The sequence below is a fragment of the Streptomyces sp. NPDC007901 genome (assembly GCF_042959465.1).
Classification (GTDB): Bacteria; Actinomycetota; Actinomycetes; order Streptomycetales; family Streptomycetaceae; genus Streptomyces.
In genome coordinates this window covers 1-47,140 of record NZ_JBIBKW010000037.1, presented here as the reverse complement: position 1 = coordinate 47,140, position 47,140 = coordinate 1, and the positions used below count along the sequence as shown (strand labels likewise).

The following is a 47,140-nucleotide window of genomic DNA, read 5'->3' as shown; positions in this document are numbered from 1 at the left end:
GAGGTATGGAGTCCCCCGCCGCAAAGCCCGCCTTGACCACTCTCACCTCAGCAGTCGCAGACCCACTCGCCTCCCGAAGCGCCACCAAACAACCTCACCGGGACAAAACGCTCTTTAAGAGGTCGTTTTCATCTATTTCATTGGGGTATGGCGATGTTTCTGCCGCACGGCTTCCCCCATTGGAACTCCGTCTACGGCTACTTCGCCAAGTGGCAGATGGGCGGCATCTTCGCCCAGCTCAACGGCCTGCTACGGGAGCTGGTCCGCGGGCAGGAGGGCCGTGACACCGAGCCCTCGGCCTGCGTGATCGACGCACAGAGCGTGAAGACCTCCACCAGCGTCCCCGCCGCGAGCCATGGCACGGACAACGCCAAGAAGACATCCGATGCGAAGAACGTGTCAAGCTGCGAGGGTGAGACGGGGTTCTGGCGAGGTCGGGAAGGCTACGTTCTCGTTGAACGGGACCCGATGAGTCAGACAGTGGTGCAGGCATCCGATCATTCGGTTGAAGAGGTTCCTCTGGGCTGCCGTGTGCCGATCTCCGGCTTCGCGTCGGCGGTCGTAGTGAGCCCGTGCTCCGTCTGAATGGGCCATCGCTGAGAAGGCCCACATGTAGCCGACTCCGGCCAGGCGCTGGTTCTTCACTCTGCGGGCCGCGACGGACACGCTCTTGCCGGAGGCCCGTGTGACCGGGGCGGAACCCGCGTACGCCTTCAGCCCTCTGGCGTCGGCGAACCGAGTCCGGTCGTCGCCGATTTCGGCCAGAACCCGAGCCCCGCTGAGCGGGCCCAGTCCTGGGAGGCTGGTGATGATCTCGGCGTCAGCATGTGCCTCGAACGCCTGCACCGTGGCCTTGGCAAGGTCATCGGCGCTCGTGCATGTGGCTTCCAACTGCCGGAGCAGCGCGAGTGTCTGGCGCCCCATGGCCTCTTCGACCAGGGGAAGATGGCGCATCTGCGACGCGCGAAGTTCGCTGTGTAGACGCTCGACCTCTCTGTCGATGGTGTTCTTGCGGCCGGCCTTCTTCAGCACGGCGCGCAGCTGCGTCCTGGTCAGTTTGGCCGCCTGGCGCGGAGTCGGTGCCGCGGCCAGGAGAGCCCGGGCTATGGGGTGATAGATGCCCTCGCGACGGTGCCCGACGGCGGCCAGGTAGCTGGGGAAGTACTCGCGCAGGTGGGAGGTCAGCTTGTTGCCGACCTGGATTCGGTCCCAGACGGCGTCCTGCTGGGCACGGGTAAGGACCGCGACGGCCTGGGCCACCTCCGAGTCGGCGGGAAGCATACGGTGCGCGGCGGCGTCGGCGCGGAGAATGTTCGCCAGCACCATGGCGTCCAGGTGGTCGGACTTCTTCCGCGAGACCGTGTGACGGTCCCGGTATCGGGCGGCGGCCATCGGGTTGATGGCGTAGACGGGGCGGCCGGTTGCCCGAAGGCAAGCGACCAGAAGACCGCGGGAGGTCTCAATGGCCACCGGGACGGGATCCTGCGGACTGTCGCCATGCTCGGCGAGCATCTGAAGCAGCTGCTCGAACCCTTCCGCGGAGTCATCGATGCGAGCCCGGGCCAGCAGCGAACCCGCTTCGTCGACGACGGTTATGTCGTGGTGGTCGCTGGCCCAGTCGATGCCGCAGAACGCTCTCACTCGCCTCACGCCTTCTCATCGAACCTGTGTTGCGGCTGGTCACAGCCATGCAGGGCATGCGTCTCTCTAATGGAAGGGCTCGAGGGCCCGACATCCGATTAGCCGTTCATGACCCCAGCGACCTGCGGGGCCCTCGGTCTTGATCGGAGCTGGTGGCTCCCGAGCACGTAAGAGGTAGTCCCCGCAGGGGGCTTGGACCACGATCATCATCGGTGACCAAGGGTTTGCTCTCGATACCGACGGCGAGCGCCAGCACACGTCAGCCTTCTTTGAGGGCTCACGGCCCCGATCGTCGGTGGACGTTGTACTGACGCCGGCGGTCGGCATCGAGAAAGTGCTCCATCGGGCTCAGCTACCGCCCATTAGATCGTCGGCCGCAAACGCATCATCGTGACCGACACGCTCGGCCTCCTACTCGCGGTCCTGGTCACCGCGGCCAGTGTCCAGGACTCCAACGCCGGCACCCGCCTGCTCGACCAGGTCGCCGCCGACCACCCCACGATCCGCAAGACCTGGGTGGACGGCGGCTACCGCAAGCACCTTGTCGAGCACGCCGCCACCCTCGGCATCGACATGGAGATCAGCGCCCGCACCCCCGGGACCAGGGGATTCACCCCGATACCCAAACGCTGGGCCGTGGAACGGACCTACGGCTGGCTCATGCTCCACCGCCGCCTGGCCCGCGACCACGAGACCCTTCCAGCCCGCTCCGAAGCCATGATCCACCTCGCCATGACCGACCTCATGGCCCGCCGCCTCACCGGAGAGAACACCATCTCCTGGCGCGACATGACATCACCGGATCAAATCCGCATACCGGGATGAAACAACGGGAGAAAACGACCTCTAGGGGCAATGCCGTGACTCTGCTGGTGATGTTGGGCAGGTCATGCGGTGGCTGAGCACAGAGTGCGGAAGTGCGTGGCCCGGCGCTGTGTTCTGGGTGCGGTGTCGATCCAGTCGGCGATGCGGGCGACGTTGCAGGCCATCGCGGTCAGGACGTGCTGGACGTGGGTGCGGGCCAGGCCGCGGTAGCGGGAACGTCGCAGCCCGTGGACCCGGACGTTCTGCGAGAGGGTGGCCTCGATGCCGGCGCGGATCGCGTAACGGCGCTGCCATTGTTCGGTCTGCTGATCGAGCCGGTTTTGCGTCTGGATCTCATGCAGCGGCCGGGGCAGCACCGCTATCGGGCGGGGCCGGGTCGCGGAGGACGTGCACTGTGTGCGGTCCGGGCAGGGCCGGCAGTCTGCCTCGGTGAACCGGGCCTGCAGATAGGTGTTCCCCTTCATCCGCAGCTCGGTCCAGGACACACTTGTGGCTCCGCGTGGGCAGATCGCCTGCTCGTGGTCCCAGTCGATGGTGAAGGCCGCCTTGCCGAAGCCTGAACCGGCTTTGGCCTGGCTGCTGTGGTCGGCGACGACCGGGCCGAGCAGAGCGATGTTGTGCACCCGCCGGGCCCGCTCGATGCGTGCCGGGGAGATATAGCCGGAATCGACGACATGTTCGCCGGGCAGCAACTGCCGCTCGGCGAGCTCGTCGTGGATGGTGTCGGTCAGCTCGATGTCCTGGACGGTGGAGATGGTGGTGGCGACATGGACCACCAGTTCGGGGCGTTCCTCGTCGCAGGTTTCCGTGAAATGCGTCCGATAGCCGCTCCAGGCGGTGTCCCGTTTGACGCAGTAGTGCGCGTCGGTGTCGTAGGGAGAGTCGAACCGCAGCGAGGCGGGCGGCAGTGCGTGGCCGTCCCGCCAGCGCAGACATCCGTTCGCATCCCAGTAGTAGTGGTGGACCCATACCTCTCGCAGAATCTCCACTTGCGGAAGAAGTCGCAGGTGGGGTGGGGTATCAGCGGCCCAGGCGGCGGTGAGGATCTTCTGTCCGTCCCTGCCGAATTCCTCGGCCCGGGCGGTCACGGCCGCCTTCCCGCCCGGCAGCTTGCCGATCTCAACCCGGCGCCCGTACCGCTTGGCCCACTCGGGCTCGATCAGCGGAGTCAGCCAGGCAGGGGCGGCCTCGGCCAGTTCCTCCAGCGCTGCCCGCAGCGTCTCCCCGACCAGTTCCAGGCGGCTGAGCGTGCGAACCGCGGCCAGCACATGAGTGGCGTCGGTACGCTGCCGGCCCCCGGCCTTGAGCAGGCCGGCCTCCACCAGGCGGTCCAGCATCAGCTGCAGCAACCGGTCGGCGGCACCGTCCTGTTCGGCCAGCCGGGCCCGGAACTCGCACAGCACCGAGTGGTCGAACCCCGGATCCTCCAGCTCAAGGCACGAGGGCATACTTCCAGTCGATCCGGGTGCGGACGGCGTCCGCCGCCGCACGGTCGGAGAGGTTCTCCGCAAACTGAAGCACCGACACCAGCGCCAGCTGTCCGGGTGACAGCCCCGGCTTGCCGTCGGAGGGATACAGCCCGACGAACTCCTCGTCCCCGAACAGGACATCGAGCCGGTCCCGGATGAGCATCGCCGGAGTGCTCTTCAGACACGCCGCCCGCGCTGTCCGCACCGTCCTCACCGGAATCCGCTGGAAACTCCTCGGCCGTAACGACACTGCCCCCACACCCCAAAATCCGAGGCCACCCCGCACTCCTCCAGCGAACCATCCAACGGCCCCACCGTCAGCGCCCCGGACAAGATCACCAGCAGAGTCCCGGCATTGCGGTTAGGCCGGTCTTGGTGGTGGTCGCCGCGATGCTATCGACGATGACTTCGTGGCTGGTCAGGGGCCTGCCGCGCCAGTTCATGGTGATGTGGGAGAACAGCCGGTGGTGAAGTAGGCCCAGAGCGCGGTCTCGTCTTTCGAGCGAGCCGTTTCTCTGGGCCTCTTCCCGCACCCGGCGTGCCACTCTCGCGGCACCGGGCGCTCCACAAGCCCCGTTCAGCCCTTGGGAATCTTCCTCATGTGGCGGTCGGCCAGGGCGAAGGAATGCCCGCTGTTCCCCGGTATCGGTAGCGCGTAGTGCGCACTTTGCCGGGGTCAAACAGGGATACTTCAGCCCCTGATGGCCACCATCCGCCGTTGCAGTAGCGACAGCGGAGGTCCTTCCGGTTGATCCGGTGGTGTTTGCGGCGCAACCACTTCATCACCTGATTCCACGCATAGTTCCTCAGGTATTGAAAGGTCGCGCTGGACACTCCGGGACGGAAGTACATGCACCAGCCGAAGAGCATCCGGTTGATCTGGATGAGCAGTTCGTCCAGTGGCAGGCCGGTGGCTGTTCTGCGCCGGATCTCCTTGACCTTGCCCATCGCGGCCTTGAGGGCCTTGCGCGAGGGATAGGTGTAGACGTAGCGGCGGTCGGCGCCCCGTTTGCGATGACGCTGGATGTGCCATCCGAGGAAGTCCAACCCCTCGTCGATATGGGTGATCAGGGTCTTCTCGGGCGACAGGCGCAGGCCCATCGTCGACAAGACCTCCGCGATCTCCTCGCGCAGAGCTTCGGCATCCTCCTTGGTTCCACTCACCATCAGGCACCAGTCATCCGCGTACCTAGAAATACGGCAGTTCGGAAGACCTTCACGGCGCCGTTTGGCTCGCTCCCAGGGCTTGGACTCCGGTCCTCCCGGCGCCTGGGCGATGTACTCGTCCAGGACCGAGAGGGCCACATTGCTCATCAACGGCGAGAGGATCGAACCCTGCGGAGTACCGGCAGTGGTGTCCCGAAGTACACGGTCCTCATCGAGGATCCCTGACTTCAAGAACGCCTTCACCAGGTCCAGGACGCGCTTGTCCCCGACGCGGGCCCGCACTCTGCCCATCAGGGCGGGGTGCGAGATTTCGTCGAAGCAGGCTTCGATGTTGCCTTCCACGATCCACTCATACGATTTGGACGTGAAGAAGCGCACCTCGGCCACCGCGTCGTGGGCCCGGCGCTTGGGACGGAACCCGTAAGAACACGGGAGGAAATCCGCCTCGAAGATTGGCTCCAGCACCAGCTTCAGGGACGCTTGCACCACCCGGTCTGTGATCGTCGCGATCCCTAGACGGCGCAACTTGCCGCCGGCCTTGGGGATCATCCGCTCACGGACAGGAAGGGGACGGAAGCTACGGTCCTTGATACTGGCCCGCAGCCCGTCGAGGAACTCCTCGACGCCCATGCCCCACGCGATGGACGCGGCCGTCCGGCCGTCCACCCCGGCGGTCTTCGCGCCCTTGTTACTCCGCACCCGATCCCACGCAACCAGCAGAAACGCAGGATCGGCAACGAGATTGAACAGATCATCGAACCTGCGACGGGGATCGTCACGGGCCCAACGGTGAAGCTTGGTCTGGATCTCCAGTACCCGTCGTTCTGCCACATACGTGGCGGACTCCAGCTCGTCGGTGTTCACCGGCGACAACCTCCTGGTATTCCCGCACGTCCGCTGCTGACTTGCTGGCCCCCTTCGCCATGTACGCACCTCTCGTGCGCTCGGACTACTACGGGGCCTCCGCCACGCGCTGGAGCCGTCAGCCGACGACGGGCCTGCCCACCGGCTGACTTGATGTCAGCCGGGACGGGCGGTTCCAGCGCGCTTCCCACGTTCACCACTTTCCGGTCGACGAGCGAGCCGCCCAGCTCTACCCCGACAGCATCGCCACGCCTACGCCGCAGTCATTCAGCGTGGCCTCCTCACCAGCATCGAAAGACCGGTTTCGAAGTCGCCGCCCGACAAGCGGACGGCGTGCGCTGCATCCGGCCCATATCCTCCAGGTTGGAGCCGGTGGAACCCTTACGGGACGTCAGACACTGGTTCCTCTCGTACGGCGTCTCGTCTTGCTTGCCGGACACGCACCGTCTGGAAGTACCGGCGCGCTCCGTCGTTGTCAGGGCTGCTCTCACCTCACCGTGCGACTCCACGGCTCAGCTGCCCTCAGCTTCACCGGACTGCTGCGACAGCCCGGCGGCAGGGGTCTTTCACCCCTGCCCGGTAAGAGTGGCGCCTCGTGGCGCACCTCGATCCGGTTCCACTTCGAAGTCCCGGGAGGCAGGTGGCAGACGGTGATCGTAAGGCCGGTCTCAGCGGCGAACCGGGCGAGTTCGGTCTTCCACGTGCGGGTGCGATACCCGTTGGAGCCGCCGGCATCGGCGGTGATCAGCAGTCGGCCGGCCGTCGGGTAGGTGGCCCGCCCGGCTCCGTTCCACCAGCGGCGGATCGACTCGACGGCGAACGCGGCGGTGTCGTGGTCGGTGCCGACGTTGACCCAGCCGGTGTTCGCGGCGACGTCGTAGATGCCGTAGGGCACCGCCCTGCCCAGCACGCGGTCGGGGAAGTCGTGGGTGTCGACCCGCACCGGCTCGCCTCTCGGCTCCCATTCACGGCCGTTGTTCTTGAACGGGCCGACCAGCTCCTTCTTCTTCGTGTCCACACTGATCACCGGAGCACCGTCATCCTGGTGGTCGCGGGCCTGCTCGTTGAGGTAGTGGAACTGCGCGTCCCGGTCGGGGTGCTGCTTGCCTTCCAGTGTCTTGGCATTGCTCTGCAGGCTGAAGCCCTCCTCGCGCAGCAGGTCGCCCACCGTGGCCGCGGAGATCTTGTGGCCCTGCTGGGTCAGCTGCTCGGCCAGCTTGCGGGTGGATTTGGTGGTCCAGCGCAGCGGCGACATGGGATCTCCGCGGACGTCGGGCTCGACCAGAGTGAGGAGTGCCTCCCGAACGGCTGGGTTGCGGTCGACGACGCGTTTGCGGCCGGCACCGGGCCGACGGACACGGCCGAGCCTGCCCGGAGCCGAGTTCCCGCACTCCGGCAGACACAGTGGCCTCACGGACACCGGCGGCACGAGCGACCGCTCTGATCCCGCCGTGGCCAAGGGACTGGGCCTCCGCCCCTATCAGCAGGCGACGCTGCCGCTCGTCGAGGTGAGGCAGAATCCCCTCGAACTTGGCTGCCAGCGCGGCCCGTTGCCCATCCAACCCACTCATGCCAGACCAACGAATCACCAAGCAGAAAGCCACGAGTTAAAGATCTGCACGCCCTAAGACCGGCGGTACCAGTCGCGCGGAGACTCTGAGCTGATGCCCAGTTCGCGGGCGACGGCGGCGACCGTGCCGACCGAGGAATCGACGAGCGCGATCGCGTGCCGCTTCAACTCCTCGGGCGTAACGCTTCGTTTACTCGCTTCCCACCTGATGCTACTTCCTCTGGAGCCCCAAGAGCCCAGGTGTCCACAATCGAGGGGAAGCCTCAAAACCGGCACACCCCATGTCCTCAGGGTCGGACCATGGTGGTCGCGTCGATGACGAACCGGTAGCGCACGTCGGACGCGAGCATGCGCTCGTACGCCTCGTTGATCCTTTCGGCGGCTATGATCTCGACCTCGGACACGATGCCCCGCTCCGCGCAGAAGTCCAGCATCTCCTGAGTCTGCTGCAACCCTCCGATGAGCGAGGCTCCGATCGACACGTCCCGCTTCAGCAGGGAGAAGGCGTACATCTGCAACGGCTGAGCCGGCGCGCCGAGATTGATCAAGCTGCCATGGGTCGCCACCAGGCCAAGGTAGGCGTCGAGGTCGAGTTGGGCGCTGGCCGTGATGATGAGCAGGGGGAAACTTCCGGCGAGTTGCTCGAACACCGCCGGATCGCTGGTGGCGTGGTAGTGGTCGGCCCCGAGAGCGAGAGCGTCTTCTCGCTTGGCGGGTGAGTGCGACAGAACAGTGACCTCCGCGCCCATCGCGTGGGCGAGTTTCACCGTGACGTGGCCGAGTCCACCGAGTCCGACCACGCCGATGCGGGAGTTCGGGCCGACGCCTTGCCGCCGCAACAGGGAGTAGGCGGTGACACCGGAGCACAGGAGCGGAGCGCTGGCGGCGAGATCCAGCCCGTCGGGCAGCCGGAGGACGAAATCCTCGGTGACCACGATATGGGTGGAATACCCGCCCTGAGTCACCTCGCCGTCGGCGTCGACGGATCCGAAGGTGAGGGTCCCCCCGTCCTTGACACAGTGGTTCTCCTCGCCGGCGCGGCAGTAGGCGCATTCCCGGCAGGAGTCAACCAGGCAGCCGACAGCAACTCGGTCTCCTACGGCGTGACGAGTGACCGCGGACCCGATCTCCGCGACGACTCCGGTGATTTCGTGACCGGGCACGGCAGGGTAGCTCGCCGGTCCCCACTCACTACGGGTGTAGTGGATGTCGGAGTGGCAGATGCCGGTGTAGCGGATCTCCACCAGTACGTCGTGGGGCCGCAGATCCCGGCGCTTGACGGTCATGGCGGTCAGGGGCTCGGTGCGGGAAACCGCTCCGTAAGCCTGTGCGTCCAGCATGGTGGTCCTTTCTCTGACCGGTCAGGTCAACTTGTTGCGGGGTCGGGAAGGAAGCCTGTTGCCTCGAAGAAGGCGAGATACCTCTTCAGGAGATCCGCGGTGATGACGGGGCAGTCGATCCCGCTCGCAGCGGTCGTGGACGTGGTGTCAAGGCGAGGAAACGCCCGGCCCCCGAGGGCAATTGCCTCGAAGTCGTCCAGTAGAGGGTTGAGCGCGTTGTCCCGGTCCGCCTGTACGCGCCTGATCCACTCGGCGGTGTCCAGCACGTCCAGCTCGCGGCCGGTCTCCCGCATGCTGTGCACGATCTCCGCGAACGACACGGAGGTTTGGTTGTGCAAGTGGAACGTACCGCCCACCGAGTTCAGGGACAGAGCGGTGACGACCTGGCTGACGTAGTCGGCGGGAACCATGTGGAAGGCGCCGCCGAGTTCCCGCGGGACCGCGCCCGCCTGCGCGATGCCTTTGATCGCCAACCATACGAAGTCCCGTGTCTGACACGCGCCTTCTACCCGGTCGCCGCAGACTGTGTCCACTCGGTAGACCGTGACCGGCAGTCCTCGGGAACGGGCGGTGTCAATCATGGCTTCGGCCACCCATTTGCTCTGGCGGTAGCCGCTGGACAGATTTTCCGGGGGGCCCGTGGGGTCTTCGGGCCGCAGGGCGGCGGGGGATGCCTTCTCGAACACGCCGACCGTGGAGATGTAGTGGACCGGCACACTGCGATGCCGTGCGGCCAGTCGGAGGATCTCCTCCGTCCCCGAGACGTTGGCCGGAGCCAGGTTTCGGTACGGCTGCAACCAGTTGACGGTACTGCCCGCGTGGTAGACGCAGTCCATGTCGGACGCGAGCAGGTCGAATGCCTCGGGGGTGAGACCCAGCCGGGGCTGGGAAAGATCTCCGCGGAGGACCTTGACCCGTTCCGGGTCCACGTCGATGCGGTAGCAGGCCAGGTTCTCCCAGAGGCGCGCTCGGCAGCTCTCGTCGTCGGGACCGCGCACCAGGCAGTGCACCACAGCATTCGTCTGCCTGACGAGATCGCGAAGGAGGAATGCACCCAGGAAGCCGGTCGCGCCGGTGAGGAGGACCTGCCGGGGGTCACCGGGAGGCCGGATCTCCTGCGCAGGCACGATGTCGTCGGCGAGTCGGGCTTCGGCCTCGAAGTCGATCGTGTCGGCGTCAGTACGGCTGAGAAGAGATTCCGCCAGCGACCGCACAGTGGGGTGATCGAACACCAGGCTCACCGGCACCTGCGTCCCGGTCGCGGTGACGATGCGGTTGCGCAGTTCCGCGGCGGCGAGGGACTGCAGACCCAGATCGCTGAAGGATCTGTCGACATCGATCGAGGCCGACGACTTGCCCAGAACGGCCGATACCTGCCGCCGTAGGAGGGCGACCATGTCCACTCGGGTAGCGGGCGGCTCGACTGTCGGCGCACTGGTCTCGCGAGGCGTGACAGGTACGGATCCGGGAAGCCCTCGCAGCCAGTGCGGGCGGCGTCGGAAGGGATACGGCGGCAGGCTGACGGTCTCTCCAGCGGACGGCGGCAGCAGAGAGTCCCAGTCGACGTCGGTACCGTGCACGTAGGCCCGGGCAAGCGACCGTTGGAATCTTCGCCCACCTCCGTCCCCACGTCGCAGGGTGCCCGTGACGACGGAACCTTCGGGCGCTGACTGTTCTATGGCCCCGGCGAGTACGGGATGCGTGCTGACCTCGATGAACCGCCGGCATCCCAGATCACCCAACGTCGAGATCGCCTGATGCAGGTTCACCTGACCGCGGATGTTGCGGCACCAGTGCTCGCCGGTGAGCGAGCGGGTGTCCATTTCGCCCCCGGTCACCGTGGAGACGAGCGGCATGGTGCCAGGTCCCGGTGCGAGGTCGGCCAGTCGGTCGCGCACCAGGGGGAGCAGCGGCTCCACCTGGGTGCTGTGACTGGCCCAGCCGATCGCGACTGAGTGGACGGTCACTCCGTTGGACCGAAGCTTCTCCACTGCTCGGCGCAGGTCCGTTGTGTCACCGCTGATGACGACGGAGCGAGGACCGTTGACAGCCGCGAGGGAGAGGCCGCTCCCCGTGGTCCGAAGAAATTCGTGCGTCTCTTCCGGCGACATCATGACTGCCGCCATTGCTCCCTTGCCGTCCAGTTCCCGGGCCACGTGGCCGCGGACCGCGATGATCTCTGCCGCGTCCTCCAGACTCAGCGCTCCGGCCACGTGGGCGGCGACGATCTCGCCCACGCTGTGGCCGGCGACGGCGTCCGGTCTGACACCCGACGAACGCCACTGCGCTGCGAGGGCGGTCATCGTCGCGAACAGCATGCTCTGAACGACATCGGCGCGATCGGCGGGCGGGGTGGTGAGCAGGCCGAGAGCCATCTCGCTGACCGACCAGCCGAGATGGGGCCGCAGAGCGAGGTCACACTCCTCGAAGGCTTCCGCGAACGGGGTGGAGTCGCGGAGAAGATCAGCGGCCATCCCTTGCCATTGCTGGCCGTGCCCGGCGAAAACGAAGGCCGTACGACCTTCGTGACGGCGGCCGGTGACGGCGTCGTCGTGGTACTCACCCGCGGCGAGGGCGGCGAGGGCCGGTGCGTGGTCGCCGTGTTCGTCGGGCAGAGCGACCGCACGGATTTCGAGTGAGGATCGGCCCCGCACGAGAGTGCGGGCGACGTCCGCGGAGTGCGACTGCTCGCCGTCGGCCTTCCCCACGGCGTGCATTCGGCCGGCCCAGGTTCGTAGGGCGTCCGGTGATGCCGCGGAGAGAATCCAGGGGGCCGGGCCCGGGGCCGGGATGGTCGCGGGTAGCCGCGGTGAACTCTTGGGCGGGGGCTCCTCGATGATCACGTGGACGTTCGTGCCGCTGATCCCGAAGGACGAGATACCGGCGCGCCGCGTTCCGGAGGGCCACGGAATGGCGCGATCGAGAACGCGAACGGACGCGTCCGACCAGTCGACCTGCTTGTTGGGTTGGTGGCTGTGCAAGGACTTGGGCAGCATGCGGTGTTGGATGGCGAGCACCATCTTGATGACACCCACCAGACCTGACGCGGCCTGGGTGTGGCCGAGGTTGGACTTCACGGAGCCGACCCAGACACCCGGAGTACGCCGTGCTCCGTAGACATCGAGCAGCGCCTGAGCTTCGACGAGGTCGCCGAGTGGCGTGCCGGTGCCGTGGGCCTCGACGGCCTGGACATCGTCGACAGTGAGACCCGCGTTGGCGAGGGCTTTCCTGATGACGGCACGCTGAGCGGTGCCGTTCGGGGCGCTCAGCCCGTTGCTGGTGCCGTCGGAATTGATCGCCGACCCACGAAGCACGGCGAGCACACGGTGCCCGTCACGGCGGGCAGCTGACAGCGGTTCCACCACGAGCGCAGCGACCCCTTCCGCCCAGCCGACCCCGTCGGCCTCGGATGCGAAGGCCTTGCAGCGGCCGTCCGAGGCGATGAGATCGTGCCGGCTGAAGTCGATGAAGGTCGCCGGGGTGGACATGACTGTCGCGCCGGCGACGATGGCACGGTCGCACTCCCCCGCACGGATCGCGTTCGCTGCCTGATGCAGGGCGACGAGAGAGGACGAGCACGCGGTGTCGAGGGTGATGGCCGGTCCGTGAAGTCCCAGGACATAGGCGACTCGTCCTGAAGCGACGCCGGCGGCGGTGCCGATCAGCAGACTGCCGTCGTAGCAGTCCGCGGCTTCGGTGACGCGCGGAGCGTAGTCGGAGTGGAACATGCCGACGAAAACGCCGGTGTCACTGCCTCGCAGCGATGCCGGGACGATTCCCGCGTCCTCCAGCGCATGCCAGGACGCTTCGAGTACGAGTCTCTGCTGGGGATCCATGGAGTCGGCCTCGGCCGGCCGGATACCGAAGAACTCCGCGTCGAACCCCGCGATGTCGTCGAGGTAGCCCCCCAGGAACGGGAGTGGGGTGGAGAGGCGTGGGGCCCAGCCGCGCTGTGCGGGGACGCGGCCGACGGCGTCACGCTCCTCCGACAGCAGCTTCCACAGGTCGTCAGGGCCGCTTATGCCGCCGGGCAGTCGGCAGCTCATGCCGACGATCACCAGGGGATCATCCGCATCGGAGTCGAACGGGCGCCGCGCGAACGGCCGTGCAGAGAGTTGACGAACTGTGGCCCGAGCGGCTGTCGTGGGTCGAAGCAGCTCGGCGAGGTGACCGGCGAGATCACCGGGGGTGGGGTAGTCGAAGAGCAGGTTGCTGGCCAGTGGCAGGCCGGTCGCGTCCCTCAGGGAATGTGCCAGCCGAACGGCGCCCAGAGAATTCAGGCCGTGGCTCCGGAATGTCTCCTGCGAGCCTATTCTTGCCGGTGTGGTGTCGCCGCTCAATTCACTGAGCACCGTACGGGTGTGTGCGACCACCATGTCCAGCAGCGCTTCGGGGGACGCATCCGGCTTCTGGTCGACGCCAAGCGTCCGCTCTTCGGGCCCGACGGACACGCCGATGCGGTCGGCCACCGCGTCCCGTAGCCGGTGCCGGGCGATCTTCCCGGACGCGGTATAGGGGATCTCGGGGACTTCGACCAGCTCGACCGGGGTCTTGTACGGCGCCAGGCCCTTTGCCCGCAAGTGGGCGCTCACCTCGTGGAGACTGACCGGTGAACCCTGGGTGACGGCGAGGCAGGGGTACTCGCCGAGCCGCGGGTCGGGCCTCCCGAGTACTGCGCACGGGCCGGCGCCGGGGAGGTCCGCGAGCAGCGACTCGACCTCCGAAGCGCTGAACTTCTGTCCTCCGACGTCGATCAGCTCCGCCGTGCGCCCGTGGAAGGCGACGAGTCCGTCGCGAGTCATGCTGGCAAGGTCGCCCGTGCGCAACCAGCGTCCGTCCGGGAGCGCCCGCGCGGTCAGGTCCGCGTCGTCGAGATAACCCCGGAAGGCATAAGGGCTGCTCACCCAGAGTTCCCCCACCTCCTCGGGTGGGCTCTCCGCCCCGTCACGCATGATCCGGACCCGGGCGCCCGGTATCGGGCGGCCGATACTGGCCGTAGCCACCTCAGCGGGGTCGTCGGCGCGGGTGAACACTCCGGCACCCAGCTCCGACATCCCCCACTGCACGACCACCGAGGCGCCGAGGTCGTCACGCAGACCCGCCACGAGCGAGGCGGGCACATGAGAACCGCCGGTGCGAACCTCGCGCAGCCGGACAGAGCGGTCGCGGGTGCGCAGACGGCCGAGGAGATCATGGAGCTGGGTGGGTACGGCGAAGAGGACGATCGGGCGGTCGACCGTACCCGCGGCGTCGATGAACCGGTCGGTGTCCCAGCCCGGGATCAGGAACTGCGTGGTCCTGGCGAACAGAGAGGTGTGCAGTGAGAGCAGTCCGAAAAGGTGAGTGAATGCGCTCGCGCTGACGAGGACGTCATCAGGTCGGAATCCTCCGCCGGTGACGACCGCAGCGGCGTTGGAGAGGAGCCCGTCGTGGCTGTGCATGGAGATCTTCGGGCGGGCGGAGGTCGTCGCAGAGGAGGGTATGAGCATGAACGGGTCGTTGGGGCGCACGAGTACCGGGTGTGGCCGGGCGCCGGTGAACTCCTGGACGATCTCGCGCAGGGTGGCATGTGGTGTGTGGCCGGCGCCTTCGTCGCCGGCGATCAGGAGATCAGCACCCAGCGCGGACAGACCGGGAGCGACACGCCGGGCCGGGAGGACCACCACGCGCGGTCTGGCCCGCACGGCGAGACCTGTCAGTTCCTGAGAGCTGTTGCCTGCGTGCACCGGCAGGAGCACGCCTCCGGCGAGGGCCACCGCGGCGTGCAGCACGAGGAACTCCCAGCTGTTGGGCACCTGCGCGACCACGACGTCGTGTGGCTCCAGTCCACGCTCCTGAAGACCTCGTGCCAGGGCCTCGGCGGACTCCCACCACTGCCGCCAGGTCCAGTCCTGCTGTCCATCGCTGAACGCCACGGCTTCCGGGTCCGCTTGCACTGCTGTCCGCATCAGATGCGGGAATGTCTGCCCCAGCAGCGCGGTGTCGGGCGGGACATGGTAGTCAGATGCTGTCAAGGGCACCGTATGTCTCCCAGATGTGACCGTGAGGAACCGTGTGACAGGAAGGCGGGGGCAGGAGCAGTGCGGAGCAAGGCCGTGAAACCGCTTCTCATGCCGACTCGGCCACGATCAGGTTCATGTCCACTCCCAGCGGCCGGAGCTCGGCCAGACGGAATCCGGCCGTTCGCAGCAGCCTTTCGTAGTGCGCCAGGTCCCGCTCCTGGCCGCCGGTGATCGCGAGCATCTGCAAGTCCCACAAAGCGGCCAGTTCTCCGCTGCCCGGAGTCGACCACTCGTCGGGCAGCAAACGTTCGAGGACAAGCAGCGTCGCGTCGGGCCCGCACGCCCGACGGCAGGAACTCAGGATTCGCACGCAGTCGTCGTCGTTCCAGTCGTGCAGCACTCGCGAGAGCACGTATACGTCGGCGCCTGAAGGCACCTCGGTGAAGAAGTCGCCGGGTACGTGCTGCAGCCGGTCGCCGAGCTCCGGATCGCTCGCTGTCTTCCCGACAACGTGTTCACGGTCGAACACCGTGCCGTGCACGGTCGCGTGGCTACGCAGGATGGTTCGCAGCAGCGTGCCGTTGCCCCCGCCTATGTCGACGATGCGGGACCCGGGAGTGAAGTCGTACGTCTTGGCCAGATCCACTGCTATCACGCTGCTGATCGACTCCATGGCCCGGTCGAACACCTGGGCGCTGTCTGAGTGAGCTGCGAAGTGGTCGAAGTGTTCTGCTCCGAACCGGTGACGGAAAGCGGTTCCGCCCGTACGCACGGCTGTGGGGAACTCGCCCCACGCGTCGTAGAACTCGCCGCCGTATATCTTGACCAGGTCGGCGAAAGGGTTGTCGGCGCACAGCAGGTCACCTGCAGGCGTGTTGAGGTAACGGGAGTCACCGACCTCGCACACGATGCCCGCCCGAGACAGATAGCGCAGCAGCCGGGCGACAGCCTTCTCGTCGCAGTTCAGGCGTTGTGCGAGCTGGCCCACGGTGCGGGGTCCGTTCCGCAGATGCTCGTTCAGGTTCAGCTCGGTCGCGACGTGCACGGCTCTGGCCGCCCAGTGCCCTGCGAGGAGTCCGAGCAACTGGCGATGCGGCTCCTGGGCCTCCACACCAGTCGCCTTGTGTGCCGCGAGAACGTCCGGCCAGTGACCGCCGGCCTTGAGTTCCAAGCGGCGTGGCTCGCTCGCGAGATGGGTCGGCAGGTGGAAGTAGAGCACCGTCCGGCCGCCGCTCGACTTCTCTTCGTGGGGATTGAACCCCCCGCCGTCGGGGATCATCCCGAGCCGGTCGAGGCAGACACGCCGCACTTCGGCGAGGCTGGCACCGTCGACCAGCCAAGCCTCGTGCCTCTCCGCCTCGGTTGCGCGCTCCCGGTCGGGCATGTCGCTGTGTGCCGCCACGGCACTTCCGCTCGGGAGGATGAAAACCTCGACACCGGCCTGGGCCGGCTCGGGCAGACGTCCATACAGGATGGTCACGTCGAGACTCTGTTCATGTACCCCGTACCGCTGGGCCAGCCTGGACCGCACGACCACGCTCTCGATCGGATCCGCCACCTCGACCTGGCGCTTCTGCAGAAAGACCGAGACGTCGTCAACGGCGTCGGGAAAGACAAGAAGGGCAACGTGGTCGAATACGAGATCCTTGCGCGTGAGCGTAGGGCTCGCCTCCACAACAGCCGTCACCAGTCCGTCGTCACGGGCGACATGGGCCGCCCGGCCAAGGGCTGTGAGCAGTCGCTGCTCATCGCGGCGATTCAACACCTTGTCAGCCTTTCGGGAGTGCCGGAAACCGTGAGAACGATGTACCTGCCAGGCGTCTGAGGCGATCGGGAACCTGCCAGTACTGCAGGCTTGAATCCAGGCGTGGAGTGAAATAACGACACACGAATCCCTTTCTCAACAAATTCACGCGTTGAAGTTTCGCGAAGTAGGCCGCCGAAGCAGCAATCAGCGCCCCACGCCAACCCCCTTCAGCCCGAACGGCCCACATGGCCACAAGGAGCCCCTTCGCCGCCGCCCTCTGGTCAATTCGAAGACCACAACGCACAACCATCCGCCCTGGTTCAAGCCCGCCGTTGCCCCAGGGCTGATTCAAAATCCTGGTGGTCATGTGGTGTTGCTGGTCAGGGCGGTCCGATCAAGTCCAGCGGACGGGTGAAGGGTGTGTAGGAGACCTCGCGCAGGCCGGCGGCGATGCTGTGGTGCCCGGCGGTGCGCAGGATGCCGATCGCGAAGCTGCGCGGTGTGGCCATGTTCTCCGGTCCGTGCCCGGTGCGGATCGTTGAGGCGTCCTCGCCGAACGTGGTGTCTCTGACGTGGTGCACGGCCTCGATGCCCCATTGCGCGCGGGTATGTTGGCCGATGGCCTGGGTGAGGCTGCACGCGTCGTCAGGTCGGTGATGGCGTAGACCGGTCTGGCGGGTGATCTTGCCGGTCTTGAGGTCGGTGCGGTGCCGGTGGATCTTCGCGGCCTGCGCCACGTGCGGGAAGTCCAGCCCGAGACCAGTGCCGGTGAGCGTGCGTACCGAGCGGGTCTCACGCCGCCCGTGCCCCGCCTCGCGGTCGTAGCGGCGGGCGGTCACCTCCTTCCACGGCAGCGACCGCAACGCGTTGTGCAGCGTCGGCTGGTGACGCTTGACCACCAGCAGGTAGTGCGCCTCCTTCGCTTCGACCAGCCACCGGGCGTGGTCACGGTGGGTAGCAGGGCGTCGGCGGTCATCACGACATGGGCCAGGCCGAACGGGGACAGCAGCTTCGTGAAGCCGGTGGCCTCGGTGGTCTTGTCCGGCCCCGTAGCTGGCGGACGGTGCGTCCGTCCTCCAGGACGGCGGAGAGCAGGTGGGCGGCTGGGCAGGTGTCCGTGCGAGAGCCGCGGGCAACCTTGCCGTCCACGGCCAGGTGCCGACTGCCTGCGGGGTCGCATCCGGGCAGGTCGGTAAGCCCGCCGGGACAACCGAACACCGGGCGACACCCCCAGCTCAGTCATGACCCTAAACTGTCCATCCTCACAGACAATCCAACTGGCGGGTCCTCGGCCTGTGGACATTTCTTCGGCCGTTCCCCATGGCCCTTCCGCAGCTCTTGGCCCCAGGTGGCGGACGCGCGGCGACCCGCGTCGCGCGCCCACCACCGGCCCGGCCGACGACCGGCCCGATCACGACGCGGCGAGCGCTCCCCTACCGTCGGAGTGGCCGGGACGATCGGAGGAGCCGGAGGGGTCGGAAAGACCGGAAGGAACAGAGAGGTCGGAGTCCGGGGTCAGGTAGTGGCCCGAGAGATGGTCCGCCTCTCCGGCCGCGAACCGCAGCAGGGTCCGTGCGGAGTGCTCGGGATCGGTGAAACGGCCCTCCCGGCGCTGGGCCATGAACCACTCGATACTGCGGTCGCGCCACACGTCGCCGGTGGGGTAGGTGTCCATGCCGTCCTTGGTGAGCCCGAGTTCCAGCAGGCCCGGGTGGTAGCTCAGCATCGTGACGCCATAGGGACGCAGTTCGCGGGCGAGGTTCTCGGTGAGCTTGTTCACTGCCGCCTTGGAGACCGAGTAGGCGGACAGGTGGGGCCACCGGTGCCGGCCGGCCTCGCTGGTGATATTGATGACGCGGCCCGCACAGCGTGCGGTCATCACGGGAAGGACGGCATGACAGGTCCGTACCGTTCCCATGAGGTTGACGTCGACGGTGTCCTGCCACTCGTCCCGGTCCAGCTCCCAGAAGGGTCCGATGGGGCCGGTCGCCCCGGCGTTGTTGACCAGGACGTCGATTGTCCCGAAGCTGTCCACGGCCTCTTCGACGACCTTGGGCATCGCGGCGGGATCGGTGACGTCGGCCGGTACGGCCAGGACCCGGGTGTTCCGGGCCTGGAGCAGTTCGGCCGTCTCCGCGAGCGCCCCGGGGTCACGGCCGGTCAGTACCAGCTGGGCACCGGCCTCGGCGAGCGTCGCGGCGAAAAGGCGGCCCAGGCCGCGTCCTCCGCCGGTGACGAGGGCGGTACGGCCTTCCAGGAGCCGCGGTGAGGTGGTCGGCCAGGGAGTGGGGGAAGCGGTGGCGGCGGTAGTGAGGGGGCTCATCGTCAACTCGTCCTTCTTCACGGGCTTCACGGGATCCTTCTTCATCCGGCTCACCTGGCCTTCGGGCCGAGGTGACGTGAAGGTCGGCACCGGTTCGCCGCGGCTCCCTCAGTACGAACGCCCCCGTGGCCGACCTCACTCGCCACCTCAACGGGGCGGACGGCCGAGTGGTTCACGATCCGTGGCGTGTCGTCTTAGCTTGACTCTGAAGCTGATCGGAAAATCGATGTGCGGGAGGGCAGGCGGCAGCATCCGGGCCGCTTGCGGACCGGATTACGGTGAGACGGGACGGTCAGGCTGATGCTGGTGTGAGGGCGGCTTGGTGGCCGAGGGCCTGGAGGTGGCGGACGAGGTCGCGGGTTTTGCGGGCGGGGTCGAGGTGACGGCGGTGCCAGTCGGCACCGAGCTCTTGGTAGGAGGCGTCCGGGTCGTTGATCAGGTGCCAGGCGATGACGAGTATCGAGCGGGCGACGGCGACCAGGGCTTTGGCGTGGCCGCGGCGTTTGACGATGCGCCGGTAGCGGGCGCCTAGGAAGGTGTCGGTGCGGGCGGCGGCCTTGGCGGCCTCACCGAGAGCGCCCTTGAGCCAGGGGTTTCCCTGCCCGGCCGGGCCCGACGTGTTCTTCGCCCCGGACTGGATCGTCCGCGGACATAACTTGGCCCAAGAGACGAGGTGTTCGGGGGTGGGGAAGCGGCTCATGTCGGCGCCGATCTCAGCGAGGATGATCTGCGCGGTGGTCGGCCCGATGCCGGGAACGGCGTCCAGCTTCTCGGCCAGAATCCGTGCACTGACCGCGGCCGCCTCGTCCCCGGTGCCCGGGCTGTCTGGCGGGGTGGTGATCTCCTCCAGAGTCCGGGCGATCAGCCGGTCGAATTCGTCGATCTGTGCGGTGAGGTGGTCGACGGTGGACAGCAGCACCCGCAGCAGCCGGGCGTGGTGGTCTTCGAACTGCCCGGTCAGGGCCTCGATGAGGGCCGGCTTCTTCTTGATCAGGTTGCCCTTGGCAAGGTCGGCCAGGACGCGCGGGTTGCGTTGTCCGGCGACCATCGCGTCGAGCATGGCCCGCCCTGACATGCCGAACAGGTCCGAGACGACGCCGGACAGTTTGATCTGCGCGTCCTGCAGGGCCATGGCGGCACATCGAAGCTCCGGACGGACAGGGCGACTTGGGAAGGTCACCCCGTCAACCGGAGCTTCGTTGTGTTCGTGACGGCACTCAGCCGGATCGTCACACCGCAGCGACCTGCACGTTTCCATGCCCCCCAGGACTTTGAATCAGCCCTGGCGGTATCGCCGACGAACTCGGCGGAATCGCCTTTCCCCACGCCCGCCGTGAACCGGTGGCATGGTTCTGCCGTTGTGGGGGTGAGGTCACACCGGGGGACGGCAGGAAGGCCGAAAGGGTGGTCGTGCCCGATACTTATGGCTCTGCCAGGGGGACGGACTGGGCGTTCCCTGGCAACCGGTATGAAAACGCCGATCGTCACCTTACCGACGAAGGCCGAAAACCAGCCCGAACGAAAACCTGGAGGAATCGTGCCGTCAAGGGATGCAGGGTGGGGATCGGTCGAGGCGGCACTGCACGAGTATTGCGGCGATCCCGGCAATCTGGGCACAGTCCCACCCGACCGTTTCACGACCACGGTGGACGGCATCGAGGTCAAACTCGGAAAGTTGCTCGGCAGCTGGAGAGAACGAGGTATTCCCCAAGACTGCCCGGGAAAACCCGGAAACTCATGGAAGACTACCAAGTGGTGGGTGAGGTCGGCAAAGCTTTAGCCGCGAACCAGTCCATAATAAGGTCTGAAAATCAGTGGAAGGCGTTCGAGGCGGCACTGAACGAGTATTACCGCGATCCCAGCAAGCTGGGCACACTCCCACCCGCACTCTCCACGACTACGGAGTATGGCGTCAAGGTAAACCTCAGATTTAGCCTCGACAACTACAGACGTCGAGGTATTCCCCAAGCCTGCCCGGAAGGCACCCGGCAACTGATAGAATTCTACACAGGGATCGGTTCCGGCGCTCTGCCGCACACCGGCGGGGCACGCGACCCGGGACTCGGTACGGGGTTGTCCGCCGATGGTTACGCCTCAACCGGGTCTTACCCGCCCGTTCCCAGCGCCGCGCAGTACACGCTGTACGCGGGAACCGACTGGGAAATCACTCAACCGGCCCAGTCCCACGGCAGCGTGATGGACAGTTACCCGTCGGCGACCGAACCCAATGCTCTCACACCTGACCAATCCGGCGGCCTCGTTTACCTCAGCCCCCACGAGTACCTTCCCGCCCGACGATGTTTACCAGCATCCCGGGAATTATGCCCAGAATCCCACTGCCGACCACAGCTGGAATCTGAGTGCGTTCCCTACCTCCTCCGGGCCCGGAACGGGCGACAGCACAACTGCCCCGATACGGCGAAGCGGTAGCCCGCAGCGCGAACAGAGAAGTTCCCGCAGATAGGCCGTTGTCCTGGCCCTGGAAGGAACGCTGCCCGGCCGTGGCGCGCCGGTCTTCGACCGTGCCTGCAGAGCTCCGTCAAGTTCCGTGGTTGCGTGGAAGGTTGGCGATCGCTTCGCCCCTCGCGCTGATCGGCGCTGTCAACAGGATGTCGATGCTGATGGTCACGTTGTAGGTGTACCGGTCGACGCGGAGGCTTTCATACGCGTAGCGGGAGAGTGGGCGCCTGACAGCGCGGGGGGCTGACGCGCAGGCGGCGGTCGGGCATGAGATTCTCCAGGACCGCCCGCCCGATGCGGCCGACGAGGTCGATGACGGTGTCGGCGGGCACGCCCGCGACCTGGACGGCCTGGTCGCGGGCGGTCTGGAGGGCGACGCTGAAGCCGGCCCCGGTCGCGACAGGAGAGCGTTCTTTTCCTTCGGACTGCTGGAAAGCATCGGTGACAAACTCCTGCCGCGTCAACGGTGACGCCGGGGGCCGGGGAATCATGCCCGCCAGTGCCCGGACCCGTGTTCGAAAGGGCACTTCCCGTTGCTTCGTCCGTCGACGGTGCGAACGTAGAGGTGGTGCAGGGAGGCACCGCGGAATCCTGAGGTCCGCTGCCCCGGTGGCGGTGGTTCCGGCGGTACGGGTTGCCGCCGGAACCGTCCTTCACATGCCTACATCAGCAGAGGGCGCAGGTCGTGCAGGTGCGGAAGCAGGAGTCCTCGCCGGAAATGGCGCCGACCGTGCTTTCGGATGCGACATCCTGGATGGAGGTCTCGGTGAGATCGATGTCGAAGAGATCCTGCGTTATGTTCTCGGGCATGGGAATTCCTTCCTGTGGAACCTGTCAGATCGTCGCCCTTTGGCGACAGGAGCCGAATCTAGGTACAAATAGCGTGGAAAGTCAAGGGGGTGCGGGGAAGGTCTGTGTGGGTTAGCGTGACCGAATTCCTGGGAAGAGGAATCGCTAATCATTGAATCCGTTTCATACTGCATCAAGTTAGGGGTCGTGGCAGATATGCGGCGTGGCCAAAACGCGGAACAGGTGTTCCGCTGCGCGGATGGAGTGCTTCTGAGGACACCGCTCCTGGCCCGGCCGAGGGTCCGCGCGACCTGGCGGGACGGTGTGGGGGCCCGGCCGGACGAGACCGGCGCGGAGCCCGGTGAACTCCGTGCCCACCTCGTGGAGCTGCTCGCCGACGCGCGATTCCGGGAGGCGCTGGAGGTCTCCAGCGCCTCACTCGCCCGCACCGTCGACGCCGTCCTCGCAGACGAGCCCGTGACCGCCTCCGATATGCGCAAGCTCCACCGGGCTGTGACCCGCTATCTACTCAGGGCCGCGTCGCGGCCCACCCCCTTCGGCCTGCTCGCGGGCGTCCTGTGGGGCTCCTTCGGCGCGGCCACCAAGGGGGAGCTCACCGGCGCGGGGCACAGAGCGGCACGGCCCGACGCCGGTTGGCTGGCACGGCTGATCGCCGAGTGGGAACGCGACCCTGAGGTGCACCTGGGGCTGAGCGTGGTGGTGAACGGGCTGTGCTTCGTGCGCGGCGACCGCTTGGTCCTGCCGTTCGCCCCGGCCGGAGCGGGCCTGGACCCCGCCGCCTCCGATCCCGACGCACCGCAGGGACGGGCGGGAGGGAGCCGCCCCACGTCCCGGACGCTCCGCTACACCCCGGTCGTGCGCGCCGTGACCGAGGCCGCCGCCCGCCCCGTCCGCTGCGGCGACCTGGTCCGGGAGGTCGAAACGCGTTTCCCCGGGGCGCCCGAAGGCGCCGTGGCCGGCCTCGTCGCCCAGCTGATCGGGGCGGAGATGCTGCTGACGGAACTGCGCCCACCGTTGGACTCTCCCGATCCCCTGGCACACGTCGAGGCGCTGCTCCCGGCCGCCACGCCCGCCGCCCAGTGGATCGCCGAACTACGAGAGTCGTTGGCCGAATACCGCCGCACCCCGCTCGGGGAGGGAAGGGCGGCCTGGCGCACGGCACTTGAGCGCGCCGCCGCAGGTCCCGACACGGCCTCCGGCTCAGGTGCGGCCGCAGGCCCCGGCTCAGCCGCAGGGCGCTCGGCCGCTCCGGCGAACGCCGTCCAAGTGGACCTGCGTCTGGAGGGCACAGCCGTGCTCTCGCGCTCGGTGGCCGAGGAACTGGAGCGCGCCGCCGCCGTACTGTGGCGCCTGTCGCCCCCGGGACCGGGCCGGCTGACCGCGTACCACCAGGATTTCGTGGAGCGGTACGGCCTCGGGCGCCACGTGCCCGTCAAGGAACTCCTCGACCCCGACATCGGCCTCGGCGCCCCGGCCGGGTACCGGCTGCCCCCGAGCCACCGCCCCGACCCGGGACCCGCGCCGCTCGGAGCCGTACGCCAGCGCCTGCTGCTGGGACTCGCGGCCGAGGCGCAGGCGCGCGGGGCTCGTGAGGTCGTCCTGGACGAGGAATGGCTGCGCAGGTTCGAGGCGGCCGACCGGGACGAGTCAGCCGACGCCGTGCGGCCGCCCGCCCTTGAACTCGTCGTGCAGATCGCGGCGGAGTCGGCCGCCGCGGTGGACCGAGGTGACTTCACACTTGTTCTGGGCGGTGCGGCCACCGCGTCCGGCGGCCTCATGGGCCGCTTCGCTCACCTCTTCCCGCCTGCGCAGACCGAGCAGATCCGGCACACGGTGCGGGCCGCACGCGAGACCACCGGACGGCTGCCCGTCCAAGTCCACCACCAGGCGTCGCACCACCGGCACGCCAACGTCGCCCAGGTGCCGACCTGGTTGGACGCACGCCTGGTCGTCGGCGTCCACCCCGGTCCCGCCGTGCCGGGCGTCACCGAACTCACACTCGACTCGATCGCCGTCTGCGCCGACTCCGAGCGCTTCCGGATCGTGTCCACGAAGTCGGGCCACGAACTGACGCCGTCGGCCCTCCACGTGCTCAACCGCGAACTGACCGCACCCAACGCGGTGCGCTTCCTCATCGAGGCCGCGGCGTTCGGCCGCAGGCAGTGGCGGCTGTGGGAATGGGGGACCGCAGCGGACCTGCCGTTCCTGCCCTCGGTGCGTGTCGGCCGCACCGTTCTCAGTCCGGCCCGCTGGCGGCTGGACGCGACCGGCCTGCCCTTCGACGAGTGGCGCGCCCTGTGGCATGTGCCCGATCACGTCCAACTCACCATCGCCGACCACCGCATCCCCCTCAACCTCGTCGTCCCGGCGCACCAGGAGATCCTGCACCGCGAGTGCGAGCGGACTGGCGTGGCCGTTGTCCACGAGCTACCACTGAGCCAGGACACCGACGGCGGGTGGCTGCACGGGCCCGGTGGCGCCCACGAGGCGGAGGCCGTAGTAACGCTAACGCCCTGCCGGCCGCAGCCGAACGAGGCGCCCGCACGCACCCCGAGCACCAGGCGACCGGTGGTGCGGTGCGGCACCGGCGAGATCGCTCCGGGCGGCCCCTGGCTCTACGCGACGCTCTACACCTCCGCCGAGCGTCAGAACGAACTCCTGACTGGGCCGTTGCGCCGCTTCCTGACCGATCTGGGCTCCCCGCCCGCAGGACCGGAGGGCGTCGACCGCTGGTTCTTCATCCGGTACGCGGATCCGGACCCACACCTGCGACTGCGGCTGCACGGAGACCCGGCGACCCTCAACGGCATCATCCTGCCCCGACTCCACGACATGGCCGGGCAACTGGCAGCCGACGGGCTCGCCCGGGGGCTGCGCCTCGACAGCTACGTCCCGGAGACCGAGCGCTACGGTGGCCCGACGCTGCTCGGCGCGGCCGAGGAGGTGTTCCACGCGGACAGCCAACTGGTGCTGAAACGGCTCGCGGCCCCCACCGACGACCGGATCCTGTCCACCGCGTACGACGTGACCGAGCTGGTACGGGCCTTCCGCCGAGGCCATGGCGGCGACTGGCGGCGCTGGCTCACCGGTACGTACCCCAAGCGGGAGCAGCACCACAAGGCGTTCGCTGCACGCAGGAGGGCGGCGCTCGCCAGGATCACTCCGGACGGTCGGCCGGACCCGGTGGCAAAGCCGCAGCACGCGGCGGTGGAACGCTTCGGACGGCTGGTGCGCGCGGCGGAGGAGAGAGGCGCGCTCAGCGTCTCCCCGGACGCGGTGCTCGCCTCCCTCGTCCATATGCACTGCAACCGGCGCCTGGGCACGGACCGTACGGCCGAAGCGCAGACCTTGGCGGTGGCCCGTGGTGCGGTCCAGGCGCACCTCGACCGGGAAAGGGCCGGAGCATGAACGAGAACCTCGTCGCGCAGCTCGCGGAGCGCTTGGCCGACCCGGCCGCGCTGGCCGCACGGGTGACCGCCGTCGACACCCCCGAGCGGGCCGGGACCCACTCCCTGTGGCACGCCCAGTCCCTCGCGGACGGCTACGCCGGAGTGGGGCTCCTCTTCGCAGCGCTGGCCCACGGCGAGCCCCGGTACGCCAGGGTCGCGCACGCCCATCTGTCGGCGGCGGTCAGCGGGGTGCGCAGGCCCGCACGGGAGGGGCTGTACGCGGGGCTGCCCGCAGTCGCCTTCACGGCCATGGCCGCCGTCACCCGACCCGGCGAGTATGCGGCGCTCCTCACCAAGCTGCACGGCCGAGTCGCCTTGCTGGCGCGGCAGCTGGTGGAGGAGGACGCGCCCCGGGTGGCGGCCGGAACGGGCGGGGCCAGGATGGCCGGATACGACGTGGTCGCCGGGCTCTCCGGCATCGGCCGTCTGCTCCTAGCGGCCGGGCCCGAGCACCGGGAGACCACCGAGCTGGTCCTCGCCCACCTCGTCGCGCTCACCCGCCCGGTCACCGAACCGGGCGGAAGGACCGTGCCCGGCTGGTGGACCTGCGACCCGATCCTGCTCAGCGAGCCGGACGGGATTCCCGGCGGGCACTTCAACGCCGGACTCGCGCATGGCATCCCCGGCCCGCTCGCGCTGCTATCCCTCGCTCACCGCGCGGGTACGCGCGTACCGGGCCAGGAGCAGGCCATCCGTACCATTGTCGAGTGGCTGCTGGCCCGCCGCAGCCCCGACGGCACCGGCTGGCCCAACATCGTCCCGCTGGACGCGGAGCTGGCGGCCGCCTCCGGTACCCGTCCCGAACTGGCCGAGGACCGCGCCGGCTGGTGCTACGGCACGCCCGGCGTCGCCCGCGCCCTCCAACTGGCCGCACTGGCGCTGAAGGAGCCGGACTGGAACCGCCAGGCGGTGGCTGCGGTCGCCGCGGTCTGCGACCGGACGGTTGGAGCCCGTGCCATCTGGGACCCCACGCTCTGCCACGGCCTGGCAGGGCTCTCCACGATCGTGACCCTGATGGCCCGCGAGCCCGGGGGAGCGGAACTGACAGCGCGGACAAAGGAGCTGACCGACGCCCTGGCACGCGCGGCGGACCCGGCACACCCCTTCCTCTGGCCCGCCGCCGCCCCTGGAGGCTCCGCCGTGGTGCACCGCCCCGGTTTCCTCGACGGGGCGGCGGGCGCCGCGCTCGCCCTGCACTTCGCGACGGACCCGGACGCGCCGCGCGGCGAACTGCCTTGGCAGGCCGCCCTACTGCTGTGCTGAGCCTCACTGGTCAACGGTGCCGATGTGCTCCTGCTCGGTGTGACGTACAAAGCCGACATCGCCGATGACCAGGAGAGCCCGGCACGTCCGATCGCCCGCAAACCCCGCGCCCGCGGAGCACGGCCGGCCCACCACGACCCGCCGCGCACCCGCACGGCTGGGGGAGCCGGATCAGCCGAGGGGCTTGGAGAGGACGGCCTTGCGGTGGCTGAAGGTCGCCATGGAGGAGGGGCCGTGATGGCTGGCCATGCCGCATTCCCCGACACCGCCGAACGGCAGGTCCGGAATGGTGAGATGGGCCACCGGCAGGCCGAATCCAGGCCGCCGGAGGAGGTTTCGGCCGCCAGCCGCTCCCGGGTGGTGTCGGGTTCGGTGAACGCGTACAGGGCCAGGGGCTTGTCGCGGCCGCTGATAAAGGCGATGGCCTCGTCGAGCCCGGCCACCTCGACGATAGGCAGGATCGGGCCGAAGATCTCTTCCCGCATGACGGGAGCATCCGGCGACACCTCGGCCACAGGGAAAAGCGCCATCCAGCTCGATCGGCAACTTTAATGGGAAAAATCTACTAAATAGGCCGGACAATTGATATCAAAAATACCGCGGCTATTTGCGCGAATAGACTGGAGATCCGCATTCGCCGCATGGCGCCAGCCACGGGCGATCCTGTGGACCGTGGCCGGCGCCGTCACCGTCGGCTTCCTCGTCGCTCTGGAGATCGCCGCACGCCACTACGGGCTGCCCGGTCCCATGACCAACCAGGCGAAAGAAGTCGTACTCGCACCCAAGTCCGGGCCGCTGCTGTACGCCAGCATGGCGTTGATGATGGTCGTGCTCCCCTGGCGGCAACGGTTCGTCGCGGCCGGTGTGGCAGTCGGCATCGACATCGTCTTCTTCCTTGTGCGGTGGGCCGTCGACGCCAAGATGATGTTCGGCAACGGCGCGTTGTGGGTGGTGCTTGGCTATGCGGTCATCGCAGTCACCCGACGCACCGGCCGGGAGCGCGCGCTGCTACTGAAAGGCGTCGGCCTGGCGCTGCTGCTGGTGGCCGGCCGCAAGACGGGGGACACCTGGCTGTGAGGTGCCCCCGGCGGTGTGGACACGCTGGCAATGGATCTTGCAGATCCGAGGAAGGGTGTCCTGGTGGGACGGAAGTCTCCGTATCCGGAGGAGTTCAGGAATGACGCCGTTGCGTTGTATCGCGCGGCGGGCGGGAAGCGCACGTATGCGGCGGTCGCGGCGGATGTCGGGGTGACCGGCGAGACGCTCCGCAGCTGGGTGCGGCAGGCTGACGAACATGGTGGCCGCGATCGCAGCCGCGGTGAACAAGACACGGAGAGCCGGGACGAGGAACTGGCCCGGCTGCGGGCGGAGAACGGCCGGTTGCGCAAGGCGGAGAAGGAGTGGGAGCTCGAGCGGGAGATCCTGCGTCGGGCGGCTGCGTATTTTGCCCGGGAGGTGAAGTGAAGACCCGCCGCTGGAACTTCATCTCCGCCAACCGCGCCGACTTCGGCGTGCAGCGGATATGCCGGCTCCTTCAGGTCTCGCGCTCGGGCTACTACCAGTGGCTCGCCGGCGCGAAGGCCCGCACCGTGCGGCAGGCCGCTGAGGACGCCCTGGTTGCAGAGATCCGCGAGGTCCACACCGCGCACAAGGGCACCTACGGGGTCCGCCGCGTGCATGCCGAGCTGCGGGGTTTCGGGCACACCGTCAACCGCAAACGCGTCGAGCGCCTGATGCGACTCAACCGAATCGAGGGACGCCATCTGCGGCGCCGCAAGCGCACCACCGTCCCGGACCGGCTCGCGCCGCCTGCCCCGGACCTCGTCCAACGTGACCTCTCAGCAGGCAAGTTGGACGAGAAGTGGTGCGGAGACATCACATACGTGCAGGTCGGCGGCACCTGGCTGTATCTCGCCTGCGTGCTGGATATCTGCTCACGCCGGGTGCTCGGCTACTCGATGGCCATCCACATGCGCGCCGAGCTGGTCATCGACGCCTTGACGATGGCCGTGGCGACGCGCGGCGGCGATGTGGACGGTGTTGCATCCACTGGTTGAACCTGGCCAATACACGTCAGCCGCGTTCGCGCAGGTCTGCGACGGTTTCGGGATCCGCAGGAGCATGGGCCGGGTCGGCTCGAGCTACGACAACGCCCTCGCCGAGTCGTTCTGGCAGGGACTCAAGAGAGAGACGATGCACCAGAGGATGTTCTCGACGGTGCGACAGGCGAGGCTGGAGATCTTCCAGTGGCTCTCCTACTACAACGCCCGACGGCGCCACAGCGCCCTCAACTACCTCTCGCCAGCCGAGTTCGAACAGCAACAGCGGCGAGCACGTAAACTCACACTCGCAGCATGAACCCCCGTGTCCACACTCCGGAGGACGCCTCACCCGCAGCCCCGACCAGCTCAGGTCGATCATCCGAGCCCGCATCACCACATCACGCGGAGCCTTCCGCGCCCGCGACAACCGGCGAACGACCGCGCGCTCGTCCTCATCACGCCCCGGCCGTGCCCGTAACACCATCGCCCAGCACCCGCCCCCGAGCACCCTCAACTACCCCGCCACCAGGACACATACCCAACGAAAGAGGAATCCAGCACTAGTAGTGCTTGGTCAGGTTCACGTGTAAGTGGCGTGTCTGGTTGAGGGGCTGTGTCGTTGGTGGGGTGTGACACCTGAGGAGTTGGACGAGGTCCGGTGCCGTCTCGAGGACTTCGCGGCGGAGGTGTTCGAGCCGTTCGCGCGGGCGGATCAGCGGCGGTGGGGCGGGGTGTATCTGCGGGGTCTGCTGCTGGACGGGCAGCGGAAATCGGTCGAGCCGATGGCCGCCTGGTTGGGTGAGGACGGCAACCGGCAGGCCCTGGCCCACTTCGTCACCACCAGCCCGTGGGATCCGGCGCATGTGCGAGCCCGCCTTGCATGGAAGATGACCGCGGCGATCAGACCGACCGCGCTGATCATCGATGACACGGGCTTCCTCAAGGACGGGGAGGCGTCGGCGTGTGTGTCACGGCAGTACACCGGCACCGCCGGCAAGGTCACCAACTGCCAGGCGGGCGTGTCCTTGCACCTGGCCTCGGACACCGCCTCGGTGGCGGTCGACTGGCGCTTGTTCCTGCCCAGAAGCTGGGACCCGGCCTCACCGCAGGCCGATCCCGTCAAGGTGGCCCGCCGCGAGCGGTGCGGCATCCCGCCGGACGTGGGCCATGTCGAGAAGTGGCAACTGGCCCTGGACATGATCGACGAGACCCGGTCCTGGGGCATCGATGTCCCCCTGGCCGTGGCCGACGGCGGTTACGGAGACACCGCAGCCTTCCGGCTCGGCCTTCAGACACGGGGGCTGCACTATGTGGTGGGCAGCTCGACCACCCTCACGGCCCATCCGCACGACGCGACGCCGCACACCCCAACCCACTGCGGCCGCGGGCGCCCGCCGCAGCCTGCTTACCCCGAGGCACCGAAGAGCGTGAAAGAGCTGGTCAATGCCGCGGGGAAGCAGGCGGCCCGGCCCGTGCAGTGGCGGGAGGGCTCCCGCCCAGGCAGCGGCCGCAGCGGGTTCAAGCGCATGTACTCGCGGTTCGTGGCCTTGCGGATCCGGCCCGCCGGACGGGAGATCCGCAAGGCCGTCGACGGCCCGGAACTGCCCGAGTGCTGGCTTCTGGCCGAGTGGCCCGCCACCGAGCCGGAACCGGTGCAGTTCTGGCTCTCCAACCTGCCCGACGACACCCCGCTCACCACGCTCGTGCGGCTGGCCAAGCTCCGCTGGCGCATCGAGCACGACTACCGCGAGATGAAACAAGCCCTGGGCCTTGCCCACTTCGAGGGCCGCACCTGGAACGGCTGGCACCACCACGTCACCCTCGTCTCCGCCGCCCACGCCTTCTGCACGCTCCAGCGAATGACCCGCACCCCAAAAGAGACGGCGCCGGCCTGAGCCTCTACAGGGCTTGGTCAAGTTCCGGAGTCGTGCGGCTGGGTCGGGCCGTGACCGGTTGGGGTGCATAGCAGAGCAGGCACGGGCTTCGTGATCATTGGGGTGTCGAAGCTCAACGATCATGAGGTGGCCCGTGCCTGCCGCTGCATCCTCCCCTATCCCCGCAGTGCTGGTGAAGCTGGGTCCGCTGGACGGCAGCCGGGTCGCTGACCTGCGGCCCTACCTGGACCTGGTGCCCGACCCGCGTGCGCGGCGCGGCCGTTGGTACTCGCTGACCGCCATCCTCCTCATATGTGCCTGTGCGGCCGTCTCGGGGGCGAGGAGCGTCGACGAACTCGCCGAGTGGGCGGAGCGGGCCTCGGACGCCCTGCTGGCGGCCGTCGGCGTGCGCCGTCATCCGCTCAAGTGGCGCCGGGCTCCCTCACGGACCACGATCGGGCGTGTCCTCCAGGCTGTCGACGGTGACGCCCTGGACCGGGCGGTCGGCGCCTACCTCACCGGCCGGCACGAGGCCGCCGGGGCCGGGTCCGGACCGCGTCGCGTGATCGCCGTCGACGGCAAGGCACTGAAGGGATCGGCCCACCTGACCGCCACCCGCCGGCATCTGCTCTCCGCGGTCACTCACCACCGGGCCGTGACCCTCGCCCAGGCGGAGGTGAGAGCGAAGACGAACGAGACCACGCACTTCCGGCCCCTGCTCGAGCCGCTGGACCTTCAAGGAGCTCTTGTCACCTTTGACGCGCTGCACTCGGTCCAGGCGAACGTCACCTGGCTGGTCGAGACCAAGAACGCCCACTACATCGCGGTGATCAAAGCCAACCAGCCGACCGCACACCGCCAGCTCGCGGCCCTGCCCTGGCAGGACATCCCCGTCCAGCACACCACGACCTCCACCGGACACGGCCGCCGCGAGTCCCGCTCCGTCAAGACCTGCGGCATCGCGGACGAACTCGGCGGGATCGCCTTCCCTCACGCCCGTCTGGCCGTCCGCGTCCACCGCCGCCGCAGGCAGACCGGCCGACGCGAAACCCGCGAGACGGTCTACGCCGTCACCAGCCTCGACGCCCACCAGGCCGGCTCCGCCGAGCTCGCCGCCGCGATCCGCGGCCACTGGACCGTGGAAGCCCTGCACCACGTGAGAGACGCGACCTTCGCCGAGGACGCCTCCACCGTCTACACCGGCACCGCACCCCGGGCCATGGCCACCCTCCGCAACCTTGCCATCGGCCTGCTCAGAACCCTGGGAGCCGACAACATCGCCAAGACCACCCGCGCAATCCGCGACCAACCCGAACGAGCACTTCCACTCCTGGGCATCACCAACAACCCGGGAACCGAGGGAACTTGATCAAGCCCTGAGCCTCTACCAGGTAGTCCGCGAGATGCAGTTACTCCTCGCGGTCTGGACCGGCGCCTGCCCCACCTGTCACCGCGACATACCCACGGCAATACCGACCTGACCAAGCACTACTAGCTAGGTGGCCTGGATATTTGGCAACGAATAGTGCGAATCGCTCCTTACGGTCGCGATGGTGAAGATTTTCAACGCCTCGCCCAGACGGCATCGCAGCGAATAGCCCCCTCTCGCCGTGGCGAGAGGGGGCTATTCGCTGCGAGGTCAGGTGTCCTTGCGGCGGCGGGGGTACGCCCGCCGAACGGCCGCGGTCGCCTGCACCAGCAGGCTGGCGATGCCGAGTAGGAGGATGGACCGTACGATGCGCAGCACGCTGGCCAGCGTGCCGTCGGTGCCGAAGAACGTGATCACGACGGTGTACGCCACCAGCAGGCCGATCGTCGCGACCCAGACCACGACGTACCTCCCGACAGCGTGATCCTCCCAGCGTGCGCGTCGGGTGTACTCCGCGATGAATGCCGCGCCACACAGCGCGACCAAGCCGGACACGCCTGCGTTGAGGAGCTCGGCCGCCGTCATCTGCTGTCACCTCCCAGGACGATGTCGCGGACCAGCTCGCCGAAGTGGTTGCGCTGGCGCCTCGCGCGCCAGGTGTCGGCCTCGGCCCGTACCTCGAGGGCCTGCGCCCGTACCCGGTCTCGGGCGACCTCGGCCCTGTTCAGGGCGGCCGTCGCCGCGCGCTGTCCCTCGGTCATGGGGCGGTCCCCCTCCTCGTCACGAGGGCGGCGCAGGCGCCTGATCCACGTCGGCACGCTTGCTCACCTCCCGCGCGGCTCGGGGCAGCGTGGCGAAGAAGTAGCCGGCAGTCCTCGACAGTTCGAGAAGTTCACCGGCCTGGTCCTGCGCCTCGCGGCGGGCCTCCTCGCTGACGGCGTGCGCCTCGCGCCAGGTGTCCCGCTCGGCGCGCAGGTCCTCCAACTGCCGGTCACGGTCGGCCCGTAGGTCCTCGAGCTGGCGGCGCGGAACGAGCCGACCGCGCAGGACCAGGAGGACGATGATCCCGACGAGGGCCGCGGCCCCAAGGTCGACCGGGGCGAAGCCCAGCAACTCTTCTGCCAACGGCAACGGCCCTCCTCTCTACGGCGGACGGGACGGGTCAGGACCTGGTGGTGTACGTGCCAGTCACGGGCGGCAGCGCGTCCACCTGCGGGTAGGACGGCGGCCGCGCCCAACCGAGGGCCATCCCTGCCACGCTCTGCAGGAAGCTGCCGCGCAGCCGGGTGCCGACCAGCTCGAGGACGCGGAACGCCAGGTAGTAGGCGAGGGCCAGGACGACCGTCACAGCCGCGGTGATGTTGCCGGAGTCGATGGTGACGCCGGCCTTCACCGCCAGCGTCAGCAGCCAGCCCGCGACCAGCGGGACGCCCGTACGCATGGCGGATATGAACAGGGAAGTGGGCACAGCAGTGCCCCCTTTCTTCGAGAAGGACACGGCGCACAGACGTGCACCGCGAAGGAGTCAGGGCTTGTTCGGGCTGGCGTCGACCAGCTGCTGCACGAGGGTGGTGAGCGCGGCCACGCTCTCCTCCAGGCCGCGGACCTTCGTGGTCAGGCCGACCACGTGCGTGTTGAGGGACCAGTAGTGCCCCGGGTCCTTGGGGTCGTCGCTGTAGTCGGCCGCGTCCTTCGGGGCGGTGAACACACCGTCCTGCGAGGCGAGCAGCTTCACGTCGGCGGCGGTGAGCGCCACGTCGTTCTCCTTGCTGTCGTCGGTTCCGTCGCCAGGGCTCCAGCTGGCGGGGTGCTTGAGCCGCTCGGCAACGTCGGCACGGAACTTGCCCATGTCGAACGAGGGATCGACCTTGCCCTCGACCGACGTCTCCTTGTGGCCGGCGACCAAGGCGGCGCTCCAGCCGTGGTGACGGCAGATGGCGGCCGCCCACCGGACCGCGGCGTCGTACTGGTCGGCGGGGTAGGGGTCCTTGCCGTTGTCGAGGTTCTCGATCTCCAGCCCGTACATGCAGTCGTTGCCGTCGACCGTCGAGGATTTGTCCTGCTTGGGCAGCGCCGTCTCGGCGGTGAGCGCGGCTACGACGTTCGCGGCGGCGAGGCCGGCATGGTTGGCGCGGCCGGCGCTGCACATGGTGGCGACGCCGGTCTTGGCGAGGTGCGTGTGGGCGAGCGGCGCGGGCAGGTCCGGGCGGCCGTCCTTGGCGACGCTGGCCAGCGAGTTGGTGGCCACGGTGTGGTGGATGAGGACGCCATGGACGGGACCGAAGGTCTTGCCGGTGGCGGCGTCCCGGGAGTGGGTGCGCCAGCCGGGGTACTCGGCGACGTGCACGCCTTCGGCCTTGAGGACGGACAGCCAGGCGTCGGCGGTGAGCGGTGTGGCCATCACTCACCTGCCGGCGGGGTCTTGATGTACAGCGGGCGGATGGTGACCGAGACGTTGCGGCTGTGCGCGTCGTGGTGGCCCGACGCTTCGACGAACACGCCCTTCGGCCCGTGCTCGGTCGTAGGCCACGCCTCCAGCTCGGCAAGGACGAACGAGCGCGTGGCCTCGAACTGCGAGGCGTCGCCTTCGTACGTCTCGGCGGACTTGACCTGCTCGACCGCGTCGGCAACGAGGCCAGCCGCCTGGATGCTGAAACTCATGGGGCCCTCCCGGGCATAGAGAAAGCCCCGGCCAGTTGGCGCGGGGCGTGCGGAGTGAGGGGGCTCAAACCCGTTCGGGCCAGTGCCAGGTGCCGGCGGTCCGGGGTCGCTCCTCGACCGCGACGTGCTCGCAGCCGCCAGCGGCGAGAGGGTGGAAGAAGTGGCCAGTCGGGTTGAGCACGGCCACGCCGATGCGGCTCGGGTCGGCGGGGTCGACTTCGGTGACGATCGCGGCCCGACAGGCCGGCGGGAATGCTTGGCTTCCGTCCTCGCGGACGGGCGTGCCGTGGCTGACGTAGTGGACTATCCGTCCGACGGACGGCGGCTGCGGGTTCAAGGGCCCTCCAGGGCATAGAGATGTCCCGGCCGGGTCGGCTCGGGGCGTGGTCAGGGAGCCTCTTTCATCCTGTGCTGGTGGGTGAATTGGGCTGGTCAGCGGGTGTGGTGACGAGGCAGGGCCCCTCGTCATTGGCGTGGTGATTCCACTCAGCACACCAGCGACCGAAGGGGCCCTATTGGTTCCGCATCCTGCCATGCTCGACGTCCCCCATGAGCTCGTTGAGCATGTCGGCTGGCTGCTGCATGAGCACCGGCTGGCCCGCACCACCCGCTGGCGCAAGCCCGGTTGCTTCCAGCAGGCACTGATCACCCTGGTCCACCTACGCAAGAACGAGACATTCGCCCAGCTCGGTGCGGGGTTCGGTATATCCGAGAGCTCTGCATGGCGCTACGTCGACGAGGCCCTGACGTCCTGTCCTCCTGGGCCCCCGGCCTCCAAGAAGCCCTCACCGGTCTCGGTCAGGGCGACCACGTCATCGTTGACGGCACCCTCATCCCGACCGACCGCGTCAAGGCCGACGAGCCGTACTACTCGCAGAGGCACAAGAAACACGGCATGAACGTGCAGGTCATCGCAGCTCCGGACGGTACCCCGCTGTGGTTCTCCCGGGCCACGCCCGGCCGCACCCACGACCTGACCTCCGCCCGCGCCCACGGCATCGTCCAGGCCTGCCTGACCCGGCAGATCCTCGTCCTCGCGGACCGCGCCTACCAAGGCGCCGGCGCCACCTTCCGCACCCCGTACCACCACCACAGCGAACAGCCCGAGCACTACCAGCAGTTCAACCGCAACCACGCCCGACACAGAGCCCCCGGCGAACGCGCCTTCGCCCGGCTCAAGTCCTGACGCATCATGCGCAGAGCACGTTGCTCCACCCGTCGCATCAGCCGCATCGCCCAAGCCATCCACGTACTGCTGATTTGCGACTATTCAGGATGAAAGAGGTTCAGTGGACCGTCCCCTACATGTGAACCTACCTGCCTCTGACTCCGTTGTGAGTGTTGTTGGGAGCGCGGAGAGTCAGCCAAGCGGATCGTCAATGTTTTCCGAGCCAACCAGAGGTGTCAGCAGAACTGTCGCCTCGGGCCCCGCAGATGGACGACGGCCACAACGGCGCTCTGAGCGCTCTCAAGGTCAGGTATGAAAGTCCCTCATAGGATTGCGGAGTCATGCGATGCCGAAACGAACCCGAGATGAAGAGCCCACCATCCCGAAATCGGCCTGGGATACGCCTCTTTCTCCCGCTACCACAAAGCGACTGGATGAAGAGCTTGCCGCTAGTGCTCAGGTGTACGCGGCCATGCAGGGCCAGGTAGGGCGCGCCGCTCTCAGTACGCTGCCACCGACTGGGCTGGAGCAATCCGTTCCCGCACAGCCGCCGTCCGCCATGCATCCAGTGCACCCGGCTCCCAGTACTTCGGACAGGATGGCGGTCTCCTCCCTGTTGAGCTCAGCCCCCAGCGCCTCGGCCCCGGGCCCCAGTACTTCGGACAGGATGGCGGTCTCCTCCCTGTTGAGCTCAGCCCCCAGCGCCTCGGCCCCGGGCCCCAGTACTTCGGACAGGATGGCGGTCTCCTCCCTGTTGAGCTCAGCCCCCAGCACCTCGGCCCCGGGCCCCAGTACCTCGGCCCCGGGCCCCAGTACCTCGGCCCCGGGCCCCAGTACCTCGGCCCCGGGCCCCAGTACCTCGGCCCCGGGCCCCAGTACTTCGGACAGGATGGCGGTCTCCTCCCTGTTGAGCTCAGCCCCCAGCACCTCGGCTCGGATGCCGTCTGGGCTAGAGGAGGTGAGCCGTTTGGAGGTGGAGCGCTGGACCACTCCACTGACGGGACTGCCCGGTGTTGCTGCGGCTGCTCGAATGAATCCCGCGCCGGGGAACACGAGTGTCGCAACACAGGGCGAGGCTCGCTCCTCGGGACTGGACACCGTCAACACCCCCAGGCGACGCGGACGGTAGGGGGTTCTGTCCCTCCCCTCTTAGCGTGGAGTCCGTGATTGCAGGGGAAGTTGGGGTTCATGGGGTCCAAGCAACGCACGTACACGCCTGAGTTTCGTGAGGGTGCTGTACGCATTGTGATCGAGACGGGCAGGCCGATCCCTGAGGTCGCCGAGGAGCTCGGCGTGCATTCCGGCACGCTGCACAGCTGGGTGTCACGGTGGCGGCGCAACGGGTCGGCGTCGACCGACCAGCCTGCCGAGCCCGCACCGGGCGGGCGGCTGCGCGAAGCCGAGCGGGCCGAGTTGGAGCGGCTGCGGCGGGATGCGGCGGAGAAGAACAAGCGAATCCGCGAGCTGGAGATGGAGCGTGATGTCCTCAAGCGATGCATGGTCCTCTGGGTGAAGTGACCGGAACGGACCCGGCCGCCCTGGCCGCGTTCATCGGTAACCAGAGGGCCGAGCACCACGTCCCGCAGCGCCTGGCCTGCCGGGTTCTGGGAGTGTCGGAGTCCTGGTTCTACAAGTGGCGCGACAAGCCCACCAGCGCTCGTGAAGTGCGGCGAGGACAGTTGGCCGACGCGATCCGACAGATCTTCGAGAAGTCCGGCGGCACCTACGGTTCTCCGAAGGTCTGGCTCCTCCTGATCCGCGCCGGCTGGCGCGTCTCGGTGAACACCGTCGCGCGTCTCATGGCCGAACTCGGTCTGGCCGGACGGAAGATCCGCTGCCGGGGCGGGCTGACCCGCCCCGGCAAACGGCCCGCGTTCGCCGACCTTGTCCGCCGCGACTTCACCGCCGACGCTTCAGATCAGGTGTGGTGCGGCGACATGACGGAGATCGCCACCGGTGAGGGCAAGCTGTATCTGGCCACCGTCATCGACCTGTTCTCGCGCCGCCTGCTCGGCTACGCGATGGGTGCACGTCACGACGCAGAACTCGTCGTTGCGTCCTTGAACATGGCCGCGGCCACCCGTGGCGGCGACGTCAAGGGCGTCATCTTCCACAGCGACAGGGGCAGCCCAATATGTATCCCGGCGCTTCTGCTGGGCCTGCCGGCGTCTGGGCGTGACGCAGTCCATGGGCCGGATCGGGTCGTGTTTCGACAAGCAATTGTCATCACACTGCTCCTCTTCTCCTATCGGGTTCGCTTTCAGGTTGTTGTCGCTGATCGGCGGTGGTCGAGGCGTACGCCTTGCTGGACACGGGGCGGGTTGGGTCCCGGGTGGGGGTAGAGGCAGGCGTTCTTGTCGTTGTACTTCTCGCCCTCGAGCAGTCCGGCGCGGTGCCACTTCCAGACGGTGGGGACGCTGACGCCGAGGAGTTCGGCCAGTTCGTAGGCGGTGAGCAGGCCGCGGTCCCGCAGTCGGTCGAAGCGGCTGGTGAGCTGGTAGTCCTGGCGGATGTCGCGGACCAGGAGGCGATGGAAGGGCAGGCCCTTGCCGCTGGTCAGGCCGCGCCAGAGGCTTCACGTGCTACGGCCAGACTCCGACCGATTATGCAGCCGCCGCCACCCGTAAAGCAGACGCTGTATCACTTCCGTTCGATGATGGCAGCCTCGGACGTCGCCCACAGCCGAGCCGCGTTGTCTGCGCTGAAAATGCGCGCATTCGGACGGATAGGGTCGCCAGTACCGTAGAGGGCACCGTTGGTCAGCTCGTCGGTCGGTGCTGTAGCGAGTCGTACGAGTCGCCGGGCTGACTTTTCCGGGCTGATCAGGAACGGCGCGTATCGGAAGGCGAACCGCAGCGCCGTGCCGCGGCCGATGTCGGTCCGAACCAGACCGGGGTGCAGGCTGAGGCTCAGGATGTCGGGCCAGCGCTGCGCTGCCTCCATCGCGAAGAGCACATTGGCGGCCTTGGAGGTCTGGTAAGCGGCGACCATGTTGTAACGCTGCCCATCGCCCTCCAACTGATCGGGGTCGAACCGCACATTGAGACCGGGGCGCACCGACGTGTTCACGATCCGGCTTCCGCGCAGCCTGTCCCGCAGCAGCTTACTGAGCAGAAAGTGCCCCAGATGATTGGCTTGAATGGTGGCTTCGTGGCCGTCCACGGTGCGCCGGAAGGACGTCGCGAGCATGCCGGCATTGTTCGCCAGCACGTCGATCTTCGGATACCTCGACAGCAGGTGATCCGCCAGCGCCCTCACGTCGGTCAATCGTTCGAAGTCGGCCTGGAAGCCATTCGGTTCCGGCCCGCGCCCGGCGGCCGCCTGGACCCGGTCGACGGCGACCGCCAGGCGGTGTTCGTCACGGCCGACCAGGACGACCCTGTCCCCCCGGGCGGCGAGCTGTTCCGCTGCCGCGAGCCCAATACCCGAGCTCGCACCCGTGATCACAACTGTGCGGGCTTCCGCCATGTGATGTTCCTCCCTGGTTCTGAGCCTTCATCGCGACACGGCGCAGCGGACGCCACGACGTCATCCGCGATCGGGGCGTGACCGTCCGAGCTGCAACCACACTCGCCGCTGGTAGATGCTCGTGCACAGCACTGAGCTTCTTCAGCCGTCACTCTCGGGGGTGGGAGCACATCAGCTGTTGACGATGCCCTGAGAAGGGAAGCCGCTGCAGTTCTGCACCGCGTCATCGTCTGACGCGTCACCCGAATCGGTGGCCGTTCTGAAGGAGCTCACTGCACTCGTACCGTCATGCTTGATCACTTACCCTCGCGGACACCATCTGATCACGGGCACCCCCGCATGTAATACGTGCTGAGCACCGCCAAGCCGACAAAACATCATGGATCGGACATCCTGCAACTATGCCGAAGCTCTGGTCCCGAGCCCCGTTCTGGCTTCCCATCTGCGAGGCTGCCATCACGGAGCAAGTACGTTGGTGGGAATGTCGATGCCAGTCCTATCGTGCTATTTAGCGCGACGATTGGTGTGCGGCCCCGTATGATTCTGCGAGCGGACAGACGCACGCGTCGTGACGTCATCGGACTGCGGGAATGTCCGGCTCCCACCTACGCGCGGCGCATTGATAAGGGAATCGGGGTCCCCGGGATTGAAGGAAGAAGGAATGGGATTAGCGGCAGATTCAGGCACTTCCGGCATGGGCTCAAGGTGCCGATTGAAGGTATCGCCCCTCAAGATACCCGGAGGAGTGCCGGTAATGAAGGTACTGCCCCTCGAGATACCCGGAGTGGTGATGCCGGTGGCTACACCCGAGGATACCGGGGAAAGGTCGGTACTGCCGCTGCCGCGATACTGCAGGGGTACAGACTGCCCGGTCTCGCCCCTCACCCCCTCAACATCCACCCCGGGGTGTAGTCCCATTTTCTGCAAGTTGTCCTTCCGCTCCTCCATGCCGGTTTTACCAGTCCCAACAACCGCCGCCGCAGTAGTGACGGCAGCGGCCCATCGAGCTGCGTCGGGGTCTGCCTTCGCCGCGACGCCGTAGATTCCCGCAGCCAGACCGGCAGCCTGAGCAAGAAACCTACCCATATCCCTGACCATAAGCCAGTTGGAATCACCTCTCTTGAGGAGATCGATGGCTGAGTGGAGGTTATGGGCCATGTCGGACAGCGCTGTTCCTTGCAAAATATAGTTCCCGGCGTCATCTGCTCCCGCCACCCCCACCATAGAACCGATGACCTTGAAAAAGGTCGTCACCTGCGAACGATTTTGCTGAAAGAAACGACCAAGCCTCTGCAGATCCTTCATCGTGCGGTCGAGGGTTACCCAGCGACCGCTTTCATTGACAGCAACGACCGCCTGAAGAGGATCTTCACCTCCGGCAGTGACGGCGATTTCGACGTCAGGGCCCTGAAAGATCACCGCATTCGAGGCGGGGGAGGGGGCGGTTCCCTGTGACGCAAGGGACACCTGGAAATCACCACCTTCCAAGCTGAAGTTGTAGACAGGCGCAGTAAATTGTTCTTGCGAACTCGGTGGTGTCGACATGTGTTGCGCCCTCTCGTGTCAAAAATGCACCCTACTTGCGGAGCTGCAACGGATCCGAGGCTCGAACGGTTCAAGATCCCGCGAAAACACCCGGGACGCCATGATCCTCCAGCCGCTTTTCAGTCAGACGTACACGCATTTGACTCGAAGCTCGAACGGATCTATTCGGGGCTGCAGCGGATGTGCGGGCCGCCGAGGTAGCCGCGGACGATGTGTGGCCGGCGTTTGCGGCGACGGGAGAACGTGCGGGTTTGCGCGGCGAGTTGGGCCTGCTCGCGGATGGGACGGCGGGGAGTTCATCCGGCCCTTCGCGCTCGTCGCAGACGTCGTGACGGCGGAGAACCGGCTGCCGGTGCGGCGTACGACGGCTGTGCATGCCCTGGCGCCCCAGGTGCGGGCGGTGACCTGGCCGCAACGGATGCCGACCAGGTCGGCGAAGAGCACCTCATCGCCCACGGTCCTGGCTCGCGCACGGATCGGCGGCCAGGTCTCCTCATGCCACACACGGACCGCCTCCGCGTCCTGCCGGACAGTCCGTTCGTCCGGACGCTGGAACGACCGTCCCACCAACGTAGATACCCGCCCGCCCGCTTGTCCGGTCAGCCGCACCTGGTACAGCCTGGCGATCGGTCCCGTATCCGGCACGCGTCCACAGCTGCCCGGCCACGCCGAGGACCTGACCTTCGGCCTCCTGGTGCCAGCGCGGCTGGGCCACCAGCGCCTCGCGTCCGCCTGCCGGCCACTTGCTCCACCAGTTGTGCACGGCCTTGAGCGAGACCTAGAACACCATGCCCCTACCAGCTCACTCACTCACACACGGATCCTGGCTATGCTCCGACGCGTGGAGTTCTCAAGGCCGAACGCGGCCGACTCGCGAGCTATTTGCCCGGCATCGTCCGCGTATGTATCTCGCAGAATGTGCAGACACGTCCCTGGCGCCCGTCGGTTTCACAGGGGCGTCTGGTGATGGACGCGGTAGCGGCCGCTACCGCCATACAGTCAGCGAAACGTGCCAGGGCGACAAGCCACAGAGCAGGTTCGGGGCGCCTCTGTAGGCCTGTTCATGTACCGACTGCCATCACTTCCTGTCGTAATCCTGTCGCTGTTGGCTGCGGGTGCGCTCTTCGGTGATCTCCTGGTCGAGCTGCGCGCGTAACCGGGCCACTATGCGATCGTTGAGATGTGCGAGCTCGGCGAGGCGTGTGTCACTGACAGCGGGTTCGCCACTGTGTTGGGCCTCCCATGAGAGCGCGCGGTACAGGTAGGCATAGACAGCGGAGTGGCGGGACTTCACAGCGGCCTCGGCTTCTGCGCGTACCGCGCTGCATATGGCCAGGTCATCTAGGACCTCATCTCGGAGTTGCTTGCGCCGGGCGTCAGCCGCGTGCCCTGTATCGCCGAGCAGAACGATTCCCTCCGCCTCGGCAACCGCCCGGACCTTGGCCGGCATGGCCCGCAACTCGGCGGTCGTAGTGTCCGCGGTGACGAGTTCCGGGTGTGTGGCGAAGAAGGAGGCGGCGCTCTGCATCGGGCGGCCCGCAGCGGCTGAGACGCGGTGTTCGTACAGCCATGCCCGAGTGCCGACGAGCGAGGCACCATGGGCGTCGGGGTCGACACCAAGGGCCTCGGTGATGGCTGGGTTGTTGTGCAGACCGAACCGGTTGAGACCCTCCGCCTCCTCGTCGAGGTGTTTGTCGTCGAGTGTGGCCCACCGATCCTGAATCAACTGGGGGCAGACCGACACGGCCTCCGCCATGTTCACGAGTTCCGGGCGTCGCCCCCGCGGCGGATGCCGATGGCGGCTGCAGGCGGCCTGGATGTCCATGCCCGCGCTGGCCGATTCCGCGCTCCAATCGAAGACACCGGTGCCAGGGACGGGCTGCAGGTTCCGCAGCAGGGACTCGCCGAGCGGAGCGACCTCGCGGGCGAACGCGTTGCCCTCCTCGCGCGTGAGATACGGGCGCTGCTCGACCGTGTAATGAGAGTCGATCGTCCAGGACAGGACGTCGGCGACACGAAGCCATTGAAACGGCGCCCAGATACCGTTCGACGGCGGGAAACGATCACCCCAGTGCTCGCCAGGTGGCACTCGCCAGTCGTCGCAGTGGAAGTAGAACTCACCGCGCCGCACGTCCAGTACGAGCTTCTGATAGTGGCCAGCCTTGAAGTGGGCCTTACCCTGGACATAGCTTCCTTTGCTGTCCAGGTACATACGTGCCATGTGAGCATCGGGCAGGGGGGGAACTTGGTCGGCGGTGGCCTCTCGAACGACAAGCGGCGACGCAACGCCGACGGCGTTCCAAGCGCTCGGTCTTCTTCTGCCGACATCAGGTATCGGGTTTTTGCTTCCCCGGCTGGAGCTGTCGCCCCGGCCAAGGCCCGCGCTGCCCGTTGTCATCGAAGGAACCTCCTCTTGATCAGGACCCCATGACCGCTGCGACGATGCTCCGGCCCCGCCCTGTGCTCTTCGAGAGCTTCCCACTGGGGTGCAAATCCGGCATTCCGCATGGCCTTCTTACAGCAAGCACTACAACGGCAGCGGAAGAAGCACGGTTCACCAGAGGTCAACGCTTGAAGGACGGGGTCTGAGCTTGTCCTACCGTTCTGCCGCGGGCCAACGCCGTTCATTCGTAGGATCGCTGAGCCCGAGGACTCCGGGTATGGCTGTGAGAGCTTGACGCCGGTCGATGGCTGAAATGACTTGGCCGCCCCGGAGCCCGCGACGACTCGACTGCTGATACGAAAATCCCCCATCGGTGCTGGTCACAGCAGTTCATGTGGCCTGTACGGGGTGGAGGGTGACCTGGTAGGCGAGGTGGTTGAGCTGGCTGATGAGGCGGCGGGTAGCTCGGGTCTTGCCGGTGCGTTCGAGGAAGTAGTCACCGCCGAGGTCGGCGTACTCCTTGTAGTGGGTGAACATGTGCCAGATCGAGACGATGATCGAGTGCTGCAGGGCGACCAGGGCCCGGCGGCGGCCATGGCGGCCGACCAGGCGCCGGTAGCGGGCGGCGAGATAGGTGTCCTTGGTGCGGCAGGCCGAGATCGCGGCCTGGCCGAGCACCCCCTTCAGCCACGCGTCCCCGGGCCGGGTCCTGCCGGAAGGACTCTTGCCCGCGGACTCGTAGTTGCCCGGACACAGCCCCGCCCACGAGGCGAGATGGCCGGCCGAGGGGAAGCGGGTGATGTCCGCACCGATCTCGGCGAGGATCACTTCGGCGGTGTGCGCGCTCACCCCGGGGATGGTGGCCAGCAGCTCGACCTGCCGCTGGAACGGGCGGATGTGTTCGGCGATCCGGGCGTTGAGACGTCGTTCCATCGCGGTGGCCTCGTCGATCCGGTCCAGCATGGTCCGTGCTAAGAACGCGTGGTGGTCGGTGAAGTAGCCGGTCAGCGCCTCAACCAGGACCTCACGCCGGGGCCTGAGGTTCGGGGCGGCCAGTTCGGCCAGCATCTTCGGATCACGCGTGCCGCCGATCAGCGCCTCAAGCATCCGGCGTCCGGAGACACCGAGGAAGTCGGACACCACCGAGGTGAGTTTGATCCCGCAGTCCTCCAGCAGGTTCTGCAACCGCTGGGCCTCGCGGGCGCGTTCGCGCACCACATCGGTGCGATACCGCGTCAGGTCACGCAGCTGCCTGATCGGCCGCGGCGGCACGAACGAGGGGCGGACCAGGCCGTGCTCGACCAGCTTGGCGATCCACTGGGAGTCCTTCACGTCGGTCTTGCGGCCCGGGACGGCCTTCATATGACGGGCATTGAGCAGCCAGCAGTCCATGTCGTTCTCCAGCAGGTAGAACACCGGCTTCCAGTACGAGCCGGTGGCCTCCATCCCCACCACCGTGACCCCCTCGGCCAGCAGCCAGTCCCGCATCTCCAGCAGCCCCGACGTCAGGGCCGGGAACGTGCGGACCTCGCCGCGGCGCCGGTTCCCCTTGCCCCGGCTCGGCACCCGGATACACACCTTCACGTCCGCCTTGCTGATGTCGATCCCGGCGCAGCGTTCATAGACCACGTCCACGGCCGGCTCCTTCCACTCGCCACCCGATCCGGGCGTCCGGCGGGGACCCGAACGGCGAAAGAAGCTGATATGCGTGCTCGAGGCAACACTTCCGAGCGCCTGACAAGCAGGTCCCCAGCCGTCCTGCTGATTGACGGGCTCGGACACGCCGAGCGGCCACGACGTCGGCCGGACGTGCCCCGATTTTCCCCCACTCGGGGCGAGGACCGCAGGACCTTCGGCTTCCTCATTCGGATACGCGACTTGATCGCTGTGTAGGACAACGTCGGCAAGGCCGTCCGCGGGATCACAGAACGAACCGCTGACGGAGGCGGCCATGTTCACGATCTGGGCCGGGGTGAACCGCTCCGGGTCTGGTGTCGACTCCACGGATCCCGGAGCGGTTCACCTTCACGAACGCTGTGCCGGCATCGACATCAGCAAGCGGGACGCCAAGGTATGCGTGCGCACCCCCAGCCCCAGACGCAAAGGGACGCTCACCCGACAGACCACGACCTTCGACGCCACCACCAACGCCATCCTCGACCTGCGCGAACATCTCATCACCTCGGACGTCACCCTGGTGATGATCGAGGCAACCGGCGACTACTGGAAGCCCTTCTACTACCTGCTGATCGAGGAACTGAACGTCATCCTGGTCAACGCCCGTCAGGTGAAGAACCTGCCCGGCCGCAGGACAGACGTCTCCGACGCCGCCTGGCTGGCACAGCTCGGCTCCCACGGCCTGGTGCGGGCCTCCTTCGTGCCTCCGCAACCCGTACGCGAGTTGAGGGATCTCACCCGGGTCCGCACCCAGCTCACTCGCGAACGCGCCCAGGTCGTGCAGCGCCTGGAAAAACTGCTGGAAGACTCCGGCATCAAGCTCTCCGCCGTTGTCTGCGACCTGATGGGCGTCTCCGGCCGCGCCATGCTCCAGGCCCTGATCGATGGGCAGCGCGATCCGCACGTCCTGGCCGACCTCGCCGAGCGCCGTATGCGTAGCAAGATCCCCGAGCTGAGCCAGGCACTGACCGGCCGCTTCCGAGAACACCACGCCTTCCTGACCCGCCTCTACCTCGACCAGTACGACCACCTCTCCGATGCCATCAACCAGCTGACGGCCCGCATCGAGGAGGCGATGAACCCTTTTCGCCCGGCGCTGGACCTGCTGGACACGATCCCAGGAGTGAACCAGGCGGTGGCGGAAGTGATCGTGGCCGAGACCGGGGGTGACATGGCCCGGTTCCCCTCGGCCCAGCACCTGGCCTCTTGGGCCGGGCTGTGTCCGGGGCACCACGAATCGGCGGGCCGAGTCCGCAGCACCCGGGTCCGCCCCGGAAACCCCTACCTGAAAGGGGCGTTGGGGATGGCCGCGTGCGGAGCAGCACGGACCAAGGACTCCTTCCTGCAGGCACGCTACAAGCGATTGACTGCCCGCCGCGGCCCGATCAAGGCGCTGGTCGCCGTCGAGCACTCGATCATCACCGCGATCTGGCACATGCTCAACGACAAGGTGCCTTACCACGAGCTCGGCGGCGACTACTTCACCCAACGGGATCCCGAGCGGGCCGCACGCCGAGCCGTATCCCGGCTGAACGAACTCGGCTACCGCGTCACCCTCGACCCGATGGATGCCGCTGGATGAACGAGCATGGCCAAAGCCCGCGGAGACGACTCCCACCGGGCCGATACCCCTGCCCGATAGGGCATCCACCTGCAGTTATTTACGCGTCAGAGTCAAGCTAAGAAGGCGCGTGAGCCCTGGCCCCCGTGTGTGGGCTGGACTGTCACCTACCCAGGGTCCCTTGCAAGATCAATTTTCGCCCGGTTCGCCGGACAGGGCGGGAACTGGGTGGACTGTCCCTCTTCGGGCCGGGGTGGACGCGGTGCAGGCACGGTCCCGGTGATCATGTAAGTGTCGAAGTCCCATGAACACTTAACGAGTCCGTGCCTGCTCCTGCGTCTTCCCCGATACCCTCCGGCCTGGACCGATTGACCCTGCTCTCTACGCCGGCCCCGTTGCCGGACGCGGTCGCGCTGTCCCGGTTTCTGGAGCTGATGCCCGATCCGCGCGGGCTGCGCGGAC

The 47,140-nt window shown here is 67.5% G+C and carries 30 protein-coding genes and 8 pseudogenes; 12 read left to right on the top strand and 26 right to left on the bottom strand.

The genetic code is table 11. From position 1 onward, the window contains the following. Nucleotides 1-156 precede the first annotated feature (156 nt). Nucleotides 157-378, top strand: a pseudogene (locus ACFZDK_RS52415) (transposase); the annotation flags it as partial. Between the two features lie 21 nt (nucleotides 379-399). Here the strand turns inward: ACFZDK_RS52415 and ACFZDK_RS52410 are convergent. Further along, nucleotides 400-1,641 carry an IS110 family transposase gene (locus ACFZDK_RS52410; protein ID WP_390985599.1) on the bottom strand — a complete coding sequence of 414 codons (1,242 nt, stop codon included), beginning with the start codon at nucleotides 1,639-1,641 and terminating at the stop codon, nucleotides 400-402. 366 nt (nucleotides 1,642-2,007) lie between these two features. Here ACFZDK_RS52410 and ACFZDK_RS52405 point away from each other — a divergent pair. Then, nucleotides 2,008-2,466, top strand: a pseudogene (locus ACFZDK_RS52405) (transposase); the annotation flags it as partial. A gap of 62 nt (nucleotides 2,467-2,528) precedes the next feature. Here the strand turns inward: ACFZDK_RS52405 and ACFZDK_RS52400 are convergent. The 13 genes and pseudogenes from ACFZDK_RS52400 to ACFZDK_RS52340 form a co-directional block, all read right to left on the bottom strand. Then, nucleotides 2,529-3,914 carry a transposase gene (locus ACFZDK_RS52400; RefSeq protein ID WP_390985596.1) on the bottom strand — a complete coding sequence of 462 codons (1,386 nt, stop codon included), beginning with the start codon at nucleotides 3,912-3,914 and terminating at the stop codon, nucleotides 2,529-2,531. Beyond that, complete coding sequence (locus ACFZDK_RS52395) at nucleotides 3,898-4,098, bottom strand: transposase (protein ID WP_390985592.1); 201 nt, start codon at nucleotides 4,096-4,098, stop codon at nucleotides 3,898-3,900. The genes ACFZDK_RS52400 and ACFZDK_RS52395 overlap by 17 nt, the downstream gene beginning before the upstream one ends. Before the next feature lie 199 nt (nucleotides 4,099-4,297). Beyond that, nucleotides 4,298-4,408 (bottom strand): annotated as a pseudogene (locus ACFZDK_RS52390) (hypothetical protein); the annotation flags it as partial. Between the two features lie 124 nt (nucleotides 4,409-4,532). After that, entirely contained in the window at nucleotides 4,533-5,966 is a 1,434-nt protein-coding gene (ltrA, locus tag ACFZDK_RS52385; protein WP_390985589.1) for a group II intron reverse transcriptase/maturase, read from the bottom strand. A 556-nt stretch (nucleotides 5,967-6,522) separates the two neighbouring features. Further along, a pseudogene (locus ACFZDK_RS52380) lies at nucleotides 6,523-7,537 on the bottom strand (ISAzo13 family transposase); the annotation flags it as partial. 286 nt (nucleotides 7,538-7,823) lie between these two features. Continuing rightward, nucleotides 7,824-8,876 (bottom strand): alcohol dehydrogenase catalytic domain-containing protein, encoded by a 1,053-nt coding sequence (locus tag ACFZDK_RS52375; protein ID WP_390985586.1) that lies wholly within the window; start codon nucleotides 8,874-8,876, stop codon nucleotides 7,824-7,826. 26 nt (nucleotides 8,877-8,902) lie between these two features. Continuing rightward, on the bottom strand, nucleotides 8,903-14,890 hold the full coding sequence (locus ACFZDK_RS52370) for a thioester reductase domain-containing protein (protein WP_390985583.1): 5,988 nt from the start codon (nucleotides 14,888-14,890) through the stop codon (nucleotides 8,903-8,905). Nucleotides 14,891-14,984: 94 nt separating this feature from the next. Then, nucleotides 14,985-16,643, bottom strand: a complete 1,659-nt coding sequence (locus ACFZDK_RS52365; RefSeq protein ID WP_390985581.1) for a methyltransferase — start codon at nucleotides 16,641-16,643, stop codon at nucleotides 14,985-14,987. 362 nt (nucleotides 16,644-17,005) lie between these two features. Next, the gene (locus ACFZDK_RS52360; RefSeq protein ID WP_390985579.1) at nucleotides 17,006-17,524 is read right to left on the bottom strand and encodes a hypothetical protein; all 519 of its coding nucleotides are present in this window, start codon (nucleotides 17,522-17,524) and stop codon (nucleotides 17,006-17,008) included. A 512-nt stretch (nucleotides 17,525-18,036) separates the two neighbouring features. Further along, nucleotides 18,037-18,993 (bottom strand): SDR family NAD(P)-dependent oxidoreductase, encoded by a 957-nt coding sequence (locus ACFZDK_RS52355; protein ID WP_390985576.1) that lies wholly within the window; start codon nucleotides 18,991-18,993, stop codon nucleotides 18,037-18,039. A gap of 247 nt (nucleotides 18,994-19,240) precedes the next feature. Beyond that, nucleotides 19,241-20,080: a transposase gene (locus ACFZDK_RS52350; protein ID WP_390985574.1), complete on the bottom strand. Its 840-nt coding sequence runs from the start codon at nucleotides 20,078-20,080 to the stop codon at nucleotides 19,241-19,243. Nucleotides 20,081-21,608: 1,528 nt separating this feature from the next. Beyond that, nucleotides 21,609-21,872: a hypothetical protein gene (locus ACFZDK_RS52345; protein ID WP_390985571.1), complete on the bottom strand. Its 264-nt coding sequence runs from the start codon at nucleotides 21,870-21,872 to the stop codon at nucleotides 21,609-21,611. A 202-nt stretch (nucleotides 21,873-22,074) separates the two neighbouring features. Continuing rightward, on the bottom strand, nucleotides 22,075-22,218 hold the full coding sequence (locus ACFZDK_RS52340; protein WP_390985568.1) for a hypothetical protein: 144 nt from the start codon (nucleotides 22,216-22,218) through the stop codon (nucleotides 22,075-22,077). Nucleotides 22,219-22,461: 243 nt separating this feature from the next. On the opposite strand from ACFZDK_RS52340, the gene ACFZDK_RS52335 reads away from it, so the two are divergent. Beyond that, nucleotides 22,462-25,626 carry a thiopeptide-type bacteriocin biosynthesis protein gene (locus tag ACFZDK_RS52335; protein ID WP_390985566.1) on the top strand — a complete coding sequence of 1,055 codons (3,165 nt, stop codon included), beginning with the start codon at nucleotides 22,462-22,464 and terminating at the stop codon, nucleotides 25,624-25,626. Beyond that, nucleotides 25,623-26,930, top strand: coding sequence for a lanthionine synthetase LanC family protein (locus ACFZDK_RS52330; RefSeq protein WP_390985563.1), 1,308 nt, complete (start codon nucleotides 25,623-25,625; stop codon nucleotides 26,928-26,930). The genes ACFZDK_RS52335 and ACFZDK_RS52330 overlap by 4 nt, the downstream gene beginning before the upstream one ends. A gap of 171 nt (nucleotides 26,931-27,101) precedes the next feature. Here the strand turns inward: ACFZDK_RS52330 and ACFZDK_RS52325 are convergent. Further along, nucleotides 27,102-27,442 (bottom strand): annotated as a pseudogene (locus tag ACFZDK_RS52325) (aldehyde dehydrogenase family protein); the annotation flags it as partial. Nucleotides 27,443-27,545: 103 nt separating this feature from the next. Here ACFZDK_RS52325 and ACFZDK_RS52320 point away from each other — a divergent pair. From ACFZDK_RS52320 to ACFZDK_RS52305, 4 genes and pseudogenes are all read left to right on the top strand, one after another. Next, a pseudogene (locus ACFZDK_RS52320) lies at nucleotides 27,546-28,004 on the top strand (DUF5933 domain-containing protein); the annotation flags it as partial. 66 nt (nucleotides 28,005-28,070) lie between these two features. Then, nucleotides 28,071-29,288, top strand: a pseudogene (locus ACFZDK_RS52315) (IS3 family transposase). A gap of 313 nt (nucleotides 29,289-29,601) precedes the next feature. Continuing rightward, on the top strand, nucleotides 29,602-30,867 hold the full coding sequence (locus ACFZDK_RS52310) for an IS701 family transposase (RefSeq protein ID WP_390985561.1): 1,266 nt from the start codon (nucleotides 29,602-29,604) through the stop codon (nucleotides 30,865-30,867). 133 nt (nucleotides 30,868-31,000) lie between these two features. Further along, complete coding sequence (locus ACFZDK_RS52305; protein WP_390985559.1) at nucleotides 31,001-32,215, top strand: ISAs1 family transposase; 1,215 nt, start codon at nucleotides 31,001-31,003, stop codon at nucleotides 32,213-32,215. A gap of 270 nt (nucleotides 32,216-32,485) precedes the next feature. Here ACFZDK_RS52305 and ACFZDK_RS52300 read toward each other — a convergent pair whose 3' ends face one another. The 7 genes from ACFZDK_RS52300 to ACFZDK_RS52270 all read right to left on the bottom strand — a co-directional run bounded on the left by ACFZDK_RS52300 (nucleotide 32,486) and on the right by ACFZDK_RS52270 (nucleotide 35,213). Continuing rightward, the gene (locus tag ACFZDK_RS52300) at nucleotides 32,486-32,800 is read right to left on the bottom strand and encodes a hypothetical protein (RefSeq protein WP_390985556.1); all 315 of its coding nucleotides are present in this window, start codon (nucleotides 32,798-32,800) and stop codon (nucleotides 32,486-32,488) included. Continuing rightward, the gene (locus tag ACFZDK_RS52295) at nucleotides 32,797-32,976 is read right to left on the bottom strand and encodes a hypothetical protein (protein WP_390985553.1); all 180 of its coding nucleotides are present in this window, start codon (nucleotides 32,974-32,976) and stop codon (nucleotides 32,797-32,799) included. Before ACFZDK_RS52295 ends, ACFZDK_RS52300 begins: the two co-directional genes overlap by 4 nt. A gap of 19 nt (nucleotides 32,977-32,995) precedes the next feature. Then, nucleotides 32,996-33,346 carry a hypothetical protein gene (locus ACFZDK_RS52290; RefSeq protein WP_390985550.1) on the bottom strand — a complete coding sequence of 117 codons (351 nt, stop codon included), beginning with the start codon at nucleotides 33,344-33,346 and terminating at the stop codon, nucleotides 32,996-32,998. A 31-nt stretch (nucleotides 33,347-33,377) separates the two neighbouring features. Further along, a complete protein-coding gene (locus tag ACFZDK_RS52285) occupies nucleotides 33,378-33,683 on the bottom strand; it encodes a hypothetical protein (RefSeq protein WP_390985547.1) in 306 nt (101 codons plus the stop codon). A gap of 57 nt (nucleotides 33,684-33,740) precedes the next feature. Continuing rightward, entirely contained in the window at nucleotides 33,741-34,616 is an 876-nt protein-coding gene (locus ACFZDK_RS52280) for an N-acetylmuramoyl-L-alanine amidase (RefSeq protein ID WP_390985545.1), read from the bottom strand. After that, nucleotides 34,616-34,876 (bottom strand): hypothetical protein, encoded by a 261-nt coding sequence (locus ACFZDK_RS52275; protein ID WP_390985543.1) that lies wholly within the window; start codon nucleotides 34,874-34,876, stop codon nucleotides 34,616-34,618. The genes ACFZDK_RS52280 and ACFZDK_RS52275 overlap by 1 nt, the downstream gene beginning before the upstream one ends. A 64-nt stretch (nucleotides 34,877-34,940) precedes the next feature. After that, complete coding sequence (locus tag ACFZDK_RS52270) at nucleotides 34,941-35,213, bottom strand: hypothetical protein (RefSeq protein ID WP_390985540.1); 273 nt, start codon at nucleotides 35,211-35,213, stop codon at nucleotides 34,941-34,943. Nucleotides 35,214-35,349: 136 nt separating this feature from the next. Here ACFZDK_RS52270 and ACFZDK_RS52265 point away from each other — a divergent pair. The 3 genes and pseudogenes from ACFZDK_RS52265 to ACFZDK_RS52255 all read left to right on the top strand — a co-directional run bounded on the left by ACFZDK_RS52265 (nucleotide 35,350) and on the right by ACFZDK_RS52255 (nucleotide 38,386). Further along, nucleotides 35,350-36,155 (top strand): annotated as a pseudogene (locus tag ACFZDK_RS52265) (transposase family protein). 1,077 nt (nucleotides 36,156-37,232) lie between these two features. After that, nucleotides 37,233-37,562, top strand: coding sequence for a transposase (locus tag ACFZDK_RS52260; protein ID WP_390985537.1), 330 nt, complete (start codon nucleotides 37,233-37,235; stop codon nucleotides 37,560-37,562). Beyond that, nucleotides 37,559-38,386 (top strand): IS3 family transposase, encoded by an 828-nt coding sequence (locus tag ACFZDK_RS52255; protein ID WP_390985534.1) that lies wholly within the window; start codon nucleotides 37,559-37,561, stop codon nucleotides 38,384-38,386. The genes ACFZDK_RS52260 and ACFZDK_RS52255 overlap by 4 nt, the downstream gene beginning before the upstream one ends. A 298-nt stretch (nucleotides 38,387-38,684) precedes the next feature. Here ACFZDK_RS52255 and ACFZDK_RS52250 read toward each other — a convergent pair whose 3' ends face one another. The 4 genes from ACFZDK_RS52250 to ACFZDK_RS52235 all read right to left on the bottom strand — a co-directional run bounded on the left by ACFZDK_RS52250 (nucleotide 38,685) and on the right by ACFZDK_RS52235 (nucleotide 45,075). Further along, a complete protein-coding gene (locus ACFZDK_RS52250; RefSeq protein ID WP_390985532.1) occupies nucleotides 38,685-39,512 on the bottom strand; it encodes an SDR family NAD(P)-dependent oxidoreductase in 828 nt (275 codons plus the stop codon). Between the two features lie 504 nt (nucleotides 39,513-40,016). Beyond that, nucleotides 40,017-41,057, bottom strand: a complete 1,041-nt coding sequence (locus tag ACFZDK_RS52245; protein WP_390985529.1) for a hypothetical protein — start codon at nucleotides 41,055-41,057, stop codon at nucleotides 40,017-40,019. A gap of 1,078 nt (nucleotides 41,058-42,135) precedes the next feature. Further along, nucleotides 42,136-43,269: a hypothetical protein gene (locus ACFZDK_RS52240; protein WP_390985527.1), complete on the bottom strand. Its 1,134-nt coding sequence runs from the start codon at nucleotides 43,267-43,269 to the stop codon at nucleotides 42,136-42,138. Between the two features lie 561 nt (nucleotides 43,270-43,830). Next, nucleotides 43,831-45,075 carry an IS110 family transposase gene (locus tag ACFZDK_RS52235; RefSeq protein WP_390985525.1) on the bottom strand — a complete coding sequence of 415 codons (1,245 nt, stop codon included), beginning with the start codon at nucleotides 45,073-45,075 and terminating at the stop codon, nucleotides 43,831-43,833. Between the two features lie 316 nt (nucleotides 45,076-45,391). On the opposite strand from ACFZDK_RS52235, the gene ACFZDK_RS52230 reads away from it, so the two are divergent. Beyond that, on the top strand, nucleotides 45,392-46,699 hold the full coding sequence (locus ACFZDK_RS52230) for an IS110 family transposase (protein WP_390985522.1): 1,308 nt from the start codon (nucleotides 45,392-45,394) through the stop codon (nucleotides 46,697-46,699). Nucleotides 46,700-47,140 lie beyond the last annotated feature (441 nt).

Coding starts and splice junctions, on each gene's coding strand:
- ACFZDK_RS52400 (WP_390985596.1), bottom strand. CDS start 3,914: ATGCCCTCGTGCCTTGAGCTGGAGGATCCGGGGTTCGACCACTCGGTG.
- ACFZDK_RS52395 (WP_390985592.1), bottom strand. CDS start 4,098: ATGCTCATCCGGGACCGGCTCGATGTCCTGTTCGGGGACGAGGAGTTC.
- ACFZDK_RS52375 (WP_390985586.1), bottom strand. CDS start 8,876: ATGCTGGACGCACAGGCTTACGGAGCGGTTTCCCGCACCGAGCCCCTG.
- ACFZDK_RS52355 (WP_390985576.1), bottom strand. CDS start 18,993: ATGAAGAAGGATCCCGTGAAGCCCGTGAAGAAGGACGAGTTGACGATG.
- ACFZDK_RS52350 (WP_390985574.1), bottom strand. CDS start 20,080: ATGGCCCTGCAGGACGCGCAGATCAAACTGTCCGGCGTCGTCTCGGAC.
- ACFZDK_RS52340 (WP_390985568.1), bottom strand. CDS start 22,218: ATGCCCGAGAACATAACGCAGGATCTCTTCGACATCGATCTCACCGAG.
- ACFZDK_RS52330 (WP_390985563.1), top strand. CDS start 25,623: ATGAACGAGAACCTCGTCGCGCAGCTCGCGGAGCGCTTGGCCGACCCG.
- ACFZDK_RS52300 (WP_390985556.1), bottom strand. CDS start 32,800: ATGACGGCGGCCGAGCTCCTCAACGCAGGCGTGTCCGGCTTGGTCGCG.
- ACFZDK_RS52295 (WP_390985553.1), bottom strand. CDS start 32,976: ATGACCGAGGGACAGCGCGCGGCGACGGCCGCCCTGAACAGGGCCGAG.
- ACFZDK_RS52280 (WP_390985545.1), bottom strand. CDS start 34,616: ATGGCCACACCGCTCACCGCCGACGCCTGGCTGTCCGTCCTCAAGGCC.
- ACFZDK_RS52275 (WP_390985543.1), bottom strand. CDS start 34,876: ATGAGTTTCAGCATCCAGGCGGCTGGCCTCGTTGCCGACGCGGTCGAG.
- ACFZDK_RS52260 (WP_390985537.1), top strand. CDS start 37,233: ATGGGGTCCAAGCAACGCACGTACACGCCTGAGTTTCGTGAGGGTGCT.
- ACFZDK_RS52250 (WP_390985532.1), bottom strand. CDS start 39,512: ATGGCGGAAGCCCGCACAGTTGTGATCACGGGTGCGAGCTCGGGTATT.
- ACFZDK_RS52245 (WP_390985529.1), bottom strand. CDS start 41,057: ATGTCGACACCACCGAGTTCGCAAGAACAATTTACTGCGCCTGTCTAC.
- ACFZDK_RS52240 (WP_390985527.1), bottom strand. CDS start 43,269: ATGTACCTGGACAGCAAAGGAAGCTATGTCCAGGGTAAGGCCCACTTC.
- ACFZDK_RS52230 (WP_390985522.1), top strand. CDS start 45,392: ATGTTCACGATCTGGGCCGGGGTGAACCGCTCCGGGTCTGGTGTCGAC.